Origin of the sequence: Bradyrhizobium sp. HKCCYLRH3061 (genome assembly GCF_051168015.1) — a bacterium.
Lineage (GTDB): Bacteria > Pseudomonadota > Alphaproteobacteria > Rhizobiales > Xanthobacteraceae > Bradyrhizobium.
This window is the reverse complement of the sequence record NZ_JBNPUE010000022.1, coordinates 57,159-114,327: the sequence shown is the minus strand read 5'-3', so window position 1 is coordinate 114,327 and position 57,169 is coordinate 57,159. Positions and strand designations below refer to the sequence as shown.

Genomic DNA, 57,169 nt, shown 5'->3' with positions numbered 1-57,169 from the left:
GGCACCATCGGCATCGCGCCGTCGGGCAACATCAATCCGGAGCGCAACTTCCCGTCGGTGTTCGAGCCGGTGCACGGCTCGGCGCCTGATATCGCGGGGCAGGGGATCGCCAACCCGATCGGCATGATCTGGTCGGGCGCGATGATGCTGGAGCATCTCGGCGAGAAGACCGCGGCGCAGTCGATCGTCGGCGCGATCGAGCGCACGCTGGCGGAGCGGACGCTGCGGACGCGGGATCTCGGCGGCAATGCTGATACCGAGGCGTGCGGCAAGGCCGTTGCGGAGATGGTGGATTAGTCGGTAGGGCGGGTTAGCGCAGCGTAACCCGCCGGCTTCTTTACCGCTGGGCGATGGCGGATTACGCTGCGCTAATCCGCCCTACGACGGTGGTGGTTTAGGCGACCGCTCGGGCAACAACGTCATTGCGAGGAGCGTAGCGACGAAGCAATCCAGAGTCTTCGCGGGACTCTGGATTGCTTCGCTGCGCTCGCAATGACGGAGATGGGAGCGTGGGCTACGGCTTCGCTACTCTGCGGCAGTGCTCCCACGCGGCGTGGATCAGGTTCTCGCTCGCCTCGGGCGTGCGGAAGGCGGAGTGCGCGGACAGTGTCACGTTGGGGATCGTGGTCAGCACGTGACCGGCGGGCAGCGGCTCGGTATTGAAGACGTCGAGGCCGGCGTGGCGGATGTGGCCGGAGCGGAGGGCGTCGATCATCGCGGTCTCGTCGATGATTGCCGCGCGGGCGGTGTTGACGAAGATCACGCCGGGGCGCATCTGCGCGATGCGCTCGCGCGACAGGAAGCCGCGGGTCTCGTCGTTGAGCAGGAGATGTAGCGAGACGACGTGGCTGTTCTGGAGCAGCGTCTCGAGTTCGACGAACTCCACACCGGGATGGCTCTTCGGCGAGCGGTTCCAGGCGATCACCTTCATGCCGCTGCCCGACGCGATGCGCGCGACCTCGGCGGCGATGCCGCCGAAGCCGATCAGGCCGAGCGTCTTGCCGGTGAGCTGCATGCCGTCGTCACGCAGCCAGTTGCCGGCGCGCATCTCGCGGTCCATCTGTGCGATGCCGCGGGCAGAGGCCCACATCAGCGCGATGGCGGCTTCGGCAACCGCGGTGTCGCCGTAGCCCTTGATCAGATGCACGGTGATGCCGAGCTCCGCGAGCTCCTCCGGGTTCATGTAGCTGCGTGCGCCGGTGCCCAGGAAGACGACGTGCTTGAGCCCCTTGCAGTGCCTCGCGACGTCGGTCGGGAGCGCGGTGTGATCGACCACGCCGATCTCGGCGCCGTCGAGGATCGCCGGCCAGTCCTCCGGCTTGATGTCGGGGTCGAGATGCACGCGCATCCCGGGATCGCCTGGCTGGCGCTGCCGCTCGAAGATCTCGGCAAGCGAGTCGTTGGCGTCGATGAAAACTCCGCGCACGTGGTGGTCTCCTAGATGAGGTGTCATAACTGGCGCGCGGACCCAGGTGTGCTCCCTCCCCCCTTGTGGGGGAGGGCTGGGGAGGGGGGTGGCTCCGGGCGAGATTGCCCGTGGGGACCCCCACCCCGACCCCTCCCCGCAAGGGGGAGGGGAGTCCAGTTTGCCCGCGCGATCGAGAGCTGTACTCGATCAATGATAGTTGGAAGACGTCAGAACTAACAACCCGTCACGACGCCACGCCGGCCAGCGATAGCACCGTGTGCAACAGCACATTCGCTCCTGCCGCGCAGTCGGATTGCGTCGCGTCCTCGAGCTCGTTGTGGCTGATGCCGTCCTTGCAGGGGACGAACACCATCGCGGCCGGCATGATGGTGTTGAGGTTGCAGGCGTCGTGGCCGGCGCCGGAGGTGATGCGGCGGTGCGCATAGCCGAGGGTGCCGGCGGCGCGTTCGACGGCATCGACCAGCTTGGGATCGAAATGCGTCGGCGGCTTGCGCCAGACCTGGTCGATCGCGATCTCGACCTTGCGCTTCTTCGCAATCTCGCCCGCAGCCGCGCGCAGGCTGGCATCGAGTGCCTCCAAGGTGTCGGCATTGGCGCTGCGGCAATCGATGGTGAAGGCGATCTCGCCGGGGATGACGTTGCGCGAGGGATTGGCGATCATCGCTTCGCCGATGGTGGCGACCGCGTTCGGCCCGAGCCTGATCGCGATCTGCTCCAGGGTCAGCGCGAACTCCGACAGCGCCAGCAGTGCGTCGCGGCGCAGCGGCATCGGGGTCGAGCCGGCGTGGCTCTCGAAGCCCGTGACCTTGCCGTCGTACCAGAACACGCCCTGGCCGTGATCGACCACGCCGATGGTCTTGTTCTCGGCCTCCAGGATCGGGCCCTGCTCGATATGCAGCTCGACGAAGCCGGAGAATTTCTGCGTGCCGACCTTGGCCGCGCCGCGATAGCCGATGCCGTCCAGCGCTTGGCCGACCGTCGTGCCGTCGGCATCCTTGCGCGACAAGATGTCCTCGACGGTGAAATCGCCGACATAGGCGGCGGAGGCCATCATCGCCGGCGCGAAGCGCGAGCCTTCCTCGTTGGTCCAGTTGACGATGCACAGCGGCGCATCGGTCTCGATGCCGGCGTCGTTGAGCGTGCGGATCACCTCGAGCGCGCCGAGCGTGCCGAGAATGCCGTCGAACTTGCCGCCGGTCGGCTGGGTGTCCAGATGCGAGCCGAGGCCGACAGGGGCCTTCGACATGTCACGCCCCTTGCGCAGGGCGAACATCGAGCCGAGCGTGTCGACATGCACCTCGAGCCCGGCCTCCTCGCAAGCCTTGCGAAACCAGTCGCGGACCTGCTTGTCCTCCTGGCTCAGGGTCAGCCGGCGCACGCCGCCCTTCGGCGTGGCGCCGAACCTGGCGGTCTCGTGGATGCTGTCCCAGAGGCGGGCGGAATCGATCTGCAGATTGGTGACGGCGCGGCTCATGCTTGAATTCCCTGTACTCCGGCATCCTGTCCATCGCCCGCCGCGGCGAGCGCGTCAACCGATGCGGAGGGATGGCTGGCCGTCTGCGCCGTCCGGGCTGCGAGCTCGGCGACGCGCTCGATCGCGACCATCTCGGGAGATGACAGCCAGCTCGCGGTGAAGGTCAGCGGCGGAATCCGCAAGTCCGTCTTCAGCTCCTGCAGCCGGCCGCGCTCGATCTCATGCGCGACGATCGCCGCGGGAATGACGGCGACGCCGAGGCCCTCGACCGCCATGTGGATCACGGTTGCCAGCGAGGCGCTGGCGTGCAGCCGCATCGGCGGCAGATGCGGGCGGTTGAACAGCGAGCGCACATTGTCATAGGGCTGGGTGTTGCGCGGGAAGGTGATGATCGGGAAGCGCGCCATCTGCTCGGCGGTGACCACGCCCGTGCCGAAGCCGAGGGCAGGGCTCGCCAGGAAGCTGATCGGATAGTCGCACAGCACGCGGCTGCGGATGCCGGACTCGGACGGCGCGCCCAGTGCGAAGGCGAGCTCGATCTCCTGCGCGAGCAGGCGCGCGTGCAGGTTCGGCGTGACGTCGACCTCGATCTCCAGCGACAGGTTCGGATAGCTCTCGTTGACGCTCTTGATCAGCCGCGGCAGCCAGTCGTGCACGATGGTCTCGGCCACGCCGAGCCGGAGCACGCCGCGCATCGCCGAGCGGTCGCCGACCTCGGCCAGCATTTCCGCGCGCAGGCCGATCAGCTTCTCGGCATAGACCAGCATCTGCCGTCCGCTGGCCGTCGGCGACGCCACGCGATGATCGCGGTTGAGCAGCTTGACGCCGAGCTCGCGCTCGAGCTGGGCGATGCGCTGGGAGATGGCCGGCTGGGTGGTGTTCAGGCGCTGCGCCGCGCCGCGGAAGCTGCCGAGCTTCACCACCCAGAGAAAGGTCTCGATGGAACGGAAATCCAACATCGCGCCCCGCTCGGATCAATTTGTTTTATCGATCCTGATTAAAAACGAAGATTAGACTTTATAGCATGGCTGATGTTCAGTGAGTTTGTCGAGATATTAGGCAAGTGGCACAAATGACTGTTTCTGCGGCATTGCAGCAATCAGCGGGCGAGACAGACCTTCTCCCGAGCCATCAGGCCCGCCTGGACTATCGCACCGGCAAGGGCTGGAGCACCGCCGGCGTCGCCAATGGCTTCGTGCAGGGCAATCTGGCGATCCTGCCCGAGCAGTACGCCGGCGCCTTCCACCGGTTCTGCCAGCTCAATCCGAAGCCGTGCCCGATCATCGGCATGTCCGATCCGGGCAATCCTCATATTCCGGCACTCGGCGCCGATCTCGACATCCGCACCGACGTGCCGCGCTACCGCGTCTGGCGCGAGGGCGAGATGGTGGAGGAGCCGACCGACCTGATGTCGCATTGGCGCGACGACCTCGTCACCTTCGTGCTGGGCTGCTCGTTCTCCTTCGAGGAAGCGCTGATGGCCGACGACCTGCCGATCCGCCATATCGAGCAGGGCTGTCGCGTGCCGATGTATCGCACCAACATTGCCTGCACGCCGTCCGGGCCGTTTGCGGGACCGATGGTGGTGTCGATGCGTCCGTTCAAGCCGGCGCAGGCGATCCGCGCCGTGCAGATCACGACGCGCTTTCCGGCCGTGCACGGCGCGCCGGTGCATCTCGGTCTTCCCGAACAGATCGGCATCGCCGATATCAACAAGCCGGACTACGGCGATCCGGTGCCGGTCGGCTCAGACGAAATTCCCGTTTTCTGGGCCTGCGGGGTGACGCCGCAGGCGGTCATCGCCGCGGCCAAGCTGCCCTTCGCCATCACCCACGCGCCGGGGCTGATGCTGATCACCGATCTCAGGAACAAGGATCTCGCCGTCCTCTAATCAGGCAGCCTTTAATCAGGCAGTCTTGCTGCTTATTGAGCCTTTACCACCGATCTCAACCGCTTCATCGATGCGCTTTCATCAGAGGATCTTGCCATGACCATCACGCGCCGAAACGTCCTGCTTGGAGCCACCGCTGCCGCCGCGCTCGGCCCGATCGCCGCCCGCGCCCAGACCTCGGAAGTGAAGATCGGCGTCATCTATCCGTTCTCGGGCGCCAGCGCGCAGATCGGCGTCGACGCGCAGCGCGCGTTCGAGACGGCGGCCGAGATCATCAACGGCAAGTATGATTACGACCTGCCGCTCGCGCGCACCGAAGGGCTGCCGGGCCTCGGTGGCGCCAAGATCAAGCTGGTGTTCGCCGACCACCAGGCCGACCCGCAGAAGGGCCGCGCCGAGGCCGAGCGCCTGATCACCCAGGAGAAGGTCGCCGCCGTCATCGGGTCCTATCAGAGCGCCGTCGCTGTCACAGCGAGCCAGATCTGCGAGCGCTACCAGATCCCGTATCTCTCCGCCGACAATTCCTCGCCGAGCCTGCATCGCCGCGGCCTGAAGTATTATTTCCGCGCCGCGCCGCATGACGAGATGTTCTCGCAGGCGATGTTCGATTTCTTCGACATGATGAAGAAGAAGGGCACCAAGATCGACACGCTCGCGCTGTTCCACGAGGACACCATCTTCGGCACCGATTCGAGCAACGCCCAGCTCAAGCTCGCCCAGGAGCGCGGCTACAAGGTCGTCGCGGACATCAAGTACCGCGCCAACTCGCCGTCGCTGTCGGCCGAGGTGCAGCAGCTGAAGGCCGCCAACGCCGACGTGCTGATGCCGTCGAGCTACACCACCGACGGCATCCTGCTGGTCAAGACCATGGCCGAGCTCGGCTACAAGCCAAATGCGATCGTGGCCCAGGACGCCGGCTTCTCGGAGAAGGCGCTGTATGACGCGGTCGGCGACAAGCTCGAAGGCGTGATCTCGCGCGGCTCGTTCTCGCTCGACCTCGCCGCCAAGCGGCCGATGGTCGGCAAGATCAACGACATGTTCAAGGCGAAGTCGGGCAAGGACTTCAACGACTACTCGTCGCGCCAGTTCATGGGCCTGATCGTGATGGCGGATGCCATCAACCGCGCCAAGTCCACCGACGGCGAGAAGATCCGCGACGCGCTCGCCGCCACCGACATGCCGGGCGAGGCGACCATCATGCCGTGGAAGCGGGTGAAGTTCGACGAGAACGGCCAGAACAACGACGCCGATCCGGTGCTGCTGCAATATGTCGGCGGCAAGTTCGTCACGATCTTCCCGACACAGGCCGCGGTGGCGGAAGCCAGCTGGCCGATGAAGTAATCAACTCGGATGTCGTCCCGGGCAAGCCGCGATGCGCGCCAGCGCGTGGCGGCGCCGACCTGGGACCCATACGCCGAGGCCGTGGTTGGACGATGATCGGCTGTCGTCGTGCCCCACACAAACAGTGGTGGTTATGGGTCCTGGCGTTCGCCAGGACGACACCCCGAGTCACATCGAGAGTGGGGCAAGATCTGTGACAGCAGAAACAATCATCCAAAGTCTCGCCAGCGGCCTGTTGATGGGCCTGCTCTATGGCCTGATCGCCGTGGGACTGGCGCTCATCTTCGGCCTGATGGACGTCGTGAATTTCGCCCATGGCGAGTTCCTGATGATCGCGATGTATGCGAGCTTCTTCCTGTTCGCCTATTTCGCGCTCGATCCGCTGCTGGCGGCGCCGCTGGTCGCAGCCGCCCTGTTCGTGTTCGGGGCGGTGGTCTATCTGCTGATCGTCAGATTTGCGGTCAGGGCCAAGGCCAACACCGGCATGGTGCAGATCTTCTCCACCTTCGGCTTGGCCGTGCTGATGCGCGGCGTCGCGCAGTATTTCTTCACCCCGGACTATCGCAGCATTCCGCACTCCTGGCTCGGCGGCAAGACGATCTCGATCGCCGGCATCTATCTGCCGCAGCCGCAACTGGTCGGCGCGCTGATCGCGATCGCGGCCTTCGCCGGGCTGTATTTCTTCATCCACCGCACCGATTTCGGCCGCGCGCTTGAGGCGACCCGGGAGGATGCCGGCGCGGTGGCGCTGGTCGGCATCGACAAGAACAAGGTGTTCGCGCTCGGCTGGGGCCTGGGCGCGGCGCTGGTCGGACTCGCGGGTGCGGTCATGTCGATCTTCTTCTATGTCTTCCCCGACGTCGGCGCGTCGTTCGCGACCATCGCCTATGTCACGGTGGCGCTCGGCGGCTTCGGCAGCGTGTTCGGCGCGTTCGCCGGCGGCATCGTCGTCGGTCTGGTCGAGGCCATGACCACCTTGATCCTGCCGCCGTCGCTGAAGACCGTCGGCATCTACGGCGTCTATCTCCTCGTCGTCTTCATTCGCCCGCGCGGCCTGTTCGGATCGATCTGATGGACAAGGCATTCATCCAACGTCGCCGGCGCGATCTCGTCCTCGCCGCGTTCCTTGCGGCGATCGCCGCAGCCGTGCCGTTCTTCGTCAAGGACGTCTACGTCCAGAACATCATGGTGCTGACCCTGATGTATGCGGCGCTGTCGCAGAGCTGGAACATCCTGTCTGGTTATTGCGGCCAGATCTCGCTCGGGCACGCGCTGTACTTCGGCCTCGGCGCTTACACGACCGCGATCCTGTTCACCAAGTTCGGCGTGCTGCCCTGGTTCGGCATGCTCGCCGGCGGTCTGATCTCCGCCGTCATCGCGATGGCGCTCGGCTATCCCTGCTTCCGGCTCGGCGGCCATTACTTCGTCATCGCCACCATCGTCATCGCCGAGATCACGCTGCTCTTGTTCCAGAACTGGGATTTTGCGGGGGCCGCGCTCGGCATCGACATTCCCGTGCGGCGCGACTCCTGGCTGACGTTCCAGTTCACCCGCTCCAAGCTGCCATACTTCTACTTCGCGCTCGCGCTCGCCTGCGTCGCCTGGTTCGTCACCTGGTGGCTGGAGGATTCCAAATGGGGCTATTGGTGGCGCGCGGTGAAGGACAATCCGCTCGCGGCCGAGAGCCTTGGCGTCGACGTGTTCAACTCCAAGATGGGTGCGGCGGCCGTGTCGGCCTTCCTGGTCGCGATCGGCGGCAGCTTCTACGCGCAGTTCGTGTCCTACATCGATCCCGAAAGCGTGATGGGCTTCCAGTTCTCGCTGCTGATGGCGCTGCCCGCCGTGCTCGGCGGCATCGGTACCCTCTGGGGCCCGATGCTCGGCGCCGTCATCCTGATCCCGCTGACCGAGCTGACGCGCTCCTATATCGGCGGCTCCGGCCGCGGCGTCGACCTGATCGTCTATGGCGGCCTGATCATCGCGATCTCGCTCGCCCGGCCGCAAGGACTCGTCAGCCTGTTCTCCCGCAAGCCGAAGCGGGGTGCCCAGCCGGTCAGAGAGGCGGTGGCGTCATGACCGCGCTGTTGGAAACGCGCAACATCACCCAGCGCTTCTCGGGACTGACCGCCAATTCGGAAGTCTCGATCTCGGTCGGACGCGGCGAGATCGTCGGCCTGATCGGGCCGAACGGCGCCGGCAAGTCGACCTTGTTCAACCTGATCGCCGGTGCATTCAAGCCGACCGAAGGCCAGATCATCTTCGACGGCGAGGACGTCACGGCGCTGCCGGCCGCCGAGCGCTGCCAGCGCGGTATCGGCCGCACCTTCCAGGTCGTGAAGAGTTTTGAGAGCATGACGGTGATCGAGAACGTCATCGTCGGCTCCCTGGTGCGCACCACCAATATGCGCGACGCCCGCCGCAAGGCGCATGAGGTGCTGGCGTTCTGCGGGCTCGATGCGCGCGCCGACGTGCTCGCCAGCGACCTCGTGCCCTCGGAGAAGCGGCGGTTGGAGGTGGCGCGCGCGCTCGCGACCGAGCCGAAGCTGCTGCTACTGGACGAGGTGCTGACCGGCCTGACGCCGGTCGAATCCCAGAAGGGCGTCGAGCTCGTGCGCCGCGTGCGCGACACCGGCATCACCGTGCTGATGGTCGAGCATGTCATGGAGATCGTGATGCCGCTGGTCGACCGCGCCATCGTGCTCGACCTCGGCAAGGTGCTGATCGAAGGCAAGCCCAAGGACGTCGTCCGCGATCCCAAAGTCATTTCCGCCTATCTTGGAGACCGCCATGCTGTCGGTGCGTGACGTCACCACCGCCTATCAGGGCCTGGTTGCGATCTCGAATGTCTCGATCGACGTCGAGAAGGGCGAGATCGTCTGCGTCGCCGGCGCCAATGGCGCGGGCAAGTCGACCTTGTTGAAATCCATCGCCGGCGCCGAGCGGCCGCGCGCGGGAAGCGTGACCTTCGACGGCAACCGCATCGACGGCATGGCGCAGCATCTGATCACGGCACGCGGCATCGCCTATGTGCCGGAGAACCGCCGGCTGTTCCCGCGGCTCTCGGTGCGCGACAATCTTCGGCTGGGCAGCTATCTCTATCGCAGCGAAGCCAACCGCGAGGAGCCGCTCGACTTCGTGTTCACACTGTTTCCGCGGCTCTCCGAGCGGCTCGAGCAGCGCGCCGAGACCCTGTCCGGCGGCGAGCAGCAGATGCTGGCGATCGGCCGCGCGCTGATGACCCGGCCGCGGCTCCTGATGCTCGACGAGCCGTCGCAGGGCATCATGCCGAAGCTGGTCGACGAGATCTTCCAGGCGGTGAAGCGCATCCGCGACGCCGGCATGACCGTGCTGATCGTCGAGCAGCGCATGGCCGAGTGCCTCGAGATCGCCGACCGGGCCTACATCCTGCAGACGGGTCGCGTGCTGATGCAGGGTACGGCGGCCGAGATCAGCGGCAACAAGGATGTGCGGAAGGCGTATCTGGGGCTTTGAGGCGACGGCCTCGTCGCGTGGGCAAAGCGGCGTCGTCAGGCGTCGCGTGCCCACCGGCGGTGCCGATGACGAAGGACGGTGGGCAAGGCGCGGGAGATGGCGTCGTAAATCATCGGAGACTTTGGGGCGCCTTTGCCCACCCTACGCACCGAGCAAAGTCGCGAGACGACGGCGCTGCGAGATACAGCGCCCTCGCCCCTTGTGGGAGAGGGCATGTACGGCCCATCCACGTACGCGGTTGGGTGAGGGGTATCTCTCCGCGAGTGTCGCTCATAGAGAAAAACCCCTCACCCAACCGAGCTTGCTGCGCTGTCCTATATGCCCTCTCCTACAAGGGGCGAGGGCGCATTCACAGGCACCGCGCTCGCTGCTTGTTGTCAAGCTTTGCCACGATGAGTTCGATCGTGACTGCTTTTCGGCGCTGAACTCCTACACCATCCCCTTGCCGGCATCCGAGCCCTGCCGGCGCTGCCGCGCCTGCAGCACCAGAATCACCGACAATGCCGCGAAGATCACGACGAACGACACCGCCGACGTCAGCGTGCCCAGCGCGTAGATGTCGGGCTTGGTGACGGTCGTCGTCAGGCCCTGCAACTCCAGCGGCAGCGTGTTCACCGAGCCGATCGCCTGGCTCGACCGTGCCAGTTCGTCCCAGGACAGCGTGAAGCCGAACAGGCCGATGCCGACGACGCTCGGCAGGATGATCGGCAGCACGACGTGGCGGAAGGTCTGCCAGGGCGTGGCGCCGAGATCGCGGGCGGCTTCCTCCAGACGGCCGTCGAAGCGGTTGAAGATCGCGAACATGATCAGCAGGCCGAACGGCAGGGTCCAGGTGAGATGCGCACCTAAGCCCGAGGTGAACAGGCCCATGGCGGTGGTGTAGCCATCGGCGAGCCAGCCCAGGCCAAAGTCGGCGCCGTGCTTGTTGACGAAGTCGTCGATCAGCCGGAACTCCAGCGCGATGCCGAGCGAGGTGATGATCGACGGCATGATCAGGCTGGCGATCGCGGTGTAAAACAGCCCCGATGCGCCGCGGAACGGCTTGCGGAACGCCATGCCGGCGGCGACCGACAGCACCACGGTGATGACCATCACGACGAGGCCGAGCGCCAGCGAGCGCTTGAACGCGGCGCCTATGTCGACGATGCCGCCGCCGGAAAACACCTTGCCGAACCAGGTCAGCGATACGCCGTTCATCGGAAACGTCAGGCCGCCGTCCGGTCCCTGGAACGACAGGATGTAGATCGCGATCATCGGCCCGTACAGGAACAGCACGTAGGCCGAAAAAAACGCGGCGAGGATGTAGAAGGAGCGGGGGCGCTTGTCTCCCATCTCAGAGTTCCTTGCGCACGTCGACGATCCGCGTCAGCGCGGAGATGATGATGATGGTGATGCCGAGCAGGATCACGGCGTTGGCCGCGGCGGCCGGGAATTGCAGCGCCGACAGCCGGGACTCGATGATCTTGCCGGCGGAGGCGATCTGCTGGCCTCCCATCACGCCGATGGTGACGAAGTCGCCCATCACGATGGTGATGACGAAGATCGAGCCGATCACGATGCCGGGCTTCGCCAGGGGAATGATGATGTTGACCAGCGTCTGCCAGCCCGACGCACCGGCGTCATAGGCGGCCTCGATCAAGCGCTTGTCGATGCGGATCATCGAATTGAAGATCGGCACCACCATGAAGAAGGTGAACAGGTGCACCAGCGCCAGCACCACCGAGAATTCCGAGAACAGCAGCCATTCGACCGGCTTGTTGACCACGCCGGCGCCGATCAGCCCCTGGTTGACGAGGCCGTTGCGGCCGAGCAGGGGAATCCAGGCGATCATCCGGATCACGTTGGAGGTCCAGAACGGGATCGTGCACAACAGCGACAGCACGATCTGCCAGGTCTTGCTGCGGACGTGGAAGGCAAGGAAATAGGCGACCCAGAAGCCGATCATCAAGGTCAGGCCCCAGGTCAGCAGGCAGAGCTTCAGCGTCTTGAGATAGGTCTTCAGGATCGTGCACAGCTCGGGCAGGTTGGCGACGCAGCCCTCGAAGGTGTCGGTGTAGCCGCGGAAGCTGAACGCCGGGATCATCTCGTATTCGTTGTAGTCCCAGGCGCTGACGACGACAACGAGCACGAGCGGCAGCAGGAAGAACAGCGCAAACACCAGCATCATCGGGCCGGCCTGCAGCCAGGCGATCGAGCGCATGGTGATCTTGCGCAAGGCGCTCTCCGCGGGCGCTACGGTGTCGGGCGAGTTGTCGATCGTCACGGCCACGGGGATACCTGTCGTCCGGTCGCGAATGAGCGCTTAGAAAGCCTGCCGCGCCCACGATATCATGGGCGCGGCAGTATTCGACGTCACATCAGGCGGCGATGAACTCGTTCCACTTGCGGACCATGTAGTCGTTCTCGTCCATGACGGCGTTCCAGCAGACGACGGCGCCCATGCGATCGTCGTAGGAGCCGCCGTCGCGCACCGCGCCGGCCTTCTCCATCAAGGTGCCATCCGGCGCCTTGATGTCGGCCTTGGCCGGCTTGCCTTCCATCCAGTAGCCCCACTCGTCCTCGGTCATGTTGGCCTTGGCGGTGGAGAGTACGGCCGAGTAGTAGCCCTGGCGGTTGAGATAGGCGCCGGCCCAGCCGGACAGGTACCAGTTGACGAACTCATAGGCCCAGTCGAGCTTCGGTCCGCCGGCCACCGCCTTCGAGACGCAGAAGCCCGAGGCCCAGGAGCGATAGCCTTCCTTCAGCGGCTGGAAGGTGCAGGCGATGCCCATCGAGCGCACCTTGGTGACGGCGGGCGACCACATCGACTGGATCACGGTCTCACCCGAGGCCATCAGGTTGACGGACTCGTTGAAGTCCTTCCAGAACGCGCGGAACTGGCCGGCCTTCTTGGCCTCGGTCAGCACCTTCATGGTCAGGTCGATCTCGGCCTTGGTCATGTTGCCCTTGTCGGCATATTTGTACTGGCCGGTCGCCTCGACGACGAGGGCGGCGTCCATGATGCCGATCGAGGGGATGTTGAGGATCGAGGCCTTGCCCTTGAATTCGGGGTTGAGCAGCTCGGCCCAGGAGTTGATCGGGCGTTTGATCAGGTCGGGGCGGATGCCGAGCGTGTCGGCGTTGTACACGGTCGGGATCAGCGTGACCCATTCGGTCGGCGTCGCCGAGAAGGTCTTGGAGTTCGGACCGTCGAGATACAGCACCTTCCACGGCGCGGTGCCCTGGCCGCCGATCTTCTTGCCGTTGGGCAGCTCGCCCTTGGTGAACACCGGCGTAATGTTGTCGAACTCCTTGATCTTGCGCGCATCGAGCGGAAAGATGTTGCCCGACGGCACCAGCTTCTTGAGCGAGAAATACTCGGTGTCGAGCACGTCGAACGAGTTCGGCTGGGTGATGACGCGCTTGGTGACGTCGTCGGTGGTCGCCGTGATGTATTCGATCTTGATGCCGGTGTCGGCGAGGCACTTCTTGGAGATCTCGTCGCCCTCGTTCACCGCGGTGCCGAGATAGCGTAGCACCTTGGCATCGGCGGCGTGGACGTAGGGCGCGCTGAGCAGCGTGCCCGAGCCGGCGAGACCGGCGACGCCCGCCGCGCCCTTGAGCAGCGAACGGCGGCTGATGGATGTTGTCTTCGATCGATCGGTCATGATCATCTCCTTGGGAAAAGCAGGCAAACGAAATCAGGCGACCAGCTCGGCAGCCGGCGTGGCTGTTGCGGCGGGGCGGGAAGTCAGGGCATCGGCGAGCGCCGGATTCCAGGTCACGACGACGCGCTCGCCGATCACGTGGGTCTGTGCATCGAACTGATCGTCGCTGAGCTGCGCCGAGATCTCGGGGCCACCGTCGGTGGCGACCGCGACCAGCACATAGGTGCCCTGATATTCGATCTTGCTGATCGTGCCCGACACGGCCGGACCGTCGACCGCGGCATTCGGCGCCTTGAGCTGGATGCGGTCGACACGCACGGCGAAGGTCTCGCCGTTCAGCGGAATCACGTTGTGGCCGCCGATGAAGCGGGCGGCGAACTCGGTGCGCGGGTGATTGAAGATCTCGCGCGGGCTGCCCTGCTGCTCGATGCGGCCGCCATTCATCAGCACCACGAGATCGGACAGCGCCATCGCCTCGTCCTGGCCGTGGGTGACGTGGACGAAGGTGAGGCCGAGCTCGCGTTGCAGCCGCTTCAGCTCGGCGCGCATGCGCAGGCGCAGGAAGGGGTCGAGCGCCGACAGCGGCTCGTCGAGCAGGAGAATTTGCGGCGAGGTGATCAGCGCGCGCGCCAGCGCGACGCGCTGCTGCTGGCCGCCGGAGAGCTGCGCCGGCAGGCGGCCGGCATAGCCCTGCATGTCGACGAGCTCGAGCAGCTCGCGTGCCTTGGCGTGGCGCTCGGGCTTGGAGACGCCTTTCATCTTCAGCGCAAACGCGACGTTGTCGATCACCGACAGATGCGGAAACAGCGCGTAGGACTGGAACATCATCGCCGTGCCGCGCCCGGCGGGCGGCAGCTCGGTGACGTTTCTGGCGCCGACGATGATGTCGCCCGATGTCGCCGATTCATGGCCGGCGATCATGCGCAGGGTGGAGGTTTTGCCGCAGCCGGACGGGCCGAGCAGGCAGCAATAGGAGCCGGCGGGAATCCGCAGGTCGATTGCGTCCACGGCGGTGACGTGACCGTACATCTTCGTCACCTTCACCAGTTCCAAGCTCGCGCCCGCCGCCATCCGCCCTCCGTCGCCCTGTCCCTTATCGGTCATGATCGCAGCTCGCTCCGTCGCGCGGCCGCGATCCGACCCGTCTGACGTCTGCAACGGATATGCCAAGGGCCGCCGCGGGGGCGGCGCAGCCCGGGACGATTGCGCGTTGGGGGAGATGTGTATGCAACGCTCGAAAGGGTAATCCGCGGTCCCGGCGTCAGCCCGCTCAGATCCGCCGCCGATCCGGTCAAACAGCCGCGCCCACGCCGATGTGGAAGCATTTTGCCCTGTCCTTTCGTGGCTCGGGGCGTGCCGTACGAAGGGGCTGCAATCGATGGTGGACGAGCGGGGCGCATCCTCGCGCCGCGGCAGTGATGGGCTGCCGGTGCCGTCCTTGTTCGACCGATCCATCCCTGATGGCTGCCGCAGCCGCACTTTGCCCGAATATTAGGCATCGTTGTCCTCCTGAGGCAAGGCAGCTTGATGAGCGACAAGGCGGCGCAGGCTCCGCCGTATGCAAGCCGGGTTGACGGGACGCTAGACCCGCCGTGCCTGCGATCTGGCCTGCGCGGCGGCCACCAGCATGCGCTCGGCGATGCCGCGCAACTCGCTGGCCGCGATCGGATCGGAGGCGGCGAACGCGTCATAGGAGTCGGTGCCGATCGGAAACCAGCGATAGAAGCGGGCCTCCTCATAGAGCACCTGGACGGCGGCATCGATCTCGGCCGGCGTTGTCGCGAAATAGTGCATGCCCATCATCCGCCGGTGGGATCAGTGATGATCGCTGTGAGGCAGGGTGAGGCCGAACACTTTGACCAGATCGTCGACCTGCTGCGGCGACAGATGACGCGGGTTGAGCCCGCGCAGCAAGAGATAGAGCTTTGCGGTCTCCTCGAGCTCCTCCATCGCAAACACGGCGGCTTCCAGCGTGTCACCGGACACGACGGGCCCGTGATTGGCGAGCAGCACGGAGGCGTATTTGCCGGCGAGACCCTTGATGGCATCGGCGACCGCGGGATCGCCGGGACGATGATAGGGCACCAGCGCGGTCTGGCCGCAGCGCATCAAGTAATAAGGTGTCAGCGGCGGCAGCGCGGCGCGTGGATCGATCTCCGGCAGCATCGAGATCGCGACCGAATGCGTCGAGTGCAGGTGCACGACGGCGCGCGCCGCGTCGCGCGTCTGGTACAGCGCCGTGTGCAGCGGCACCTCCTTGGTCGGCGCATCGCCCGAGACCAGCTTGCCCCGCGCATCGAGCCGCGACAGGCGGGCCGGATCGAGGAAGCCGAGCGAGGCATTGGTCGGCGTCACCAGCCAGCCGCCATCGTCGAGCCGCACGCTGATGTTGCCGGACGATCCCGGCGTCAGCCCGCGCTCGAACAGCGAGCGACCGAACCGGCAGATGGCCTCGCGAATCGCAGTTTCCGCCACTGGTCTTTCCTCGCATGTCGCTGTTTTGCCGCTTTGTCTCACGCTTTGGCAACGCGGCCAAGCCGTGATACCCAGAGTGCAGTCCGGGGCAACCGGACGTCTCCGGGAAACGCTTCAGGGATCTGCCACATGCCGTCGCCATCGCAATTGAAAGTCGCCGTGATCGGGCTCGGCTCGATGGGGTATGGCATGGCGACCTCGCTCAAGCGCGCAGGCTTCGAGGTGACCGGATGCGATGTCTCGGCCGATAGCGTGGCGCGCTTCGTTGCGGAGGGCGGCAAGGGTGCGAAAACTCCCGCCGAGGCGGCGCGAGGTGCCGACATCGTGGTCAGCGTCGTCGTCAACGCGGCGCAGACCGAGGCCATTCTTTTTGGTCCTGGCGGCGCGGCTGAGACCATGCCGAAGGAGGCCGTGTTCGTCTCCTCCGCGACCATGGATCCCGACGTCGCGCGGCGGCTGGCGAAGCAGCTGGAAGCCACAGGTCGGCACTACCTCGATGCGCCGATCTCCGGCGGCGCGCAGCGCGCCGCGCAAGGTGAGCTGACGATCCTGGCCTCGGGCAGCGCGGCTGCGTTTGCCAAGGCGCGGCCGGCGCTCGATGCGATGGCGGCCAAGCTCTACGAGCTCGGCGATGCCCCGGGGCAGGGCGCCGCGTTCAAGATGATCAACCAGCTGCTCGCCGGCGTGCACATCGCCGCTGCCAGCGAGGCCATCGCCTTCGCCGCCAAGCAGGGGCTCGATATCCGCAAGGTCTATGAGGTCATCACCGCCTCGGCCGGCAATTCCTGGATGTTCGAGAACCGCATGCCGCATGTTCTCGACGGCGACTACACGCCGCGCAGCGCGGTCGAGATCTTCGTCAAGGATCTCGGCATCATCCAGGACATGGCGCGCAACCACCGCTTCCCGGTCCCGGTCTCGGCGGCTGCGCTGCAGATGTTCCTGATGACGGCGGCCGCCGGCATGGGCCGCGACGACGACGCCTCTGTGGCGCGGATGTATGCGCAGGTTACCGGCACGAAATTGCCGGGCTCCTCCAAGTAGCAGCACGACGAGTTCTCGCACCATGCCCCGCTTCGCCGCCAATCTCTCGATGATGTTCACCGAGCATCCGTTCCTCGATCGCTTTGCGGCGGCCGCCAAGGCCGGCTTCACCGCGGTGGAATTCCTGTTTCCCTATGATCATCCGGCCGAGGAGGTCGGCAAGCGGCTTGATGACAACGGCCTGACTCAGGCGCTGTTCAACCTGCCGCCCGGCAATTGGGATGCCGGCGAGAAGGGCTTTGCCGCACTGCCGCACCGTTTCGATGATCTCAAGGCGAGCCTCGAGACGGCGCTGCCTTACGCCAAGGCCACCGGCGTGAAGCGGCTGCATCTGATGGCCGGCATCGCCGATCGTCATGATGCGAAAGCCGTGGAGGCGTACACCAAGTCGGTCGCCTGGGCGGCGGAGTTCTTCGCGCCCCACGGGCTCGATGTCGTGATCGAGCCGATCAATTCGCGCAACGTGCCCGGCTACTTCCTCAACGATTTCGGCTTCGCCCGCGATCTCATCCGCGAGCTGAAGATTCCCAATCTCAAGCTGCAGTTCGACATCTATCACTGCCAGATCATCCACGGCGACGTCACGATGCGGCTGCGCGAGATGATGGACATCATCGGCCACATCCAGATCGCCAGCATTCCCTCGCGCAACGAGCCTGACAGCGAGGAGCTCAACTATCCGTTCCTGTTCGCCGAGCTCGACCGGCTCGGCTATGCCGGCTTCGTCGGCTGCGAGTACAATCCGCGCGGTCGCACCGAGGACGGGCTCGGCTGGTTCGCGCCCTACAAGGGAGTGAAGCCGTGACCTTGAAGCTCGGCTGCATCGCCGACGACTACACCGGCGCCTCCGACCTCGCCAATACCCTGACCCGCGCCGGCCTGCGCACGGTGCAGACCATCGGCGTGCCGGCTGATGACCTCGTATTGCCCGCGGTCGATGCCGTCGTGGTCTCGCTGAAGAGCCGCTCGATCGAGGCCTCGCTCGCCGTGGCCCGCTCACGCGAGGCCGATACATGGCTGCGCGCTCGGGGCGCTGACCACGTGCTGTTCAAGATCTGCTCGACGTTCGACTCCACCGACGCCGGCAACATCGGCCCTGTCATGGATGCGCTGGCCGGCGACGCCGGTGACACGATCGTGCTGGTGACGCCGGCTTTCCCGGAGACGAAGCGGACCGTCTATCAGGGCAACCTGTTCGTCGGCGCCGTGCCGCTCAATGAGAGCCCGCTCAAGGACCATCCGCTCAACCCGATGCATGACGCCAACCTGGTGCGCGTGCTGGCGCGCCAGAGCCGACGGAAAATCGGCCTGGTCGATCTCGCCGCCGTCGTGCACGGGCCCGAGGCGATCGGCCGCCGGCTGCAGGAGCTGGCCGGGCAGGGCATGGGCGCGGCGATCGTCGACGCCGTCTTCGATGCCGACCTGACCGCGATCGGTGCGGCCGCCTTGAAGAGCCGGGTCTCCGTCGGCGCGTCCGGCATCGGGCTCGGGCTGGCACGCGCGCTGGTCGAGACCGGGCAGGTTCATTCCCACGGCTTGGCGCATCACGCCGATGCCCCCGTCGGCGGCCTGGCCGCCTGCCTCGCCGGCAGTTGCTCGCAGGCGACCTTGCAGCAGATCGCGCAGGCCGAGACCATCATGCCGGTGCTGCATCTCGATGCGGCGGGCCTGGTCGCAGGCCCGGACGAGGCGCGGCGAGCGCTCGCCTGGGCGCGTGAGCGCGTTGCCAAGGGACCCGTGCTGATCGCCTCCAGTGCGACGCCGGATCAGGTCAGCGCGCTGCAATCCAGGCACGGCCGCGAGGCGGCGGGGCACGCGATCGAGCAGGCAATGGCCGATCTGGCCGCGGGGCTGATCCAGGCCGGCGTGCGGCGGTTGATCGTCGCAGGTGGCGAGACCTCCGGCGCCGTCGTCGACAGGCTCAGGATTCCCGGCTTCCTGGTCGGTCCGGAGATCGCGGCCGGCGTGCCGGTGCTGCGCGCGATCGGCGCCGAGGCGGGCGACATGCTGCTGGCGCTGAAGTCCGGCAATTTCGGCGGTCCGCAGTTCTTTGCCGATGCGCTCGGGCTGATGCGCTAGCTGCGCATCGGCTGCGTGAGCGTGTGCCGGATTCTGGAACGACGCGCAGGGCCTCGGTGCCGATTACATCATCTGCTTAGTTTGTGAGCCGTCGCTCGGCGCGGCAGCGCCGTCGTGCCGCCGTAAGCATCGGGGCGCACACAGAAAAAGCAGATGTTTTTTGCGTGTAATGCCCGATAACTCCCGTAAATTAACGGTCTCTAGGGACCTCACCGCTATACCTCCAGTACGGACCGTCGCGTGACGCGTCCATCTGTGGGTAGGGCAATGAAACTGAATCGGATCGGCTACAAACTCGGGCTCGCTGGCGCCATCGGCGCATCTCTCGCCGTCGGCATGATCGCTAACCAGTTGATGGCGGAAAGAGCGGTCAACCATGCCAATCAGCAGGCCGAGCGCGCGCGGCGCGTGGTCGAGAGCGTGCTGTCGGCCAGCATCAACATGCAGCAGACCCAGCTCGGCGGCCGTTCGGCGCGGCTGGCGCGTGCGCCGGCCGAGGCAGAGAAGGCAGCCGCCGACATTCAGCAGTTCTCAACCGCGATGGTGACCGACATCGACGCCGCGCTCGGCAACGTATCGACCGCCGACAATCGCGCCCGGTTGACCCGGATCAAGGAGCTGATGACGAGCTATGCCGCGGGAGCGGTCGATCTCGCCGAGGCGCAGAAGAAGTTGTTGACGCAGATCGAGAAGCGCAGTGCGGTCTCCAACGAGTGGAACACCAGCCTGAAGGCGCTGCTCGCCTCGCCGTCGCTGCCGAACCTCGCCTTCCGCGAGCGGGTCGAGCGCCAGCTTCACGCCGCCGATGCCAAGTTGAACTACATGCGGTCGCAGGCGTGGCGGTTCGGCATGACTGGCGACGCCGCAACCATCCTGACCGTGAAGCAGACGGTGCCGGGGCTGAAGAGCTCGCTGACCGACGCTCGCATGCTCGCCGACAACCGCGAGATCCAGGCCACGATCACCAAGCTCAATGGCCTCGCCTCCGACTTCGTCGCCGCGAACGACGAGGTGGTGAAGACCGAGGGAATCAAGGAGGCCGTGCTGCGCGACCGCACGCTCATCTATCTCGGCGAGGCCGGCGAGCTGATGTCCTCTGCGATCCAGGACGCGCGCGCGCGCAACGCGAGCGCCCGGTTCGAGGCAGACCAGGTCGCCGCGCAGGCGAGCTATATCACGCTGTTTGTCGGATTGGCGGTTCTGTTGTCGGTGATCGGTTCGGTCGTGTTCTCGTTCCTCGGGATCGCGCGGCCGCTGACGCGGCTCAACGCGGCGCTCGGCGAGATGGCGCGCGGCCGCATCGACATCGCCATTCCCGGCGCATCGCGGGGTGACGAAATCGGCGATCTCGCCAAGACCGTCACGGTGATCCGTGGCAATGCCGAGGAGAAGGCGCGCACCGAGGCCGAGGAAAAGAGCGCGCTGGATGAGGTCGCGGCGCGCCAGCGCAAGGCCGACATGCAGCGGCTGGCCGAGCAGTTCGAAGCCGCGGTCGGCGAGATCGTGAACACCGTCTCGTCGGCCTCGAGCCAGCTCGAGCAGTCCGCCACGACGCTGACCCAGGCCGCGACGCGCTCGCAAGGCTTGACGACGGCGGTTGCGTCTGCCTCGGAGGAAGCCACGACCAACGTCCAGTCGGTGGCGTCTGCGACCGAGCAGATGGCCTCGTCGGTCACCGAGATCAGCCGCCAGGTGCAGGAATCGGCGCGCATCGCCAACGACGCCGTCGGCCAGGCTCGCACCACGACCGGGCGCGTCAGCGAGCTGTCCAAGGCCGCCACCCGCATCGGCGACGTCGTCGAGCTGATCAACACCATTGCCGGCCAGACCAACCTGCTGGCGCTCAACGCCACCATCGAGGCGGCGCGCGCGGGCGATGCCGGCCGCGGCTTTGCGGTCGTCGCCTCCGAGGTCAAGGCGCTGGCGGAACAGACCGCGAAGGCCACCGGCGAGATCGGCCAGCAGATCTCCAGCATCCAGGTCGCGACGCAGGAGTCGGTCAGCGCCATCAAGGAGATCTCCTCTACGATCGAGAAGCTGTCGGAAATCTCCTCGACCATCGCAGCCGCCGTCGAAGAACAGGGCGCGGCGACGCAGGAGATTTCGCGCAACGTCCAGCAGGCGGCGCATGGCACGCAGCAGGTCTCGTCCAACATCGCCGATGTCGAGCGCGGCGCGGCCGAGACCGGGTCGGCCTCGGCCCAGGTGCTCTCAGCGGCACAGGCGCTGTCCGGCGACAGCAATCGTCTCAAGCAGGAGGTCGCGAGCTTCCTCGGCTCGGTGCGGGCGGCATAACGCTGAGCCGCGGAAGCGGCCAACTCCTGGTCGCGCAGGGGATTGGAAGGCCGGAGCATCGAACGCTCCGGCCTTTTGCGTTTTCTGACCCAACGTTTTCTGACCCAACAGAGACACTCCGCGGCCCCGTTGCCTGAGGCTTTTCTGTTCGCGTTGCATTGACGTCGGCAAAACTAACCTGCGTAGTCAATCTGCGTTTTTAACTTGTGTTAAGAGTCGGCATGTAGGGTCTGGTCATTCGCGGCCAACGCGCAGTCGGGCTCCACGGGCAAACGGTGCTTCTCTCACGTGGTCGCACCACATGAGACGACGCGTCGCACGGCCAGGCCGGAGCGCGTTACCGATCTGGACGGGCAACGATCATTTTCGATCGCTGCTCCGTATTCGTACGGACATCGTCTTAACCAGACTTAATATTCGGTTCCGTAGCTTCCACGTGTGGGCTGCGGGCCCGTTTGCGTGCATACGAGGGCGAGCCCACGCCCGTCGCCGTGATCTGTCCCCGAGCGCCCCAAGCATGAGTTGCGCCCGTGGAGACTGACATGTCGTTTGCAATGCCTCATCGCCTCAAGCTCACCATCGGTATCAAGATCTACGCCCTGATCGGTCTGAGCTTCCTCGGTCTGATCGGCCTGACCGCCTTCAATTCCCGCGAGCTCGCCGCAGGCCTCAAGCAGCAGAAGCAGCTCGAGCTGCAGCATCTGACCGAGCTCGCGCTCGGCATCTTCGCCGAGGAGCATGCGGCCGCGCAAAAGGGGACGATCTCGGTCGCCGAGGCGCAGAAGCGCGCGCTCGAGCGCGCCTCCCAGCTGCGCTATGGCGGCAACGAGTATTTCTTCGTCACGGATCTGACCGCGAAAATGCTGATGCATCCGATCTCGACCAAGCTGGTCGGGCAGGACGTCGCGGACATGAAGGATCCGAACGGCAAGAAGCTGTTCATCGAGATGATCGACGTGGTCCGCCAGCATGGCCGCGGCTTCGTCGACTATGATTGGCCGAAGCCCGGCTCCGAGACGCCGCAGCCCAAGCTCACCCATGTCGCCGGCTTCGCCCCCTGGAATTGGCTGGTCGGGACCGGCGTCTATATCGATGACCTCTCGGCGCAGGCCTGGGCCTCGACGCGGCAGTCGCTGATGGCGGCCGGGATCGTGCTGCTTGTCCTGCTCGTCGTGTCAACGATCGTCGGGCGGGGCATCACCAGCCCGCTGCATCGCATGACCAGCGCGATGAAGAGCCTCGCCGGCGGCCGCCTCGACGTCGAGGTGCCCGGCGTGGGACGCGGCGACGAGATCGGCGAGATGGCCGGCGCCGTCGAGGTGTTCAAGAGCAATGCGGTCGCACGTCACGCGCTGGAAGCGGAGCAGAAGGAAGCCGAGCAGCGGGCGCTGGCCCGCCGCAAGGCCGACATGCACAAGATGGCCGACGACTTCGAAAGCGCCGTTGGCGAGATCGTCGAGACGGTCTCGTCGGCGTCGTCCAGACTGGAAGTGTCGGCGGATACGCTGAGCAAGACGGCGGTCCGCGCCGGCGAACTCGCAACCACGGTGGCGGCCGCGTCGGAGGAAGCGTCCACCAACGTGCAATCCGTCGCCTCGGCCACCGAGGAGATGACGTCCTCGGTCACCGAGATCGGCCGCCAGGTGCATGAATCGGCGCGCATGGCCAACGAAGCAGTCGAGCAGGCGAAGAAGACCAACGAGCGGGTGAGCGAGCTGTCGCGCGCGGCGAGCCGCATCGGCGACGTGGTCGAGCTGATCAACAGCATTGCCGGGCAGACCAATCTGTTGGCGCTGAACGCCACCATCGAGGCGGCGCGGGCCGGCGAGGCGGGGCGGGGCTTTGCCGTCGTCGCCGCCGAGGTCAAGGCGCTGGCGGAGCAGACCGCCAAGGCGACCGACGAGATCGGCCAGCAGGTGGCCGGCATCCAGACCGCGACGCAGGAATCGGTCGCTGCGATCAGGCTGATCTCCGGCAGCATCGAGCGGCTGTCGGAGGTGTCCTCGACGATTGCCGCAGCGGTCGAAGAGCAGAACGCCGCGACCAAGGAAATCTCGCGCAACGTGCAGCAGGCGGCGCACGGCACGCAGCAGGTCTCCGTCAACATCACCGACGTGCAGCGCGGCGCCACCGAGACCGGCTCGGCCTCGACCCAGGTGCTGGAGGCGGCGCAGGGGCTGTCGACAGACAGCAACCGCCTCAAGCGCGAGGTCAGCCGCTTCCTCGAGACGGTCCGCGCGGCCTGACAGGCCCGCGGCAATCTCATCAGCTCACAACGATCCGACCAGCGTGTCTCAACGAGTTCGAATCCCGACATGATGACCTTCCTTGACCTCCGGCCCCGCCACGAGATGGTGAACCGGACGCGATCGTTCGCGACTTCCTCGGCGATCATTCTCACCCTCATGCTCACGACCTCGGTCGGTGCCGCGCCCGGCGACAACCTTGCCGTCGTGCGCGACCTCGGCGGCAGGATCGGTCCCGCCATCGGGGCGGCCCTTGCCTGCAGCGATATCCCTCGGCCGCGGATCCAGGCCATCATCGGCAAGTTCCAGGCCGTCATCCGCGAGGCGTCCAACAACGACGGCGATCGCAACGAGCTGACGCGCCAGTTCGACCGCTCCATCGCCGACGGTCGCGCGGCCGTGGCGAGCGGCCGCCAGGACTGCCGGCGGGCCGAGCTTCAGCTCGCCGACATCGAGCGATCGATCGGCGCACCGGCGGCCGGCGCGCTGCGGGACCCGACGCTCTCCGTCGCTGCGACGGGGGCAACGAGTGCCGTGGCTGCTTCGGCGGTTCGCGGCATCACGGAGCGCGACATCACGTTCGGCAGCGTCTTGCCGCTGTCGGGCGCGAACAAGGAGTCGGGCCGCCTGCTCAAGGTGGGCATCGAAGCCGCATTCAACCGCGCCAACGAAGCCGGCGGGGTCAATGGCCGAATGCTCAGGCTCGCCGTGGCCGATGACGGCTATGATCCGAACCGCACGCTTGATGCCATGAAGCAGCTCTACGAGAAGGAGCGCGTATTCGGCTTCGTCGGCAGTTTCGGGACCGCGACGGCGGCCGTCGCAATTCCATATTCGCTGGAGCGTAGGATGCTGTTCTTCAGCCCCTACACCGGCGCGAACGTCTCGCGTCATGATCCGCCGGACCGCTACGTCTTCAACTATCGTCCGAGCTATTCGGAAGAGGCCGATGCGCTGGTGCATTACCTGGTCAAGCTGCGCCGCGTGCCCCCACGACAGATTGCGCTGTTCGCGCAGGACGATTCGTTCGGCGATGCAGGCTTTGCCGGCGTTGCGAAGGCGTTTCGCGTCCTCGGCCTCAACGACGCGGCGATCCTGCGCGTCAACTACACCCGCAACACCGTGGATGTGGAGCCCGCGATCAATCAGCTCAAGACCCAGAAGGTGCCGGTCCGTGCGGTCATCATGGTCGCGACCTCGCGCGCGGCCGCCAAGTTCATCGAGAAGGCGCGCGACGCGCTGCCCGGCGTCCTCTTCGTCAACGTGTCGGCGGTCGGTGCATCGGCGCTTGCCAACGAGCTCATGCTGCTCGGCCCACGCTACGCAGCCGGGGTGGTCGTGACCCAGACCGTTCCCGCCGTCTCCGGCTATTCGAGCGTGGTGCTCGACTACAAGGCCGCGCTGGCGAAGCATTTCCCCGGCGAGCCGCCGGACTACACCTCGCTCGAGGGTTACATCGAGGCAAGCATCCTGGTTCAAGCCCTGAAGCAGGCCGGTCCGCAGCTCGATACCGAGCGGCTGATCGATACGCTGGAGTCGATGCGCAACATCGATCTGGGTCTTGGCGCCTCGCTCAACTTCGGCCCCGCCGAACATCAGGCCTCGCACAAGATCTGGGGCACCGCGCTCGACGAGACCGGTGCCTATCAGCCGATCGAGCTGGAATGATCCGCGGCGCGGCGGAGCGTGAGATGAAGCAGCTTGCCGGCGCCTCCGAGGCGTCGGCGGCCGAGCGCTCACAGCGGCTCCCCATTACCGCGGTCTCCGCGACAGGGAGAGCGGTGCGGTCGCAAATACCATTTGGGGCGGCCGCGCGTATCATTTGATCCGAAATTGTACGGTCGAGAAAATTAAGAATTATTTCGATTCAAGCGCGTGAAGCTCGGTTCACCCAACATCACCGGTGATGCAGGAGCGTCTTCGATTGCGTCCTCGACGTAGTCTCGGCTTCGTTTGACATCATCGGCCTTCATTAGAGGTTGTAGATGTCATTGCTTTCGCGCTTTCGTGTCCTGACCAAGATCCTCGCCATCGTCATGCTGCTGGCCGCCGTGGCTGCCACGATCAGCTGGTTTGCCATCGGCGCGCTGCATGTGGTGGCCGAGGATGCAAGCAAGATGGCGGTAGCGGCCAATCGGGCGCTCAACGCTGCCCGGGCCAACCAGAACGTGATCGCATTGAACCGCGCCGAATTTCGTGCCGCGCTCGACCCGCATGCGGAGAACCGCGAGGCGACATTGAAGGTGGTCGAGGAGCAGCGCAAGCTGTTCGCAGAACATTTCGCGGAAGCGTCCAAGACCAATGACGACCAGGCGCGTGCGATGCTCCCCGACGTTCGTACCGCCTATTCGGAGTATGAGAAGGACCTCGAGGACACGTTCCGGGTCATTGGTGCCGGCAAGGATGTCCAGCTCACCGAACAGACCGAGCGCATGCGTGATGCCGCCATGAAGAGCCGCGCGGCGGCCGAGAAGCTCCAGGTCAAGATGAGGCAGGTCGCCGACCGGCTCAACGCGCGCGTCGAAAGTCTCGCGCTTGAGGCGGAGCAGCAGTATGAGCAGACCTCGCGGATGCTGATCACGGTCGCGGTCGTCGGCATCGTGCTCGGCCTGGCGCTGGGCTTCGTCATCGGCCAGTACGGCATTGCCAAGCCGATGCGCGCGCTGGTCGCCGTGCTGCAGCGCATGGCAAAGGGAGAGGAGGTAGCCATCTCCGGCGAGGGCCGCGGCGACGAGATCGGCGATACGGCGCAGGCCGTCAACCAGATCAAGGTGATGCTGGCCGAGAAGGCGCAGCAGGAGGCCGAGGCCAAGATCGCGATGGACAAGCTGATGGCCGAGAAGCGCCGCGCCGAGATGCATCAGATGGCCGACGGCTTCGAGCAGGCCGTCGGGCAGATCGTCGGCACCGTGTCGCATGCCTCGACCGAACTGGAGGCGTCCGCCACGTCGCTGAGCTCGACCGCGGCGCGCTCGCAGACATTGGCGACCACGGTCGCCGCCGCCTCCGAGGAAGCCTCGACCAACGTCCAGTCGGTCGCTTCCGCCACCGAGGAGATGGCCTCCTCGGTCACCGAGATCAGCCGGCAGGTGCAGGAGTCCGCGCGCATGGCCAGCGATGCCGTCGACCAGGCGCGGCGGACCAATGATCGCGTCGGCGAATTGTCGAAGGCCGCGACCCGCATCGGCGACGTCGTCGAGCTGATCAACACCATCGCCGGTCAGACCAATCTGCTGGCGCTCAATGCGACCATCGAGGCCGCCAGGGCAGGTGAAGCCGGCCGTGGTTTTGCCGTGGTCGCCTCCGAGGTGAAGGCGCTGGCCGAGCAGACTGCCAAGGCCACCGGCGAGATCGGCCAGCAGATCGGCAGCATCCAGACAGCGACGCAGGAATCCGTTGGTGCCATCCGCGAGATCTCCGGCACCATCGAGAAGCTGTCGGAGATTTCCTCGGCCATCGCCGCCGCGGTGGAGGAGCAGGGCGCGGCGACGCAGGAGATCTCGCGCAACATCCAGCAGGCATCGATCGGCACGCAGCAGGTGTCGTCCAATATCGCCGAGGTGCAGCGCGGTGCCAGCGAGACCGGCTCGGCGTCGTCCCAGGTGCTCTCGGCGGCGCAGATGCTGTCCGGCGACAGCAACCGACTCAAGCTCGAGGTCGGACGTTTCCTGGACACCGTGCGCGCCGCCTGATCCCGGCGGACAGATCCCAACGAGACCAGGGCGTAGCCGGGAGGCTGCGCCCTTTTTCGTGGGCCGGTCGGCGCGGATGGCGGGCGAGTCAGTCGGCCAGGCGCGCTCGACCACCGATCGCCTCGGCAAGCTGTCGAGGGTCGCGACCCGCATCGGCGAAGTCGTTCCAGCTGATCAACACCACCGCCGGCCAGACCAACATGCTGGCGCTCTCGCGCTTCCTGCAAACGGTTCGCGCCGCTCGATCCAGATCCCCTCCATCAACGGCGGAAACATGGTTGCGCCGTTCTGTCTGGCTCGGGTCGAGACGACACGTCGGCTACAGGCCTTGTGGGATTGCAACCGCCACTAATAAGCGCAAGCGCCCGTATTTCACCGGTTGCGGCATTTTATCTTAGGTTAATCGGCGACTGCGACAATCGACGCATCGTTTTCAGCAAAATTAGTCATGCCGATGCCGGCATGGCTCACATCGTCGATTGAAAGACTCGCCATGCGTAAGAATTTGCCCGTCACCAACGTCGAGTATCCGATCACGGATGACACGCTGATCGTGTCCAAGACCGACACGAAGGGCAAGTTGACCTTCTTCAACCAGGATTTTGTCGACGCGGCCGGCTTCACCGAAGCCGAACTGATGGGGCAGCCGCACAACATCGTGCGCCATCCCGACATGCCGCCTGAAGCCTTCGACAATCTCTGGACCACGCTCAAGGCCGGCCGTCCCTGGGTCGGCGCGGTCAAGAACCGCCGCAAGAATGGCGACTATTACTGGGTGCTGGCGACGGCGTCGCCGATCTGCAAAGACGGCCAAGTCGTCGGCTACACCTCGGTGCGCACCAAGCTGCCCGCCGACCAGCGCGCAGAGGCCGAGCAGGTCTATGCGGCGATCCGCGAAAAGCGGCCGCATGGTTACAAGATCGACGACGGCATCGTCCGCCGCCGCTCGGTGTTCGACCATCTCTCGATGTTCGCCGGCACGATCTCGGCAAGGCTGCGAACGCTGGTCGGATTGCAGACGCTGTTCCTGCTCGTGCTTGGCGTCATCTCGTTCGGGGAGGGCGGGCTCGCCGGAATGACCGCCGTGGCGATTGCCGCCGCTGGTGTCGTGCTGTGCGGCCTGGTCGGGCTGCGCACGATGAACGTGATCGTGGCGCCGCTCGATCATCTGAACGAGACGATGGAAAGCATCACCCAGGGCAAGCTCGACACCCGCATGCGCATCGAGCGCGACGACGAGATCGGGCGCGCGCTGCGTAACCTGCAGACCGTGCAGACGATGGTGCGATTCAACGCCAGGGAGCTCGGTGAGCAGGAGCGGCGCGCAGCCGCCTCGCGCAAGCGGGAGATGTCGGAGCTCGCCAACGGTTTCGAAGGCGCCATTGGCAACATCGTCAATACGGTGTCCTCGGCCTCCAGCGAGCTCGAGAGTTCGGCCAATTCGCTGTCGAGCACCGCCGTGCGGGGGCAGGAGCTGTCCACCACCGTCGCCGCGGCCTCCGAAGAGGCGTCGGCCAACGTTCAGGCCGTCGCCTCGGCGACCGAGGAGCTCACCTCGTCGGTCCGTGAGATCAGCCGCCAGGTGCAGGAGTCGGCGCGCATCGCCTCCGATGCGGTCGAGCAGGCCCGCCGCACCAATGATCGCGTCGGGGAGCTGTCGAAGGCGGCGACCCGCATTGGCGACGTCGTCGAACTGATCAACACGATCGCCGGGCAGACCAATCTGCTGGCGCTCAATGCCACGATCGAGGCCGCACGGGCGGGCGAAGCCGGCCGCGGCTTTGCCGTCGTCGCCTCCGAGGTCAAGGCGCTGGCCGAACAGACTGCAAAGGCGACCGGCGAGATCGGCCAACAGATTTCCGGCATCCAGGGGGCCACGCAGGAGTCGGTCGGTGCCATCAGGGAGATCTCGACGACGATCGAGCGGCTGTCGGAGATCGCCGCGACGGTGGCGGCCGCGGTCGAGGAGCAGGGCGCCGCAACCGCCGAGATCTCGCGCAACATCCAGCACGCCGCCGCGGGTACACAGCAGGTGTCCGCCAACATCGCCAACGTCCAGCGCGGCGCCAGCGAGACCGGCGACACCTCGGGGCAGGTGCTCAGCGCCGCGCGCCAGCTCTCCGGTGATAGCCAGCGTCTCAAGCAGGAGGTCAGCCGCTTCCTGCAATCGGTTCGCGCCGCCTGATCCGCGGCATGACGAAGCGGGCGACAGCGGCCGAGATGGGCCGCCGTTGCATCCGATAGTCGAACAGCCCTACCGATAGCCGCGGGCAGAGCCGATGACGCCCCGGCGAACCACGCCGGCGCGGAACGCACATGCCTGCGCCGTTCGTCAGGCGGCGCCCCGCTCGACCGGATCATTCCCCGACCGTTGCAGACTCCCCACACCTGACGCCCCGGCCAGAAAGGCCGTTGTCGTGCCATAATCCCGCTAAGGTGCAGAGGTTAACTTGTGTTAGATATTTATTCAACCAGCGGTACATTTAGTGGCAGGCAATGTGATTGCGAGCGGCCCTTCGCGCAGGACCTTGGTGCTATCGGCTGCGACGGCCGCGGCCGCCCTCGGTCTCGATGCGGGGCTTGCCGTCGTTGCCGCCAAGCCGCGCCGCCGCACTGAGGATCCCGCGCCCGGCTATCGCCGGATCACGATCGGCGAGGCCGAGGTGATCGCCCTCTATGACGGGATCTGGGAAAAGCCGCAGGAGGCCGGCTTCATCGGCAACGCCAGCATCAGCGACGTCAAGCAGGCGCTGCGCGCCGCAGGCCTGAGCTCCGCCTTCGTTCCGATCCCGATCTCCACCTTCGTGGTGCGGCTGAAGGGCAAGACCGTGCTGTGCGACGCCGGGGGCGGCGGCCAGGTGCAGGGCTACAATTCCGACTCGATCTTCATTTCAGGTCGCATGCTGGACAATCTGAAAGCAGCCGGCATTCGCCCGGAGGACATCGACACCATCCTGATCTCGCACTTCCATCCCGATCACATCTTCGGACTGCTCGGCGAGGACACCAACGCGCCGGTGTTTCCGACCGCCGAGATCATCGTGGCCGCGGCGGAATACAAGTTCTGGACCGACGCATCTCTGACCAGCCGGCTGCCCCCGTGGCGGCAGTCGCTGGCGCGCCGCATCCAGAGCGTGATCCCGGGGTGGAAGAACGTGCTGCCGGTCGAGGGCGAGGACGAGGTGGTGCCGGGCATCCGCTTCGTCAGCGTCCCCGGACATACGCCGGGGCACACCGCCTTTCATCTCAGCTCCGGAGCGGAGCAACTGATGATCTCGGGCGACACCGCCTATGTGCCGGCGTTGTGCCTGCGCCATCCCGAATGGCACGGCGCCTATGACCAGGACGGCCCGGCTGCCGAGGTCAGCCGGCGCAGATTGCTCGATCGTATCGTTGCAGAAAAGATGTTGGTTTGTGGATCTCATTTTCCGTGGGCCGCGTTTGGCAGGCTCACCCGCGATGGCGCCCATTATGCGCTCGACCTGCTCCCCGCGTGATCCCGAACCGGCCTCGGTAGAGAGGCACGGGATCGCACCATGAAGACGCATTACGAGGTGCTCGGCGTATCGCCGCGGGCCGATCTCGACACGATCAAGCGGGCGTTCCGCCAAGCCGCCAAGGCGCACCATCCCGACCTCCGGGGCGGCGCCGATGCGGCCTCGGAGCATCAGCTCAAGATGATCATCGTCGCCTACAACGTGCTGCGCGACCCTGGCCTGCGCGCCGAATACGACGCCGATCTTGCCGCCGAGCGCGATCGCGTCCGCCGCGAGCGCTGGGACGCCATCCTGCAGTTCACCGCGGCGACCGCCGTGCTCAGCGCGATCCTGATCGGCCTCGAGATTCTGCTGTTGCCCTCCGCCGGTGACTGGATGAGCAGGCAGGCGACGCGCTCGATCGTGACACCGTCGCCGCAGGCCCGATCCGCGCCGCAGCGCAAGGTCGCAGGTGAGACCATCCCGGCGCCTGCCGTCCAGGATGCGACCGGAGCCGTGCTGCCGGTGCAGCCCCCGGCGATGGAGGCGCCTGCGCCGCAAGCCGCAGAGCCGGTCGTCCCGGCCGAACCGATGACCGCCGCATCCCTGGTGAAGCGCGCGATGGACCGCAGCCGCCAGGGCGATGTCGAAGGGGCCGTCGCCGATCTCGACGAGGCGATCCGGCTCGCGCCCCGCAATGCCGATCTCTATCGCTACCGCGCCAGGGATCTGGTCCGCATGGGCCGCTTCGACCGGGCGCTTGGCGATTATGAGCGGGCGATCCGGCTCGATCCGAACAACCCGATGCTGTTTCACGATCGTGGACTGGCGTTCCAGCGCAAGGGAGATCTGGACGAGGCCCTCGTCGATCTCGACCACGCCGTGCGCATGGGCTTCAACGATGCCGCGACGTACAGCGACCGCGGCGCGGTGTGGCTGGAAAAGGGGCGCTACGACCGCGCGCTCGCCGACTTCAACCAGGCGCTCAAGCTGGATCCGGAATCGGCGGTTGCGGCCGCGCGGCGGGATGAGGCCGTCGCGCTCAAGCGCGACCAGCAATTGGCGGGCGACAACAGCTCGCCCCCGGCGGCTGCGGAGACCACCGGCACGGTCCCTGCCGACGTGAAGCCCAGGCGAAGTGGGCGCTGACCGCCGGACCGTGATCTGCGCGCCGACATCCAGGACGCGGTGAGCAGCGTTGTGCTCACACCCGCCGGCGCGACCGTTCCCCCCGCGACGGGGTGCGATCCAGGAGCGCGCCATGAGCGTCTACGTGTCCGTCACCGGCTTCCGCCCGCACCGCGGCCTCACTCGGCTGGCGCGGTTCTGGTGGCACACGCTGCGCGCCGTCCGCCAGGCGGGCGCCGCTCCCGGAAATCTGCGCGTCGAGCTTCGTCCGGTGAATGGCATCTATCACACGCTGACGGTCTGGACCGACGAAGCCAGCATGCGCGTCTATGTCAGAAGCGGCGCGCACCGGCGCGCCATGATCGGCTTCCGCGACCTCGGCGGCGGCCGGACGCTCGGCTTCGTGGCGGAGCGCGATCCTGATTGGGATACGGCCTATGCACGCTGGCAGCACGAGGCGCGGGAGGTGTGAGGCAACGGCGGCGGGAGCAGACGCGGACTAATTCGCCCGCCACTCCGGCACGCCATCGGCGGCCATCGTGATCGTGCCGAGCAAGCCGACCGGCGACCTGTCCTGATCCATCAGCCGCGCCAGCGTGGCTGCGTCCTGCGCCGGCACGCGCGCCAGCGTGCGCGCGTCCTGCTCGGTGCGCAGCATCACCACGCCATGCTCGACCTCGCCGTTGCGATCGAACAGCGCGGTGAAGCTCTCGACCCTGCCGCCGCCGCTGGCCTCGCTGACGAACTCCGGCGCGACGGCGCGGTGCCGGTCCGCCTCGGCCTGCACGCTCACCTCCTGTGACAGGGACGACGGCGGCTCGCGCGAGATCACCAGCGCATGATGCTTGGTGACGAAGCCGCCCTGGCCGTACAGCAGGCCGCGCTTGGCGCCGCCGCGCAGCCGCCGCACCATCGCGCAGGCGGCATGCGTCATGTAGGTGTTGAGCGGCGCGCCGAAGAAGGTCAGCCCGCCGGTGACGGTGGGCTCGACGTCGGCGCCGAGGCCGAGGGTTCGCCGTGCCATCTTCGGCACGCAGGGAAAGCAGCTGTAGAGCTCGATGGCGTCGAACGCGGCGCCGCTGCCACCGGCGATGTTCATCGCGGCCCGCAATACAGCGTTCTGCGGATGGCTCTCGGCGAACTGGTCGCGCGTGAGATAGTCGCGCGGATCCTCCGCCGATGCGCCGCCGAGCGGATAGATCATGCGGTTGTCGGCGATGCCGGCGGCGCGCGCCTTGGCGAGGCTGGTCAGGATCAGCGCCGCGCCCATGTTGACCATGGGATTGGCGACCATCAGCTTGGTGTAGGGCCAGGCGATCGGGCGATTGTCGGCCGACGGCGTCGTGATCTCGTCGGGCGCGAAGTGCCGCTTCAGCCAGGCGTTGGGATTGTAGGCGGCGACCGCCGAAAAGCGCGACCACAGCTCGCCGGATTCGGCGAGCGCCTGCCGCGGCGTCTGGCCCCATTTTGCCGCGCTCGCTACCTCGTAGAACGGATAGACCGAGACCGGACGGAACACGCCGAGCTTCACCGCCAGCGGCTTCTGGAAAGCGGCGCCGCGTTTCGGCTCCTCGACATCATGGGCGAACGGCGTCCACGGCAGAGTGATGCCGGCACGCTCGGCCTTGGTCGCGGTCGATTGCGCCTCGGCGCCGCAGACCACGGCGACCTCGCATTCGCCGCGCGCGATGCGCAAGGCGGCCTCGTGCAGAAAGCGGATCGGGCTCTCGCCGCCGACCGGACCATAATGGCAGTGCGCCGGCGCGACGCCCAACCGCTGCGCGAGAAGCTGCTCGGGGGCGCGGTAGCGCCAGCTCAGGAAGTTGACGACGTCGAGCGAGCCGGTGTCATGGACGAGCTTGGCGCCCGCGTCATTTTCCGCGCGGCGGATCGCCTGTTCGAGCAGCGCCAGCGGCTCCAGACCGTCGCGAATGTCCTTCGGGCGATCGACGATCTCGCCCACGCCGACGATCACGGGAATGCGGTCGGGGGGCAGGGTAGTTGCAGTCATCGGCGTTTCCAGGAGCGGGCCCATGACGGACCGTCATTGTTGTCTTGTCTCCGTTCTGTCATCGCAGGTTCGACCGCGCAATGCAGAAAATGCTGATGGCGCCCGCGCGCGGTGTGGCTTCCGCTCGACGGCATATGCGCCTAAAACGCTCGCTCCTGACGCTCATGCCGGAGTCTGCCGTGTCCGAACAGAACAGCTATGTGCCGCCCAAGGTCTGGACCTGGAACAAGGCCAGCGGCGGCCGCTTCGCCAACATCAACCGGCCGATCGCAGGTCCGACCCACGAGAAGGAATTGCCTGTCGGCCGTCATCCCTTGCAGCTCTATTCTCTGGGAACGCCGAACGGCGTGAAGGTCACCGTGATGCTCGAGGAGCTGCTGGCGCTGGGCCACAGCGGCGCCGAATACGATGCCTGGCTGATCCGGATCGGCGAGGGCGATCAGTTCGGTTCGGGCTTCGTCGCCATCAATCCCAATTCCAAGATCCCGGCGCTGCTGGATCGCAGCGGGCCCGAGCCGATCCGCGTGTTCGAGTCCGGCGCGATCCTGGTCTATCTGGCCGAGAAGTTCGGCGCCTTCCTGCCGACCGAGCCGGCCAAGCGCGCCGAATGCCTGTCCTGGCTGTTCTGGCAGATGGGCGCCGCGCCGTATCTCGGCGGCGGCTTCGGCCACTTCTATGCCTATGCGCCGACCAAGATCGAATATGCCATCGACCGCTTCGCGATGGAGGTCAAGCGCCAGCTCGACGTGCTCGACCGCCGTCTCGCCGAAAGCGAGTATCTCGCCGGCCCCGACTACACCATCGCCGACATCGCTGTGTGGCCGTGGTACGGCGCGCTCGCCAAGGGTTTGCTCTACGAAGGCGGCGAATTCCTCTCGGTGCAGGACTACAGACACGTCCAGCGCTGGACCGACCAGATCGCGCAGCGCACCCCGGTGAAGCGCGGCCGCATGGTCAACCGCGTCTCCGGCGATCCCAAGAGCCAGCTCCACGAGCGCCACGACGCCGGCGATTTCGACACCAAGACGCAGGACAAGATCGGGCAGGGCGGGTAGTTCGGTCGTCGTGTCGTAGGGTGGGCAAAGGCGCGCCTCCCATCATTGTTGGCGTTCACATCTGTGCGACGCGCCGTTCCCACCGCGCTCCCTCACATCAACCGCCGGTGGGCACGCGCCGCCTGATGGCGCCGCTTTGCCCACTCTACGGATGTCAGCCGCTCATCCGGGCTACAAATCCGCCACGATCCAGGCACCCGGGCTAACACCCGTCATTGCGAGGAGCGCAGCGACGAAGCAATCCAGAGTCGACGCGGGACTCTGGATTGCTTCGCTCGCAAGGACGACACGACCCGCGAACCGCCCTTTCGCCGGCACGACTCGCGTGCGCACTCCGTCACCCGCGCGCGGTCTTTCATTTTTGCCGCAGTGCGATGAATCGCGATGGTTTGATCTCTGACATCACGTCTTTTCTTGTCACGAGAGAATCGTGCAACAATCATCTGGCGCCGCAATGCATGCCGTGTGCTGACCAACTCGTCCCGAGGTGATGACCCCTGGCGAGAACCACCACTCCGGAGGGAGACCCATGATCGACAGACGTGATCTGCTCAAGGGAGCGGGGATGGCTGCTTTGCTGGGCAGCTTCGGCGCGACCCGTGCGCTGGCCGGGGAGACGGTGACGTTGCCCTTCGCCAACGGCGAGCGGCCGCTGGTGAAGTATCCGCAGAAGCGGCCGATGATCGGCCTGACCAGCCGGCCGCCGCAACTCGAAACGCCATTCGGGGTGTTCAATGACGGCGTGATCACGCCGAACAATGCCTTCTTCGTCCGCTATCATTTGGCGGGCCTGCCTTACGATCTCGATCCGGACAAGTTCACGCTCGCGATCAAGGGGAAGGTCGACAAGCCGCTCAAGCTGTCGCTCAAGGACATCCGCAAGATGAAGGCGACCGAGATCGTCGCCGTCAACCAATGCTCCGGCAACAGCCGCGGCTTCTTCGAGCCTCGCGTTGCAGGCGGCCAGCTTGGTAACGGCGCCATGGGCAATGCGCGCTGGCGGGGCGTGCCGCTGAAGACCGTGCTCGACATGGCGGGTGTCCAGGCCGGCGCCAGACAGGTCACCTTCGGCGGCATGGACGGCCCGGTGATCGACAAGACGCCGGATTTCGTCAAGGCGCTCGACCTCGATCACGCCATGAATGGCGAGGTGATGCTGGCCTACGGCATGAACGGCGAGGATCTGCCGTTCCTCAACGGCTTTCCGCTGCGCCTGATCGTACCCGGCTACTACGGCACCTACTGGGTCAAGCACCTCAACGAGATCACCGTCATCGACAACGTCTTTGACGGCTTCTGGATGAAATCGGCCTATCGAATTCCGGACACGCCGAACAACGCCGTGGAGCCCGGCACCACGCCGAAAGCGACGATCCCGATCAACCGCTTCACGGTCCGCTCGTTCATCACCAGCCTGGCCGATGGCGCGAAGCTGAAGGCCGGCAGGGCGGTGCTGCGCGGCATCGCATTCGACGGCGGAACGGGGATCAAGCAGGTCGAGGTCTCGACCGATGGCGGCAAGAGCTGGACCGACGCCAAGCTCGGCAGGGATCTCGGGAAATATTCCTTCCGCGAGTGGAAGCTGCCGGTGAAGCTTGCCGTGGGAGCCCACGAGCTCAAGGTGCGGGCCACGAGCAATTCCGGCGAAACTCAGCCGGAGACACCGCGCTGGAATCCGGCCGGCTATCTGCGCAATGTCGTCGAAACCGTCCGCGTCACGGCGGCCTGAGGAGGATGACCATGCAACGGATGTCGTTCCTCATCGCCTCGCTGGCCGCTGGACTTGGTTGCTTGGCGGGCAACCCCATCGCCCTGACCGCAGCGCCCGTCAACTACCAGGTTCCACAGGAGACTGCCGCCTTCAAGCCGGGGCCCGACCTCGCCGTGGTCCAGGGCAACTGCACGGCCTGCCACTCCTCCGACTACATCAAGACGCAGCCGCCGATGCAGAACAAGAAGGAGTTCTGGCAGGCCGAGGTCACCAAGATGATCAAGGTCTATGGTGCCCCGATCGACGCGGCCGATGTCGACAAGATCGTCGGCTATCTGGCCGCGACCTACTGACGGCGTCCGGCCGGGAGCGCTCAGCCGGCGCCCTTCGCCGGCGGGAAATCCATGCGGTCGTCGGTGCGGCAATAGCGGTCGGCGAACATGCGCCCCACGGGGTGGAACAGCTCCATCTCGCCCCGCATCTTCTCGGTGTCCCACAACTCGTCGCGGATGTGGAAGGCGAGGCCCTCGCCGAGCACCAGCACGCGGTCGCCGTTGACGTCGATGAGCTGCCAGGTCCTGCACTCCATCGCGAACGGTGCGTCCGCCAGCCGCGGCACGCCGATCATGCGCGAGGGTGCGAGCTTGAGTCCGAGATGATCGGGCTCGCCGATCTCCGGCGGAAAGTCGCCGCCGGTCTCGTGCATCGCCTGCGCCAGGGGCTCGTCGGTGATGTGGACCACGAACTCGCCTGAGCGGCGGATGTTGACCAGGGTGTCCTTGGTCCGGCCGTCCGGCCGCAGGTTGATCGCGAACACGCAGAGCGGCGGGTCCTCGCCCATCACGTTGAAGAATGAGAACGGCGCGGCGTTGACCACCCCGGTCTCGCCCCTGGTCGTGACCCAGGCGATCGGCCGTGGCAGCACGAAGGAGGTCAAGATCTTGTAGCGCTCGCGCGGGCTGAGATCGGTGGAGAGGTATTCCATGTAGGGGCCTCTGGTGCGTCGGTTCCCCGACCGTAGTGGGCCGTGACGCGATCCGGAAGCCAATAAAGCGGGCAGAGGGTGCGCACATCGGCGTCCTCGCGCGGGAAACTCCATGTTTCCGGGAACGGCTCCGCCAGCGCCACGTTCGGACAGCACAGCAACTACAAATGGAGGTCGCGCCATGAAACCAATGATCAGTCTGATTGCTTGCGCGTTCGCCGTCTCGGCTACGTCCGCGCTGGCGCAGGGCAGCCCGCAGACCACGCCGCCGCCGAGTGTGCAGAATTCCGGAGCAGGCATCCAGGGCGCGCCCGGCAACAAGAACGGACCGGGCACTGAGACGACAGGCGGCACGGTCGGCTCGTCCACGATCAACCGCCATAATCCGGACGTCAGCGCTCAGGATCCGTCGAATATCAAGGGAATGCCGGGGAATAAGAACGGCCCGCCGGCCAAGAAACCGCAGAACTGACGGCTGCGATGGCGGCTGCGCGATTGCGCCGCTGCCATGCGCATGCCGCCCCGCCGACGTATCGTCAGATCAGGGCAGGGCCGCTGCGCCGTTGGTGACGATCAGATTGTCGGTGTCTGCCGGTGCGAGCTCGCTGGTGGTGTCGCCGCCGAGATATTTGTCGAGCGTCGCCTGGATCCGCTCCCGCGCCGTATAGGGACCGCGATCGCTCATCCAGGTGTGCTGGAACTCGGTCTTGATGATGTCGATGCCGCTCTTCTTGCCGACCTGCGATGGCAACACGCCGGGATCGGTCTTGAACTGCGGATCGTCGGAGCGGAACGACAGGATCTTCAGCTTGTCCCGGATCACGAAAGGCACCCGCAGATTGTCGAGCGTCACAACCTGCGAAACGATGTTCGGATGCTCCTTGGCGAAATACATCGCGGTGTCGCCACCGTTGGAATGGCCGACCAGGGTCAGATGCTCATAGTCGGCATTCGGATGGCGCTTCTTCATCTCCTTGAGCACGCACAGGATGTTGGCCTCACCCTTCTTGTAGACGTCGAGCCGGCCGACATAGGGCATGCCGACCTTGGTGACGAGCGGCGGATCGCTCGGCAGGTCCTGCTGAACGCTGGCGACGAGATAGCCGCGCGCGGCGAACACGTTCGCGAGGAAGGAGTACTCGGTGTTCTTGACGGTGTTGCCGTTGCTGATGATCGCCACCGGGAGCCGCCACAGCCCGGCATTGGCCTTCATCTCGTAATCCGTGCGCACGGCCACGTCGACCGTGATCGGCCGCTGCCGCTCGGCATCGAAAAACTCACGGCTCTCGTGCTGGATGCCCCACTTCGCAATAGCGAAATAGCCGGCCACAGTCAGGGCAGACACACAGGCCAAAACCGTCACGCCTCGCTTCATGGCTTCCTTCCCCTCGGCTTCTCCTCGTTATGTGATGAGGGACAACGCCGAGGTCACGAGGCCGTGGCAGCCTGGACAGCATTAAATTTCGGAAATCTTGGAATACGGATGTGGAACAAATCCGGGTTCGGCGGACCGGCGCACCGGCCCACCGGTCGCTGCTGCCAGTCAGAAGGCGGTATAGCCGCCGTCGATCACGAAGCAGTCTGCGGTGTGATAGGACGACGCCTTGCTCATGAGGTAGACGGCGATGCCGCCGAAATCCGACGGCTCGCCGAAGCGGCGCACCGGGATGCGCGGCATGACGTTGGCGACGAACTTCTCATTGCCCATGATGCCCGCGGTCATGTCGCTCCTGATCCAGCCGGGCAGGATCGCATTCGCGGTGACGCCGTGGCGTGCGAGCTCGACCGCGAGCGCGCGGCACAGCGCGTTGATCGCGGCCTTGGTCGCGGCATAGTGCTCGTTGCGCGCGGTGCCGAACAGCGAGGCGAGGCTCGAGGTGGCGACCAGGCGGCCGAACGCATCACCGGTCTCCGCCCGGGCCGTCATGTGCCGCGCGGCAGCCTGGAAGGCGTGGAAGACGCCGTCGAGATTGGTCGCGAACATCGTGCGCCATTCCTCCTCGCTGCGCTCGATGAAAGGCTTGCGGCCGCCGCCGCCGATGCCCGCATTGGCGAAGCAGCCGTCGACGCGGCCGAAGGCGTCGAGCGTCGCTTGCATCGCGTCGTTGACGGAAGCAGGGCTCGTCACGTCGCAGACGCGGGTGTCGACCTTGCCGGGACCAGCCGCCATCGAGGCCGCGGCTGCCTTGTTCTTCTCGGCGTTGCGGCCCCAGATCGAGACGTTGCAGCCACTGGACGCAAGTGCCTGGGCGATTCCGAGGCCTATGCCTCCATTGCCGCCGGTGACGACGGCCACGCGGCCGGTGAGGTCGAACATGCTCATGGGGTTCTCTCGGACGTTTCCGTGATGATGTGAGTGCGCTGCGCGCCGCTTCGGTTATTGGGATGATCCAACCATGGACAAGCGCAGCGCAAAAATCAAATATGCTGCACGAACCGGGCGATGCAGCGAATTTCCGCCGTAAAGAATGCAGCGCTCGAAAAGCTCTTGAGAGGAAACCATGCAGTTCAAGCACGTCACGCTCGATTTCGACGGGCCCGTCGCCGTCCTCACGCTCGATCATCAGGAGGTGATGAACGCGGTCTCGATCGACATGCTGGGCGGGCTCGCCGAGGCACTCGACGAGATCGAGGAGAAGAAGGCGGAGGTGCGTTGTCTCGTCGTCACCGGCGCGGGACGCGCGTTCTGCACCGGTGCCAATCTGCAGGGCCGCAACACGCAGGCCAAGCCCGGCCGCAGCAATGCCGGCGCCGCGCTCGAGACCGCCTTCCATCCGTTCCTGCGCCGCCTGCGCAACCTGCATTGCCCGATCGTGACGTCGGTCAACGGCCCGGCCGCGGGCGCCGGCATGAGCTTCGCGCTGATGGGCGACATGATCCTGTGCGCCAAGTCCGCCTACTTCCTGCAAGCCTTCCGCCGCATCGGCCTCGTTCCCGATTGCGGCTCGACCTGGCTGCTGCCGCGCCTTGTCGGCAAGGCGCGCGCGATCGAGCTGTCGCTGCTCGGCGAGAAGCTGCCGGCCGAGACGGCACTGCAATGGGGGCTCGTCAATCGCGTCTATGACGATGCGGCGCTGAAGGAGGAAACGATGAAGCTCGCGCATGAGCTCGCCAATGGCCCGACGGTCGCATTGTCTCAGATCCGCAAGCTGTATTGGGACAGTCCCGAGAACTCGTTCGAGGACCAGCTCAACGCTGAATTCCAGGCGCAGCGCGTCGCCGGCAGCACGTCGGATTTCAAGGAAGGCGTCACCGCGTTCCTCGAGAAGCGGCCGGCCAAGTTCAAGGGCCAATGATCGAGGCCGAGCTGTCCCGCTGCGTCGCCTCGTTCATGCCGGGGGCGACCGGCGTGCACGGCGCCGCAAAGCTCTCCGGCGGCGCCAGCCAGGAGACGTGGCGCTTCGACATCGTCCATCCCGCGGGCGATGTCGGTGCGATCTTGCGCCGCTCGCCGAAGGGCTATGGCGCCGCGCCTGGCCGCGCCGCCGGGCTCGACAACGAGGCGGCGCTGATGCGGCTGGCGCGTGCCGCCGGGGTGCCGTCGCCCGAGGTGCTGCACCTGCTGACGCCGGAGGACGATCTCGGCGCCGGCTTCATCATGCGCCGCGTCGAGGGCGAAACCATCGCGCGCAAGATCCTGCGCGATGCCGAGTTTGCCGAGGCGCGCCCCCGTCTCGCGCGCCAGCTCGGCGGCATCGCCGCCGGCATCCACGGCATTCGGCGCGAGGCACTGCCGGCGTTGCGCGAGATGAACGCGGTCAGGGAGATCGCGGAGCTTGCGCGCGAATATCAAAGCTTCGACTGGCCGCGCCCGGTGTTCGATCTCGCGTTGCGCTGGCTGTCGCACAATGATCCCGGCCCCTCGGCGGAGGTCACGCTGGTGCACGGCGATTTCCGCAACGGCAATCTCATCATCGGCCCCGACGGCGTGCGCGCCGTGCTCGACTGGGAGCTCGCCCATCTCGGCGATCCCATGGAGGATCTCGGCTGGATCTGCGTCAACTCCTGGCGCTTCGGCGAGATCGACAAGCCCGTCGGTGGATTCGGCTCGCGCGAGGAGCTGTACGCGGGCTACGAGGCCGCTGGCCGCAAGGTCGATGCCGGCAGGGTGAAGTTCTGGGAGGTCATGGGCACATTGCGCTGGGGCGTGATGTGTTGCGGCATGATGCAGCGGTTTCGCTTGGGTCCCGACCACTCGATGGAACGCGCCATGATCGGCCGCCGCGCGTCGGAGACAGAGATCGATCTGCTGCGGCTGCTGGCGCCGCGGGGAGAGGGCTGATGCAGGACGAACCGACTCCGACCGAGCTGGTACAGGCGGTGGCCGATTTTCTGCGCAACGATGTAGCCCCGCTGATCTCGGGACATCAGGCGTTCAAGCTGCGCGTCGGCATCAACGCGCTCGATCTGGTCGTGCGGCAATTGACACAGGCAGCGCCCGCGGAGGCTGCAGAGCATGCGCGTTTGAAGGATTTGCTGGGACAGGACGGTGCCTTGCTCGACCTCAATCGCGCGCTGGCGGAGCAGATTGCGAGCGGTGCTGTCGATCTCGCGACGCCGGGTCTGAAGGAGCATCTCTGGCAGACCACGCTCGACAAGCTCGCCGTCGATCAGCCGAACTACGCATCCTACAAGCGCGAGGCGGGGAGGCACGAATGACGTGTAACTCTCCGTCGTCATGGCCGGGCTTGACCCGGGCATCCATCCTCTCACGAATCTGCCGCGGGACGTGGATGGCCGGGTCAAGCCCGGCCATGACGGAGTGGAGGCAGACCCGCGCTGTCATTCCGGCGCGCGACGCAGTCGCGAGCCCGGAATCCATAGGCACGATCGTGGTTATGGATTCCGGGCTCGCGCTGCGCGCGCGCCGGAATGACGAGCTCGGTGAGGCTCTACCGCCCCAGCCACTTGGGCGGCCGCTTCTCCGAAAACGCCTTCGGTCCCTCGATGTAGTCCTGCGAATGAATCATCGCCTGCACCGCCGGATAGTCGCGCTGCTCGGTGATCGCCTGCTCCAGCGACACCGCCAAGCCCTTCTCGATCGCCTGCTTGGAGGCGCGGATCGACATCGGCGAGTTCCTGGCAATGGTCTCGGCCCAGCGCTCGGCGGCCGCCAGCGCCTCGCCCTGCGGCACCACCTCGTTGACGAAGCCGAGCTCGTGGCCCTCGCGCGCGCCGACATGGCGGCCCGTGAGGATCATGCCCATCGCGCGCTTCATGCCGATCTGGCGCGGCAGCCGCTGCAGGCCGCCAGCGAGTGCGGCGAGACCGACGCGCGGCTCGGGCAAGGCGAAGGTGGCATTCTCAGAGGCGATGATCAGGTCGCAGGCCAGCGCGATTTCGAAACCGCCGCCCATGGCGACACCGTTGACGGCGGCGATCAGCGGCTTGTCGCAATCGAAGCGCGACGTCAGTCCGCCGAAGCCGCTTCGGCCCCAGCCGCGCTTGCCGCCGGCCGCCTGCCATTTCAGGTCGTTGCCGGCGCAGAACGCCTTGTCACCCTCGCCGGTGACAATCGCAACCCATTGCTCGGGATCGGCAGCGAACCCGTCGAACACCGCCTCCAGCTCGTAATGTGCGTCGGTATGCAGCGCGTTGTAGACCTCGGGACGGGCAAGGGTGACGATTGTGATCGGCCCCTTGCGCGTGACCTTCGAGAATTTCAGCTCCATCGACCGTTCCTCCTGGTTTCTGATTGGCTGCCGTGCGCGAGCTTAGCGCCTGCGCCGCGTGCGCGGTCATCCAAATACGCAACCGCGCTGCGCGCCACAAGCACGCGGCGGCGGGCTGGCCTGACCAAGATCAAGAACAACAACGACACGCACAGGGAGACGCGCCATGGATTTTTCCTTGCCCAAGGAACTGATCGCCTATCTCGACGAGCTCGACCGCTTCATCGCCGCCGAGATCAAGCCGCTGGAGCAGGCGGACGACAACATCCGCTTCTTCGATCATCGCCGCGAATGGGCGCGCACCGATTTCGAGAATGGCGGCCTGCCGCGGCATGACTGGGAGCAGCTGCTGCGCAAGGCCAAGGACCGCGCCGACGCGGCCGGCCATCTGCGCTTCGCGATCCCGAAACGCTATGGCGGCAAGGACGGCTCGAACCTCTGGATGGCGGTGATCCGCGAGCATTTCGCGTCGAAGGGCCTCGGCCTGCACAACGACCTGCAGAACGAGCATTCGATCGTCGGCAATCTGCCAATCGTGACCATGCTCGACCGCTACGGCCGTGACGACCAGAAGGCGATGATCGACGGCTCGATCACCGGCAAGTACCGCATCACCTTCGGCCTGACCGAGCCGCATCACGGCTCGGACGCGACCCACATGGAGACGAAGGCGGTGCCGGCGACCCGCGACAACGTCAAGGGCTGGCTGATCAACGGCGAGAAGATGTGGACCACGGGCATGCACGTCGCCACGCATTGCGCATTGTTTGCGCGCACCTCGGGCAATGACGGCGATGCGCGCGGCATCACCTGCTTCCTGGTGCCGGCCAAGACCGAGGGTGTGAAGGTCGAGGAATATCTCTGGACCTTCAACATGCCGACCGACCATCCGCGCGTCAGCTTCACCGACGTGTTCGTGCCGGAGGACGCGCTGTTCGGCGAGGTCGGGCGCGGGCTGTCGCTGGCCCAATGCTTCGTGCACGAGAACCGCATCCGCCAGGCGGCGAGCTCGCTCGGTGCGGCCGTCTACTGTATCAACGAGAGCGTGAATTACGCGCGTGAGCGCAAGCCGTTCGGCAAGGCGCTGGCCGAGAACCAGGCAATCCAGTGGCCGCTGGTGGAGCTGGCGACCCAGGCCGAGATGCTGCGGCTGCTGATCCGCAAGACCGCGTGGGAGATGGACCAGCTCACCCAGGCGCAGGTCGAGCACACGCTCTCCGACAAGGTGTCGATGTGCAACTACTGGGCTAACCGGCTGTGCTGCGAGGCCGCCGACCGCGCCATCCAGGTGCATGGCGGCATGGGCTATTCGCGCCACAAGCCGTTCGAGCACATCTACCGCCACCACCGCCGCTATCGCATCACCGAGGGCAGCGAGGAGATCCAGATGCGCAAGGTGGCGGGGTTCCTGTTTGGCTATATGGGGGCGAACAAGCGGTGAGGCGGGATTGATCCGCGCGCCGTCGTGGTGCGGGACACGAAGCAATTCAGAGCCTCGGTGCGGCCCCTGGATTGCTTCGGCGCAAGGGCGCCTCGCAATGACGGTGTGGAGAGAGTGCGCGCTCTCTCCACGTCATCGCGAGCGCCAGCGACGCGATCCAGGCTGTCGCAACGAGAACACCGCCGGTTGTCAATTCACCTGCCGGTCCTTGCCCGCCCAATATGGGTCGCGCAGATTCCGCCGCAGGATCTTGCCGGAGGGATTGCGCGGCAGGGCGTCGAGGAAGTCGACGGTCTTCGGCGTCTTGAAGCCGGCGATGCGGGTGCGGGTGAAGTTGATGATGTCGGTCGCGGTCGCCTGCTTGCCCGGCTTCATCACGACGATCGCCTTGACAGCCTCGCCCCATTTCTCGTCGGGAATGCCGATCACGGCGGCTTCGGCGACGTCAGGATGATCGCAGATCGCGCTCTCGACCTCGGCCGGATAGATGTTCTCGCCGCCGGAGATGATCATGTCCTTGATGCGGTCGTGGATGTAGACGTAGCCGTCCTCGTCCATGTAGCCGGCATCACCGGTGCGCAGCCAGCCGTCCCTGCCAAGCGTGCGTGCGGTCGCCTCCGGCAGGTTCCAGTAGCCGGTCATGTTGGAGCCGGAGCGGGTGGCGATTTCGCCGACCTGCCGCGGCGGCAGCGGATTGCCCAAGGGATCGATGATCGCGACTTCGACGCCCGGCAGCGGCTTGCCGGCCGAGCGCATCCGCTCCAGCCCTTCGACGTGATCCTCGGGCGGCAGCGCGATGATGGTGCCCGTGGTCTCGGTCATGCCATACATCTGCACGAAGCCGCATTTGAACACCTCGATGCATTCCTTCAGCAGCGCCGCGGGGATCGGCGAGGCGCCGTAGAGCATGTATTTGAGCCGCGAGAAATCGACCTGCCGCGCGCGCGGCTGCCGCACCACGAACTGCATCGCGGCGGGCACCATGAACAGCTTGGTGATGCCGGACTGCTCGAAGAAGTCGAGGATCTTCGTGGGATCGAACTCGCGCGCGATGACGCCACGGGCGCCGTGGTAGAGGCTCATCAGGCCCCAGCCGGAGCCGCCGATGTGGAAGATCGGCATCGCGATCAGCGAGACGTCGTCGGTCGACCATTTGTTCCAGTCCGGTTTCTCCTCGGGATTGCCGGTATTCACCAGGTTGAGGAAGTTCGCGTGCGACAGCATCGCGCCTTTCGGCTTGCCGGTGGTGCCGGACGTGTAGAGCTGCAGCGCGATGTCCCGCGGCGTGATCGCCACGCCAGGATCGTCGGCACTCTGCGCGTCGCGCCAGGCCGTGTAGTCCTGCCATTCCGGCGCGCCGCCTTCGGTCGTGATGATGTGCCGCACGCTCGGAATCTGGCCGCGGATGTTGCGGATCATCGTGATGAACTCGGGACCGACGAACAGGGCAGGCGCCTTGCAGTCCTCGACGATGAAGGCGACCTCGGGACCGGCGAGGCGCCAGTTCACCGGCGCCATCACGACGTTGGCCTTCATGGCGCCGACCAGCAGCTCGAAATAGATGTCGCTGTTCTTGCCGAAATAGGCGATCCGCTCGTGCTGTTTGATGCCGAGCGCCTTCAGCGCGTTGGCGACCTGGTTGGTCTTGCGGTCGAATTCGGCGAAGCTGGTGACGCGGCCTTCGAACTCATATGCGGTGGCGGAGCCCAGCGTTTGCGCTCTGTCGCGCACGACGTCGACGAGCGTCGACGTTGCCGTCGAGACGGACATGTTTCCCCTCCGATTACGTCTTTTTCTTTGTTCGATGTCTTGTCGTGGTCCTCGCCCCGGATTGCGCCGGAGCAAGCATCTCTCGATCAGTCTACAGGGAGCACGTCTCCGATCAACCGGGCGATTGGGCCATCAGCTCGTGCGCGTCGCGCGGTCTTTTTCGTTCTGCGCCTTGATCGACTCCTTGGCCTTGGTCCAGTCGTCGTCGCTCCAGTCGCGCAGCTGATAGAAGTTGCCGCCCATCGCAAGCGCCTGGGCGCCGTCCATCGCGATGGTCTCGCCGTTGATCCAGTTGCAGCCGCCGGAGATCAGGAACACGGCCAGGTTCTGCAGCTCCTCCATGGTGCCGACGCGACCCATCGGGTTCATCGCCTTGGTGCGCGCGCCGGCCTCGTCGCCGGGCTTGATGCGCTTGCTCATGCCTTCGGTCGGGATCTCGCCGGGTGCGATGGTGTTGAGGCGGATGCCGTAGCGGCCCCATTCGGTGGCGAGCGACATCGTCATCGCGTGGATCGCCGACTTGCTCATTGCCGAGGGCACCACATAGGGCGAGCCGTTGCGCACCCAGGTGACCGTGATCGACACGACGTTGCCCGGCTGCTCCGCTGCGATCCAGCGCTTGCCGACGGCATGCGTCACATAGAACGTGCCGTGCATCACGATGTTGGCAACCGCGTCGAAACCGCGCGGGCTCAATTCCTCGGTGCGGGAAATGAAATTGCCGGCGGCGTTGTTGATGAGATCGGTGAGGCCGCCTTCCTGGAAGATCGCCTCGATCATTTCCTCGACCGCCATCGCATTGCGGATGTCGACGCCGTGGCTGGTGACGCGCCCGCCATAGAGGTCCATCAGTTCGGTCGCGGTCTCGTCGCAGACGATTTTCCGCCGGCCGCAAATATGCACTTCGGCGCCAAGCTGCAGGAAGCGTGCGGCCATCGCTTTGCCAAGGCCGGTGCCGCCGCCGGTCACCAGAATGCGCCGACCTTCGAGGAGATTGTCCTTGAACATGGGAGAGTTTCCGCCTGACATGTTGTGAGTTAATTGGTCGATTGACTAAATCGCTCCGACAGCCTTCTGTAAAGTCACAAAGACATTCGTGAGGAGACCGCTCGATGGACAACCGCATCGCGATCGAGATCAAGGACGGCGTCGCCGACGTTCGCCTGGTCCGCGCCGACAAGATGAATGCGCTGGACATGGAGATGTTCGAGGCGCTGGTGGCGGCCACCGAGCGGCTGGCGAAGGAAAAGGGGCTGCGCGCCGTGGTGCTGTCCGGCGAGGGCCGCGCCTTCTGCGCCGGGCTCGACATGGGCCGCTTCGCGGCGATGAAGGACTCCGGCGGCAACGGCATACCCGGCGGCGAGAAGCGCGACCTCACCGTTCGCACCCACGGCAAGGCGAACTTCGCCCAGCAGGCGGTGTGGGGCTGGCGGAAGTTGCCGGCGCCGGTGATTGCTGCAGTGCATGGCGTGGCCTATGGCGGCGGCTTCCAGCTCGCGCTCGGCGCCGACATGCGCTACGTCGCACCGGACACCAAGATGTCGATCATGGAGATCAAATGGGGTCTGGTGCCGGACATGGCGGGCACGCCGATCCTGGCGACCCTGATGCGCGACGACGTCCTGCGCGAGCTGACCTATACCGGCCGCGTGTTTTCGGCGGAAGAGGGGCAGGCTTACGGCCTCGTTACGCGCATCTGCGCCGATCCGCGCGCCGCCGCGCTGGAGACGGCGCGTGAGATCGCAGGCAAAAATCCGGATGCGATCCGCGCCGCCAAGCGCATGCTGAACAACCTCTCGGTCGATCCGGGCCCGGCGCTGCTCGCGGAATCGGTCGAGCAGCAGAAGCTGATCGGCAGCCCGAACCAGCTGGAGTCGGTGCGGGCGAACATCGAAAAGCGTGCGCCCAAGTTTGTAGATTAGCCTCCTCCTTGCGGGCAGCCCCGAAGGAGCTGAGCCAAACAATTTCCAGATTCCGGGTTCGATGCTGCGCATCGCCCCGGAATGACGGCGGAAACTCGAACCGACGCCAGATCGGACAAGGCAATAACAATGGAAACGTCCTCCCTGTTTTGCGGCATCATCTCCGGCGAACGTCGGCGCAGCCACGCTGACATCGCCGACCGCGCCGCGCGGATCGCGAGCGGTCTCGCGCAGCTCGGCGTGCGCCAGGGCGACTGCGTCTGCATGCTCATGCGCAACGACATCGCCTTCATCGAGGCCGCCTACGGCGCGATGCGACTGGGCGCCTATGGTGTGCCGGTGAACTGGCACTTCAAGCCGGAGGAGATCGATTACATCCTCAAGGACTCCGCGACGCGGGTGCTGATCGGTCACGCCGATCTGCTGCATCAGCTTCGCGGCCTGATTCCCTCCGGCATCACCGTGCTCAGCGTCCCGACGCCGCCGGAGATCCTGTCCAACTACAGGATCGGCCCGGATCTGCTCGCGACACCTGAGTTCGCGACCGACCTGGAAAGCTGGCTGGCGCAACAGGGCCCCTACGAGGGGCCGCAGGTGCCGCAGCCGCAGAACATGATCTACACCTCCGGCACGACTGGTCATCCCAAGGGCGTCCGGCGCAATGCGCCGACGGTGGAGCAGGCGGCCTCGGCCGAACGGATGCGGGCGCTGATCTATGGACTCAAGCCGGGCTCGCGCGCGCTGCTGCCCGGACCGCTGTATCATTCCGCGCCGAACGCCTTCGGCCTGCGTGCCGGACGGCTCGGTGGCGCGCTGGTGCTGATGCCGCGGTTCGAGCCGGAGGAGTTTCTCCGTATCATCCAGGTGGAGCGGATCGACACCATCTTCATGGTGCCGACCATGTTCATCCGCCTGATGAAGCTGCCCGAGGAGGTGCGCAGCCGCTACGACATGTCGTCGCTGCGTCACATCATCCACGCCGCGGCGCCGTGCCCGGCCGACGTCAAGCGCGCGATGATCGAATGGTGGGGGCCGGTCATCTACGAATTCTACGGCTCGACCGAATCGGGCGCAGTCACCTTCGCGAGCTCCGAGGACGCGCTGAAGAAGCCCGGCACCGTCGGCAAGGTCTCGCCGGGCGCCGAGCTGCGCTTCCTCGGCGAGGACGGGCGCATCCTGCCGCAGGGCGAGATCGGCGAGATCTATTCGCGCATCGCCGGCAACCCGGATTTCACCTATCACAACAAGCCGGAGAAGCGCGCCGAGATCGACCGCGACGGCTTCATCACCTCGGGTGATGTCGGCTACATGGACCCCGATGGCTATGTGTTCCTGTGCGACCGCAAGCGCGACATGGTGATCTCCGGCGGGGTCAACATCTATCCGGCCGAGATCGAGGCGGTGCTGCATACCGTGCCGGGCGTGCACGATTGCGCTGTGTTCGGCATCCCCGACACGGAGTTCGGCGAGGCGCTGATGGCCGTTGTCGAACCGCAGCCCGGCGTCGTGCTGGATGTCGGCGCTATCAAGGCGCGGCTGAAGGCGTCGCTGGCCGACTACAAGGTGCCCAGGCATATCGAAATCCACGGCAAGCTGCCGCGCGAGGATTCCGGCAAGATCTTCAAGCGGCGGCTGCGCGATCCGTATTGGGAGCGAGCCGGAAGGCAAATCTGACCGAGGGGAGGAACGATAGCTTGGAATAGGGCAGGCGACGCCTCTTTCTTGATCTTGCGCTGCAATGCGGATACGGCAGACTGACCCGTAAATGGGCAGCTGCTGGAGAGCGCATCCATGTCGCCGCAAGCCATACCAGAGGAAATCCGTCCCAACCGCGCCGCCGAGGCGCAGGCCATGGAGGAGGATGCGCGGCTTCGGGACGACATCCGGCTGCTCGGCCGCATCCTCGGCGACACCGTTCGCGACCAGGAGGGCGCCGACGTCTTCGACCTCGTCGAGCTGATACGCCAGACCTCGGTGCGCTTCCATCGCGACGAGGACCGCCAGGCGCGGCGCGAGCTGGAGCAGATCCTCGACGGCATGTCGACCGCAGAGACCGTCCGCATCGTCCGCGCCTTCAGCTATTTCTCCCATCTCGCCAACATCGCCGAGGACCAGAACAACATCCGCCGCATGCGCGCCAAGAGCGACGCCAACGGCGGCAATGGCATGCTGGCGGCGACGCTCGCCCACGCCAAGTCGGCCGGCTTCGAGGCGGCGGAGCTGCGCAAGTTCTTCTCCACCGCGTTGGTCAGCCCGGTCCTGACCGCGCACCCCACCGAGGTGCGGCGCAAGAGCACGATGGATCGCGAGATGGAGATCGCGATGCTGCTCGACCGCCGCGAGCGGATGCAGTTGACGCCGGATGAGCGCGCGGCCAATGACGAGGCGCTGCGCCGCGCCGTTCTGACCTTGTGGCAGACCAACCTGCTGCGCCGGACCAAGCTGACGGTGCTCGACGAGGTCACCAACGGCCTGTCGTTCTACGACTACACCTTCCTGCGCGAGGTGCCGCGGCTGCTCTGTTCGCTCGAGGACCGGCTCAATGACGGCGCGGAGGTGGCGGGCGATCTCGCCTCGTTCCTGCGGATGGGGAGCTGGATCGGCGGCGACCGCGACGGCAATCCGTTCGTGACCGCCGAGGTCATGCGTGGAACGCTCAAGCTGCAATCCAGCCTGGCGCTGCATTACTATCTGGAGGAGCTGCATCTGCTCGGCAGCGAGCTGTCCATTGCGGCGCATCTCGCCGATGTCTCGGAGGAGCTGCGCGCGCTGGCCGAGCGCTCGCCGGACACGTCGCCGCACCGCCGTGGCGAGCCCTATCGTCTGGCGGTGTCCGGCATCTATGCGCGGCTGGCGGCCACCGCGAAGAAGCTCGGCATCCAGATCAGCCGCCTGCCGGTGGCGGCGGTCGCGCCTTACGACAGCGTCAAAGAGTTGCAGGACGATCTCGACGTGCTGCATCGCTCGCTGATCGCCAACAATGCCGAGGTCATTGCGCGCGGCCGGCTGCGCATGCTCCGGCGCGCGGTCGACTGTTTCGGCTTCCATCTGGCCCGGCTCGACATCCGCCAGAACTCGGCGGTGCACGAGCGCACCGTCGCCGAGCTGATCGACACCGCGATGCCCGGCATGTCCTACATGGCGCTCAGCGAGGATGCCCGCGTCGGCCTGCTGGTCAGCGAGCTGCGCAATGCTAGGCCACTGGTCTCGCAGTTCGTGAAATACAGCGACGAGACCGTCGGCGAGCTCGATCTGTTCCGCGCCGCCGCCGAGGCGCACGCGACGTTCGGCGCCGACGTGATCTCCCAGTGCATCATCTCGATGTGCAAGGGCATGTCGGACATGCTCGAGGTGGCGTTGCTGCTCAAGGAGGTCGGCCTGATCGATCCATCGGGCCGCTGCGCCGTCAATATCGTGCCGCTGTTCGAGACCATCGAGGACCTGCAGGCGTCCAGCGGCATCATGGACCGGATGCTGGCGCTGCACGATTACCGCCGCCTGGTCGACAGCCGCGGCGCCGTGCAGGAGGTGATGCTCGGCTATTCCGACAGCAACAAGGATGGCGGCTTCGTCACCTCGGGCTGGGAGCTCTACAAGGCCGAGATCGGCCTGGTCGATATCTTCGAACGCCATGGCATCCGGCTCAGGCTGTTCCACGGCCGCGGCGGCTCGGTCGGCCGCGGCGGTGGCCCGAGCTACGATGCCATCATCGCGCAGCCCGGCGGCGCCGTGAACGGCCAGATCCGGATCACCGAGCAGGGCGAGATCATCTCCAGCAAATATTCCAATGCCGAGGTCGGCCGCAACAATCTGGAGATCCTCGCCGCGGCGACGCTCGAGGCCAGCCTGCTGCATCCGCGCCAGCCGGCGCCAAAGCGCGAATATCTCACCGCGATGGACCGGCTCTCGGAGCTCGCGTTCAAGGCCTATCGCGGCCTGGTCTACGAGACCGACGGCTTCGTCGACTATTTCTGGGCCTCGACCGTCATCAACGAGATCGCGACCTTGAACATCGGCAGCCGCCCAGCCTCGCGCAAGAAGACCCGCGCGATCGAGGATCTGCGCGCCATCCCCTGGGTGTTCTCCTGGGCGCAGTGCCGGTTGATGCTGCCGGGCTGGTACGGCTTCGGCAGCGCGGTCGAGACCTGGATCGCGGAGAATCCGGAGCAGGGCATGCCGTTCCTGCGCGAGCTCTACCGGGAATGGCCGTTCTTCCGCATGCTGTTGTCGAACATGGACATGGTGCTCGCCAAGAGCTCGATCGCGATCGCCTCGCGCTATGCGGAGCTGGTCCCCGACGAGGCCCTGCGGGAAAAGATCTTCGGCCGCATCCGCCGTGAATGGAATCTGGTGATCGAGACCTTGCTCGACATCACCGGGCAGGAGCGTCTGTTGCAGGGCAACCCGCTGCTGGAGCGCTCGGTGCGCAACCGCTTTCCCTATCTCGATCCGCTCAACCACGTGCAGGTCGAGTTGTTGAAGGAGCACCGCGCGCAGAACCCGGACGAGCAGGTGCTGCGCGGGATTCAACTGACGATCAACGGCATCTCGGCGGGGTTGAGGAATACGGGCTGACGCGACGAACGCGGACTGGCGAGGACAATGAGCTCCTCGCCAGCCCGACACATCAGCTGTCTGCGGATCAGGGCTTCAGAGCGCCTTGTGCACTCGTATACACCGCATAGAGCGATGTTGAGCCGCAGATGTAGAGTCGATTGCGCTGCTGGCCGCCGAAGCAAAGGTTGGCGACCGTTTCAGGTATATGAATCTTGCCCAGCAACGTTCCGTCCGGGGCATAGCAGCGCACGCCGTCCTCGTTCGGATCACCCCAACCCACGGAGCACCAGACCCGTCCGTCGCGGTCGCATCGGACACCGTCGGAGATGCTTGGCTTCGGCATTTCGGCGAACACCTTGCTGTTGGCCAGCTTGCCGGCCGCGTGATCGACGTCGAATACGCGGATGTGTGCGGGATTGTCCGGCCCGTCGGTGAAGCCGGTGTCGATGATGTAGAGTTTCTTCTCGTCGGGCGAGAAGGCCAGCCCGTTGGGTTCGACGAAGTCGTCGACCACAACCTTCACCTCTCCCGATTTCGGATCGACCCGATAGACATTGTGCTTGTCCTGCTCGGGCTGCGCCTTGAGGCCCTCATAGAAACCACCGATACCGTAGACCGGATCGGTGAACCATATTGCGCCGTCGGCCGCGACCACCGCATCGTTGGGCGAGTTCAAGCGCTTGCCATTGTAGCTGTCGGCGATGATCGTGATCGAGCCGTCAAGCTCGGTGCGGGTGACCCGTCGGCCGCTGTGCTCGCAGGTGATCAGCCGTCCTTCCCGATCGATGGTGTTGCCGTTCGAATTCATCGACGGTTGTCGATAGACGCTGAGATGACCATCGTCCTCGGAGAAGCGCATGATGCGATTGTTCGGGATGTCGCTGAACAGCACATAGCGGCCAGCAGCAAAATAGACCGGGCCTTCGGCCCAGCGCATTCCGGTGGCGACGCGCTCGACGGCCATAGTGCCTGCGAAGGCGGGAAATTCCGCCGGCCCGAATGACAGCTTGGGCTTCTTCGCCGACTCCAGATGAGAGTCCGGATAGCGGCTGCCCGGCAAGGGACCGAGCGGCAACGGGTCCGTCGAGATTGTCGGCGCCCCCGTCTGGCCCGGCGGCGTGACGGTTGCGGCCGACGCAGTCGTGACTGTTGAAGCAGCGGCGAAAGCCGCGGCTCCTTTCAGCAGTCTGCGCCGGTTGAAGCCGTGAGCTGCGACCGACAAGTCCGGTGCGCCGTCGTGTCGTGAATTCGTCATCTGTGTCCTCCCGACTTTTTGTTGGGAGGCGACCATACGACGAAATCATGGCGGCGCGCGGGTCGTTTGGATAAAAAACAACTTGAGATGGTGTGCGCCGCAAGCGGAATTTCGGCGCTGCAATCTCAGATCGGGTCCCAGCCGAACACGTCGGCGGAACGATCGAGCTTGTAGAACGACGGCTTCAGCGCCGGCATGCCATGCTCCGCAATGGTCTGCGGCGTCCAGCCCTCGCCGCGGTGCACCGAGCGCAGCGGGCGCGACTGGCTCATCAGGAAGATCTCGTTCATGCGAACGGCGAAGATCTGGCCGGTGACGTCCTTCGAGGCATCGCCTAGCAGATAGGCGACGACGGGCGCGATCTTCTCGGGCCCCATCCGCTTCATGCGTTCGACGCGCTCCTTCTCGGCCTCGGTCTCCGCCGGGATGGTGCCGATCATGCGGCTCCAGGCGAACGGCGAGACGCAATTGGAGCGCACGTTGAAGCGGCCCATGTCGAGCGCGATCGACTTCGACAGGCCGACGATGCCGAGCTTCGCCGCGGCGTAGTTGGCCTGGCCATAATTGCCGATCAGCCCCGAGGTCGAGGTGAAGTGGACGAAGGAGCCGCTCTCCTGCTCGCGGAACAGCCGCGCGGCGGAGTGCGCGACGTAGAACGAGCCCATCAGGTGGACCTTGATGACGGCTTCGAACGCCTCGATGCTCATCTTGTGGAAGATCATGTCGCGCAGGATGCCGGCATTGTTGACCACGCCGTCGAGCTTGCCGAAGTGGTCGGTCGCGGCCTTCACGATCTTGCTGGCCGGGATCGCTTCGGACACGCTCTCGAAATTCGCCACCGCCGTGCCGCCGCGCTTCCTGATCTCCTCGACCACTTCCTCCGCCGGCGCGGCGCTGGTGCCCGAGCCGTCGGAGGCGACGCCGGGATCGTTGACGACGACCTTGGCGCCTTCGGCGGCGCACAGCAGCGCGATCTCGCGGCCGATGCCGCGGCCGGCGCCGGTGACGATGACGACTTTGTCCTGGAGCGATTTGGTCATGAGTCTTCTCCTGTTTTGCTCCGTCATTCCGGGATGGTGCGAAGCACCAGACCCGGAATCTCGAGATTCCGGGTTCGCACGTGCCGCGCGCCCCGGAATGACGGAGGCTGCTATCTCTCGTTCGTGAAGATGATCGTTCCCGATGCGGCGAACATGCCGCCGACGCCGTGACACACCGAGATCATGGCTCCTGGCACCTGCGCCGGGGCGATGCCACGCATCTGGCGCACGCTCTCCTGCAGCGCGTACATGCCGTACATGCCCGAATGCATGTAGGACAGGCCGCCGCCATTGGTGTTGAGCGGCAATTTGCCGCCCGGCCGCGTGTGTCCGGCTGCGATGAACGGCCCGGTCTCCTCATGCGGCATGAAGCCGAGATCGCCGAGACCGAACAGCGGCAGATGCGCGAACGCATCGTAGATCATCAGATGATCGACGTCGGCATGGCCGATGCCGGCTTCCTTGAAGGCGAGGGGGCCCGCGACCTTGAAGGCACGCGACGAATTGAACGTCTCCATCTGGCTGACCATCGGCGTCTCCACGCTTTCGCCTGTGCCGAGAATGTACACCGGCTTGCGCGGAAAATCCTTGGCGCGATCGGCCGAGGTCAGGATCAGCGCGCCGCCGCCATCGGTGACGAGGCAGCACTGCAGCAGGCGGAACGGGTAGGCGATCATGCGCGAGTTCAGGACGTCGTCGACGGTGATCGTGTCCTTCATCATCGCGCGCGGATTCTTTGCCGCCCATTCGCGCTGTACGACCGCAACCATCGCCAACTGCTCATGGGTGATGCCGTAGGTCTTCATGTAGCGCAGCACGGGGATCGGGAACATGCTGGGCGGGCCGTAGACGCCGAACGGCGCCTCGAACTGGCCCTGCAGGCTATCCGGCGCAATCGAGCGCGGCAGCTTGCCGATCATCGATTTGCCGCTCTCGGCATGGGTGATCAGCACGGTCTTGCACAGGCCGGCTTCGATCGCAGCCGCGGCGTGGCGGACATGCAGCATGAAGGAGCAGCCGCCGACCGAGGTGCCATCGACCCAGGTCGGTGTGATGCCGAGGTAATGGCAGATCTGCTGCGGCGTCTCGACGGCGGTGGCGAAGCCGTCGATGTCCGACAGCTTCAGCCCGGCATCGGCGATCGCATTCAGTGCCGCGTCCGCATGCAGCTGGATCTGCGACATCGTCGGGATGACACCGAGCTCGGTGGTCTCGGCCGCGCCGACCACGGCAACCTGGTTTCGACGCATGGCGTTATCCTTTCGCCGGCCGGAACAGGGGCAGGGTGATCTGCTCGTCCAATGTCTCGAATGTGACTTCGAGGGCCATGTCGAGCTCCAACGCCTCCGGCGTCTGCGGGCAGCCCGTGATGTTGCTCATCATGCGCGGGCCCTCTTCGAGCGCCACGACGGCAATGGCGTAAGGCGGCGTGAAGCCAGGTGCAGGGGGACGATGGTTGATGACGTAGCTGTAGAGCGTGCCTTTGCCCGTGGCCTTGAAGACGCTGACCTTGCGGCTGGCGCAGGCCGGACAGAACGGGCGCGGCGGGAAGTAGACGTGGGCGCAGGCGTCGCAGCGCTGCAGCCGCAACTCACCGGCCCGGGTGCCGTCCCAGAAATGCTGCGTCTCCGGCGTCGGTTTGGGACGTGCACGCATCGGCTCGGCCATCCGGGTTGATCCTCCCTGCGGCGGGCTCCGTCGCCCGCTCCTTTGCATCCGTGATGCGCCATTTGACGCAGACGCGTCAACGGTCCATCACGCCGCGCATGCGGCCCTCCGGGAGGCGCAGAGGTGTTTGGGCGGCAATTGCCGCCTGATGAAAATTGGTCTTTGATGCGGGGAGTAGGATCGGAGCCGAGATGAAGCTGCGTGACATCGCCCATTCCAGGACCGGCGACAAGGGTGACACCTCGAACATCTCGGTCATCGCCTACGACCCCAAGGATTACCCGCTGCTGCTCGCACAAGTCACGGCGGAGCGGGTGAAGGCGCACTTCGCCGGCATTGTCCAGGGCGAGGTGGTCCGCTATGAGCTGCCCAA

Annotated in this window: 50 protein-coding genes (2 of these 50 only partly in view); 30 read left to right on the top strand and 20 right to left on the bottom strand. The window is 65.8% G+C overall.

Annotation, left to right across the window (positions count from 1 at the left end; genetic code table 11):
- Window positions 1-297, top strand: partial view of a tartrate dehydrogenase gene (locus ACQR2C_RS28725; RefSeq protein ID WP_434882622.1) — the 3' end only. The gene continues 777 nt to the left of window position 1, outside the view; 297 of the gene's 1,074 nt are visible here — the last part of the coding sequence; its start codon lies off the left edge, out of view; the stop codon is at window positions 295-297.
- 217 nt (window positions 298-514) lie between these two features.
- Here ACQR2C_RS28725 and ACQR2C_RS28720 read toward each other — a convergent pair whose 3' ends face one another.
- The 3 genes from ACQR2C_RS28720 to ACQR2C_RS28710 form a co-directional block, all read right to left on the bottom strand.
- Window positions 515-1,426 (bottom strand): NAD(P)-dependent oxidoreductase, encoded by a 912-nt coding sequence (locus ACQR2C_RS28720; RefSeq protein WP_434882621.1) that lies wholly within the window; start codon window positions 1,424-1,426, stop codon window positions 515-517.
- A 226-nt stretch (window positions 1,427-1,652) separates the two neighbouring features.
- The gene (locus ACQR2C_RS28715) at window positions 1,653-2,903 is read right to left on the bottom strand and encodes a Zn-dependent hydrolase (protein ID WP_434882620.1); all 1,251 of its coding nucleotides are present in this window, start codon (window positions 2,901-2,903) and stop codon (window positions 1,653-1,655) included.
- On the bottom strand, window positions 2,900-3,862 hold the full coding sequence (locus ACQR2C_RS28710; protein WP_434882619.1) for a LysR family transcriptional regulator: 963 nt from the start codon (window positions 3,860-3,862) through the stop codon (window positions 2,900-2,902). The genes ACQR2C_RS28715 and ACQR2C_RS28710 overlap by 4 nt, the downstream gene beginning before the upstream one ends.
- Window positions 3,863-3,975: 113 nt before the next feature.
- On the opposite strand from ACQR2C_RS28710, the gene ACQR2C_RS28705 reads away from it, so the two are divergent.
- The 6 genes from ACQR2C_RS28705 to ACQR2C_RS28680 all read left to right on the top strand — a co-directional run bounded on the left by ACQR2C_RS28705 (window position 3,976) and on the right by ACQR2C_RS28680 (window position 9,627).
- Window positions 3,976-4,794: a putative hydro-lyase gene (locus ACQR2C_RS28705; protein ID WP_434882618.1), complete on the top strand. Its 819-nt coding sequence runs from the start codon at window positions 3,976-3,978 to the stop codon at window positions 4,792-4,794.
- A gap of 96 nt (window positions 4,795-4,890) precedes the next feature.
- Window positions 4,891-6,135: an ABC transporter substrate-binding protein gene (locus ACQR2C_RS28700; protein WP_315801335.1), complete on the top strand. Its 1,245-nt coding sequence runs from the start codon at window positions 4,891-4,893 to the stop codon at window positions 6,133-6,135.
- Window positions 6,136-6,328: 193 nt separating this feature from the next.
- Window positions 6,329-7,207 (top strand): branched-chain amino acid ABC transporter permease, encoded by an 879-nt coding sequence (locus ACQR2C_RS28695; RefSeq protein ID WP_434882617.1) that lies wholly within the window; start codon window positions 6,329-6,331, stop codon window positions 7,205-7,207.
- Entirely contained in the window at window positions 7,207-8,211 is a 1,005-nt protein-coding gene (locus ACQR2C_RS28690; RefSeq protein ID WP_434882616.1) for a branched-chain amino acid ABC transporter permease, read from the top strand. Before ACQR2C_RS28695 ends, ACQR2C_RS28690 begins: the two co-directional genes overlap by 1 nt.
- Window positions 8,208-8,939 (top strand): ABC transporter ATP-binding protein, encoded by a 732-nt coding sequence (locus ACQR2C_RS28685; RefSeq protein WP_316218829.1) that lies wholly within the window; start codon window positions 8,208-8,210, stop codon window positions 8,937-8,939. Before ACQR2C_RS28690 ends, ACQR2C_RS28685 begins: the two co-directional genes overlap by 4 nt.
- Window positions 8,923-9,627 carry an ABC transporter ATP-binding protein gene (locus tag ACQR2C_RS28680; protein ID WP_434882615.1) on the top strand — a complete coding sequence of 235 codons (705 nt, stop codon included), beginning with the start codon at window positions 8,923-8,925 and terminating at the stop codon, window positions 9,625-9,627. Before ACQR2C_RS28685 ends, ACQR2C_RS28680 begins: the two co-directional genes overlap by 17 nt.
- 429 nt (window positions 9,628-10,056) lie before the next feature.
- Here the strand turns inward: ACQR2C_RS28680 and ACQR2C_RS28675 are convergent, their stop codons facing one another.
- The 6 genes from ACQR2C_RS28675 to otnC all read right to left on the bottom strand — a co-directional run bounded on the left by ACQR2C_RS28675 (window position 10,057) and on the right by otnC (window position 15,749).
- Window positions 10,057-10,959, bottom strand: coding sequence for an ABC transporter permease (locus ACQR2C_RS28675; RefSeq protein ID WP_434882614.1), 903 nt, complete (start codon window positions 10,957-10,959; stop codon window positions 10,057-10,059).
- 1 nt (window position 10,960) lies between these two features.
- Window positions 10,961-11,896, bottom strand: a complete 936-nt coding sequence (locus ACQR2C_RS28670) for an ABC transporter permease (RefSeq protein WP_315801329.1) — start codon at window positions 11,894-11,896, stop codon at window positions 10,961-10,963.
- Between the two features lie 88 nt (window positions 11,897-11,984).
- Entirely contained in the window at window positions 11,985-13,274 is a 1,290-nt protein-coding gene (locus ACQR2C_RS28665; RefSeq protein ID WP_315801328.1) for an ABC transporter substrate-binding protein, read from the bottom strand.
- A 33-nt stretch (window positions 13,275-13,307) separates the two neighbouring features.
- Window positions 13,308-14,345 (bottom strand): ABC transporter ATP-binding protein, encoded by a 1,038-nt coding sequence (locus ACQR2C_RS28660; RefSeq protein ID WP_315801387.1) that lies wholly within the window; start codon window positions 14,343-14,345, stop codon window positions 13,308-13,310.
- Between the two features lie 510 nt (window positions 14,346-14,855).
- Window positions 14,856-15,068, bottom strand: coding sequence for a hypothetical protein (locus ACQR2C_RS28655; protein WP_434882613.1), 213 nt, complete (start codon window positions 15,066-15,068; stop codon window positions 14,856-14,858).
- A gap of 21 nt (window positions 15,069-15,089) precedes the next feature.
- Window positions 15,090-15,749: a 3-oxo-tetronate 4-phosphate decarboxylase gene (gene otnC / locus ACQR2C_RS28650; protein ID WP_434882612.1), complete on the bottom strand. Its 660-nt coding sequence runs from the start codon at window positions 15,747-15,749 to the stop codon at window positions 15,090-15,092.
- A 129-nt stretch (window positions 15,750-15,878) separates the two neighbouring features.
- Here otnC and ltnD point away from each other — a divergent pair, with 129 nt between their 5' ends.
- From ltnD to ACQR2C_RS28595, 11 genes are all read left to right on the top strand, one after another.
- Entirely contained in the window at window positions 15,879-16,793 is a 915-nt protein-coding gene (ltnD, locus tag ACQR2C_RS28645; RefSeq protein WP_410051995.1) for an L-threonate dehydrogenase, read from the top strand.
- Window positions 16,794-16,815: 22 nt separating this feature from the next.
- Window positions 16,816-17,598: a 2-oxo-tetronate isomerase gene (gene otnI / locus ACQR2C_RS28640; RefSeq protein ID WP_315801324.1), complete on the top strand. Its 783-nt coding sequence runs from the start codon at window positions 16,816-16,818 to the stop codon at window positions 17,596-17,598.
- On the top strand, window positions 17,595-18,872 hold the full coding sequence (otnK, locus tag ACQR2C_RS28635) for a 3-oxo-tetronate kinase (RefSeq protein WP_434882611.1): 1,278 nt from the start codon (window positions 17,595-17,597) through the stop codon (window positions 18,870-18,872). The genes otnI and otnK overlap by 4 nt, the downstream gene beginning before the upstream one ends.
- A gap of 267 nt (window positions 18,873-19,139) precedes the next feature.
- Window positions 19,140-21,167 (top strand): methyl-accepting chemotaxis protein, encoded by a 2,028-nt coding sequence (locus ACQR2C_RS28630; protein WP_316183447.1) that lies wholly within the window; start codon window positions 19,140-19,142, stop codon window positions 21,165-21,167.
- A 542-nt stretch (window positions 21,168-21,709) separates the two neighbouring features.
- Window positions 21,710-23,413: a methyl-accepting chemotaxis protein gene (locus ACQR2C_RS28625; RefSeq protein ID WP_434882610.1), complete on the top strand. Its 1,704-nt coding sequence runs from the start codon at window positions 21,710-21,712 to the stop codon at window positions 23,411-23,413.
- 69 nt (window positions 23,414-23,482) lie between these two features.
- Window positions 23,483-25,081: an ABC transporter substrate-binding protein gene (locus tag ACQR2C_RS28620; RefSeq protein WP_434882609.1), complete on the top strand. Its 1,599-nt coding sequence runs from the start codon at window positions 23,483-23,485 to the stop codon at window positions 25,079-25,081.
- Between the two features lie 317 nt (window positions 25,082-25,398).
- Window positions 25,399-27,105, top strand: coding sequence for a methyl-accepting chemotaxis protein (locus tag ACQR2C_RS28615; RefSeq protein WP_434882608.1), 1,707 nt, complete (start codon window positions 25,399-25,401; stop codon window positions 27,103-27,105).
- 493 nt (window positions 27,106-27,598) lie between these two features.
- A complete protein-coding gene (locus tag ACQR2C_RS28610; protein WP_434882607.1) occupies window positions 27,599-29,290 on the top strand; it encodes a methyl-accepting chemotaxis protein in 1,692 nt (563 codons plus the stop codon).
- Window positions 29,291-29,636: 346 nt separating this feature from the next.
- A complete protein-coding gene (locus tag ACQR2C_RS28605; RefSeq protein ID WP_434882606.1) occupies window positions 29,637-30,602 on the top strand; it encodes an MBL fold metallo-hydrolase in 966 nt (321 codons plus the stop codon).
- Window positions 30,603-30,641: 39 nt separating this feature from the next.
- A complete protein-coding gene (locus ACQR2C_RS28600; RefSeq protein WP_434882605.1) occupies window positions 30,642-31,730 on the top strand; it encodes a tetratricopeptide repeat protein in 1,089 nt (362 codons plus the stop codon).
- Window positions 31,731-31,842: 112 nt separating this feature from the next.
- Window positions 31,843-32,181, top strand: coding sequence for a hypothetical protein (locus tag ACQR2C_RS28595; protein WP_434882604.1), 339 nt, complete (start codon window positions 31,843-31,845; stop codon window positions 32,179-32,181).
- A gap of 27 nt (window positions 32,182-32,208) precedes the next feature.
- Here the strand turns inward: ACQR2C_RS28595 and ACQR2C_RS28590 are convergent, their stop codons facing one another.
- Window positions 32,209-33,720: an acetyl-CoA acetyltransferase gene (locus tag ACQR2C_RS28590; protein WP_316183440.1), complete on the bottom strand. Its 1,512-nt coding sequence runs from the start codon at window positions 33,718-33,720 to the stop codon at window positions 32,209-32,211.
- 179 nt (window positions 33,721-33,899) lie between these two features.
- On the opposite strand from ACQR2C_RS28590, the gene yghU reads away from it, so the two are divergent.
- The 3 genes from yghU to ACQR2C_RS28575 all read left to right on the top strand — a co-directional run bounded on the left by yghU (window position 33,900) and on the right by ACQR2C_RS28575 (window position 36,839).
- The gene (gene yghU, locus ACQR2C_RS28585; RefSeq protein WP_316183439.1) at window positions 33,900-34,775 is read left to right on the top strand and encodes a glutathione-dependent disulfide-bond oxidoreductase; all 876 of its coding nucleotides are present in this window, start codon (window positions 33,900-33,902) and stop codon (window positions 34,773-34,775) included.
- A 529-nt stretch (window positions 34,776-35,304) separates the two neighbouring features.
- Window positions 35,305-36,504, top strand: a complete 1,200-nt coding sequence (locus tag ACQR2C_RS28580; RefSeq protein WP_434882603.1) for a molybdopterin-dependent oxidoreductase — start codon at window positions 35,305-35,307, stop codon at window positions 36,502-36,504.
- A 5-nt stretch (window positions 36,505-36,509) separates the two neighbouring features.
- Window positions 36,510-36,839 (top strand): cytochrome c, encoded by a 330-nt coding sequence (locus ACQR2C_RS28575; protein WP_434882602.1) that lies wholly within the window; start codon window positions 36,510-36,512, stop codon window positions 36,837-36,839.
- Window positions 36,840-36,859: 20 nt separating this feature from the next.
- Here ACQR2C_RS28575 and ACQR2C_RS28570 read toward each other — a convergent pair whose 3' ends face one another.
- On the bottom strand, window positions 36,860-37,471 hold the full coding sequence (locus tag ACQR2C_RS28570; protein ID WP_434882601.1) for a flavin reductase family protein: 612 nt from the start codon (window positions 37,469-37,471) through the stop codon (window positions 36,860-36,862).
- A gap of 181 nt (window positions 37,472-37,652) precedes the next feature.
- Here ACQR2C_RS28570 and ACQR2C_RS28565 point away from each other — a divergent pair, with 181 nt between their 5' ends.
- Window positions 37,653-37,943, top strand: coding sequence for a hypothetical protein (locus ACQR2C_RS28565; RefSeq protein WP_315801309.1), 291 nt, complete (start codon window positions 37,653-37,655; stop codon window positions 37,941-37,943).
- A gap of 69 nt (window positions 37,944-38,012) precedes the next feature.
- Here the strand turns inward: ACQR2C_RS28565 and ACQR2C_RS28560 are convergent, their stop codons facing one another.
- Complete coding sequence (locus tag ACQR2C_RS28560; RefSeq protein ID WP_434882600.1) at window positions 38,013-38,846, bottom strand: alpha/beta hydrolase; 834 nt, start codon at window positions 38,844-38,846, stop codon at window positions 38,013-38,015.
- A 168-nt stretch (window positions 38,847-39,014) separates the two neighbouring features.
- Complete coding sequence (locus tag ACQR2C_RS28555) at window positions 39,015-39,794, bottom strand: SDR family NAD(P)-dependent oxidoreductase (RefSeq protein ID WP_434882599.1); 780 nt, start codon at window positions 39,792-39,794, stop codon at window positions 39,015-39,017.
- Between the two features lie 178 nt (window positions 39,795-39,972).
- Between ACQR2C_RS28555 and ACQR2C_RS28550 the strand changes: the two genes are divergently transcribed.
- From ACQR2C_RS28550 to ACQR2C_RS28540, 3 genes are read left to right on the top strand one after another with little or no spacing between them, the layout of a single operon-like run.
- The gene (locus ACQR2C_RS28550) at window positions 39,973-40,767 is read left to right on the top strand and encodes an enoyl-CoA hydratase/isomerase (protein WP_315801306.1); all 795 of its coding nucleotides are present in this window, start codon (window positions 39,973-39,975) and stop codon (window positions 40,765-40,767) included.
- Complete coding sequence (locus ACQR2C_RS28545; RefSeq protein WP_315801305.1) at window positions 40,764-41,753, top strand: phosphotransferase family protein; 990 nt, start codon at window positions 40,764-40,766, stop codon at window positions 41,751-41,753. Before ACQR2C_RS28550 ends, ACQR2C_RS28545 begins: the two co-directional genes overlap by 4 nt.
- Window positions 41,753-42,130, top strand: coding sequence for a DUF6285 domain-containing protein (locus tag ACQR2C_RS28540; protein ID WP_315801304.1), 378 nt, complete (start codon window positions 41,753-41,755; stop codon window positions 42,128-42,130). The genes ACQR2C_RS28545 and ACQR2C_RS28540 overlap by 1 nt, the downstream gene beginning before the upstream one ends.
- A gap of 233 nt (window positions 42,131-42,363) precedes the next feature.
- Here ACQR2C_RS28540 and ACQR2C_RS28535 read toward each other — a convergent pair whose 3' ends face one another.
- On the bottom strand, window positions 42,364-43,143 hold the full coding sequence (locus ACQR2C_RS28535; RefSeq protein WP_316218527.1) for an enoyl-CoA hydratase-related protein: 780 nt from the start codon (window positions 43,141-43,143) through the stop codon (window positions 42,364-42,366).
- Between the two features lie 166 nt (window positions 43,144-43,309).
- Between ACQR2C_RS28535 and ACQR2C_RS28530 the strand changes: the two genes are divergently transcribed.
- Window positions 43,310-44,584 carry an acyl-CoA dehydrogenase family protein gene (locus ACQR2C_RS28530; protein ID WP_434882598.1) on the top strand — a complete coding sequence of 425 codons (1,275 nt, stop codon included), beginning with the start codon at window positions 43,310-43,312 and terminating at the stop codon, window positions 44,582-44,584.
- A gap of 189 nt (window positions 44,585-44,773) precedes the next feature.
- Here ACQR2C_RS28530 and ACQR2C_RS28525 read toward each other — a convergent pair whose 3' ends face one another.
- Window positions 44,774-46,354 (bottom strand): fatty acid--CoA ligase, encoded by a 1,581-nt coding sequence (locus tag ACQR2C_RS28525; protein WP_315801301.1) that lies wholly within the window; start codon window positions 46,352-46,354, stop codon window positions 44,774-44,776.
- A 132-nt stretch (window positions 46,355-46,486) separates the two neighbouring features.
- A complete protein-coding gene (locus tag ACQR2C_RS28520; RefSeq protein ID WP_434882597.1) occupies window positions 46,487-47,362 on the bottom strand; it encodes an SDR family oxidoreductase in 876 nt (291 codons plus the stop codon).
- A gap of 104 nt (window positions 47,363-47,466) precedes the next feature.
- Between ACQR2C_RS28520 and ACQR2C_RS28515 the strand changes: the two genes are divergently transcribed.
- The 3 genes from ACQR2C_RS28515 to ppc all read left to right on the top strand — a co-directional run bounded on the left by ACQR2C_RS28515 (window position 47,467) and on the right by ppc (window position 52,851).
- Window positions 47,467-48,276 (top strand): crotonase/enoyl-CoA hydratase family protein, encoded by an 810-nt coding sequence (locus ACQR2C_RS28515; protein WP_434882596.1) that lies wholly within the window; start codon window positions 47,467-47,469, stop codon window positions 48,274-48,276.
- Between the two features lie 129 nt (window positions 48,277-48,405).
- Window positions 48,406-49,950 carry an acyl-CoA synthetase gene (locus tag ACQR2C_RS28510; protein WP_434882595.1) on the top strand — a complete coding sequence of 515 codons (1,545 nt, stop codon included), beginning with the start codon at window positions 48,406-48,408 and terminating at the stop codon, window positions 49,948-49,950.
- Window positions 49,951-50,067: 117 nt separating this feature from the next.
- The gene (gene ppc / locus ACQR2C_RS28505; protein WP_434882594.1) at window positions 50,068-52,851 is read left to right on the top strand and encodes a phosphoenolpyruvate carboxylase; all 2,784 of its coding nucleotides are present in this window, start codon (window positions 50,068-50,070) and stop codon (window positions 52,849-52,851) included.
- 67 nt (window positions 52,852-52,918) lie between these two features.
- Here the strand turns inward: ppc and ACQR2C_RS28500 are convergent, their stop codons facing one another.
- From ACQR2C_RS28500 to ACQR2C_RS28485, 4 genes are all read right to left on the bottom strand, one after another.
- On the bottom strand, window positions 52,919-53,797 hold the full coding sequence (locus ACQR2C_RS28500) for an SMP-30/gluconolactonase/LRE family protein (protein ID WP_315801386.1): 879 nt from the start codon (window positions 53,795-53,797) through the stop codon (window positions 52,919-52,921).
- 416 nt (window positions 53,798-54,213) lie between these two features.
- Window positions 54,214-55,128 (bottom strand): SDR family oxidoreductase, encoded by a 915-nt coding sequence (locus ACQR2C_RS28495; RefSeq protein WP_315801296.1) that lies wholly within the window; start codon window positions 55,126-55,128, stop codon window positions 54,214-54,216.
- Window positions 55,129-55,238: 110 nt separating this feature from the next.
- On the bottom strand, window positions 55,239-56,378 hold the full coding sequence (locus ACQR2C_RS28490; protein ID WP_434882593.1) for a thiolase C-terminal domain-containing protein: 1,140 nt from the start codon (window positions 56,376-56,378) through the stop codon (window positions 55,239-55,241).
- 4 nt (window positions 56,379-56,382) lie between these two features.
- Window positions 56,383-56,796, bottom strand: coding sequence for a Zn-ribbon domain-containing OB-fold protein (locus ACQR2C_RS28485; RefSeq protein WP_315801294.1), 414 nt, complete (start codon window positions 56,794-56,796; stop codon window positions 56,383-56,385).
- 191 nt (window positions 56,797-56,987) lie between these two features.
- On the opposite strand from ACQR2C_RS28485, the gene ACQR2C_RS28480 reads away from it, so the two are divergent.
- Window positions 56,988-57,169 carry the 5' portion of an AtuA-related protein gene (locus ACQR2C_RS28480; RefSeq protein WP_434847499.1) on the top strand. The gene runs 142 nt beyond the window's last position, so only the first 182 of its 324 coding nucleotides appear in the window; it begins with the start codon at window positions 56,988-56,990; its stop codon lies beyond the right edge, outside the window.

Coding starts and splice junctions, on each gene's coding strand:
- ACQR2C_RS28715 (WP_434882620.1), bottom strand. CDS start 2,903: ATGAGCCGCGCCGTCACCAATCTGCAGATCGATTCCGCCCGCCTCTGG.
- ACQR2C_RS28710 (WP_434882619.1), bottom strand. CDS start 3,862: ATGTTGGATTTCCGTTCCATCGAGACCTTTCTCTGGGTGGTGAAGCTC.
- ACQR2C_RS28705 (WP_434882618.1), top strand. CDS start 3,976: ATGACTGTTTCTGCGGCATTGCAGCAATCAGCGGGCGAGACAGACCTT.
- ACQR2C_RS28700 (WP_315801335.1), top strand. CDS start 4,891: ATGACCATCACGCGCCGAAACGTCCTGCTTGGAGCCACCGCTGCCGCC.
- ACQR2C_RS28690 (WP_434882616.1), top strand. CDS start 7,207: ATGGACAAGGCATTCATCCAACGTCGCCGGCGCGATCTCGTCCTCGCC.
- ACQR2C_RS28685 (WP_316218829.1), top strand. CDS start 8,208: ATGACCGCGCTGTTGGAAACGCGCAACATCACCCAGCGCTTCTCGGGA.
- ACQR2C_RS28680 (WP_434882615.1), top strand. CDS start 8,923: ATGCTGTCGGTGCGTGACGTCACCACCGCCTATCAGGGCCTGGTTGCG.
- ACQR2C_RS28675 (WP_434882614.1), bottom strand. CDS start 10,959: ATGGGAGACAAGCGCCCCCGCTCCTTCTACATCCTCGCCGCGTTTTTT.
- ACQR2C_RS28665 (WP_315801328.1), bottom strand. CDS start 13,274: ATGACCGATCGATCGAAGACAACATCCATCAGCCGCCGTTCGCTGCTC.
- ACQR2C_RS28660 (WP_315801387.1), bottom strand. CDS start 14,345: ATGGCGGCGGGCGCGAGCTTGGAACTGGTGAAGGTGACGAAGATGTAC.
- ACQR2C_RS28655 (WP_434882613.1), bottom strand. CDS start 15,068: ATGCACTATTTCGCGACAACGCCGGCCGAGATCGATGCCGCCGTCCAG.
- ltnD (WP_410051995.1), top strand. CDS start 15,879: ATGCCGTCGCCATCGCAATTGAAAGTCGCCGTGATCGGGCTCGGCTCG.
- otnI (WP_315801324.1), top strand. CDS start 16,816: ATGCCCCGCTTCGCCGCCAATCTCTCGATGATGTTCACCGAGCATCCG.
- ACQR2C_RS28630 (WP_316183447.1), top strand. CDS start 19,140: ATGAAACTGAATCGGATCGGCTACAAACTCGGGCTCGCTGGCGCCATC.
- ACQR2C_RS28625 (WP_434882610.1), top strand. CDS start 21,710: ATGTCGTTTGCAATGCCTCATCGCCTCAAGCTCACCATCGGTATCAAG.
- ACQR2C_RS28620 (WP_434882609.1), top strand. CDS start 23,483: ATGATGACCTTCCTTGACCTCCGGCCCCGCCACGAGATGGTGAACCGG.
- ACQR2C_RS28615 (WP_434882608.1), top strand. CDS start 25,399: ATGTCATTGCTTTCGCGCTTTCGTGTCCTGACCAAGATCCTCGCCATC.
- ACQR2C_RS28610 (WP_434882607.1), top strand. CDS start 27,599: ATGCGTAAGAATTTGCCCGTCACCAACGTCGAGTATCCGATCACGGAT.
- ACQR2C_RS28600 (WP_434882605.1), top strand. CDS start 30,642: ATGAAGACGCATTACGAGGTGCTCGGCGTATCGCCGCGGGCCGATCTC.
- ACQR2C_RS28595 (WP_434882604.1), top strand. CDS start 31,843: ATGAGCGTCTACGTGTCCGTCACCGGCTTCCGCCCGCACCGCGGCCTC.
- ACQR2C_RS28590 (WP_316183440.1), bottom strand. CDS start 33,720: ATGACTGCAACTACCCTGCCCCCCGACCGCATTCCCGTGATCGTCGGC.
- ACQR2C_RS28580 (WP_434882603.1), top strand. CDS start 35,305: ATGATCGACAGACGTGATCTGCTCAAGGGAGCGGGGATGGCTGCTTTG.
- ACQR2C_RS28575 (WP_434882602.1), top strand. CDS start 36,510: ATGACCATGCAACGGATGTCGTTCCTCATCGCCTCGCTGGCCGCTGGA.
- ACQR2C_RS28570 (WP_434882601.1), bottom strand. CDS start 37,471: ATGGAATACCTCTCCACCGATCTCAGCCCGCGCGAGCGCTACAAGATC.
- ACQR2C_RS28565 (WP_315801309.1), top strand. CDS start 37,653: ATGAAACCAATGATCAGTCTGATTGCTTGCGCGTTCGCCGTCTCGGCT.
- ACQR2C_RS28560 (WP_434882600.1), bottom strand. CDS start 38,846: ATGAAGCGAGGCGTGACGGTTTTGGCCTGTGTGTCTGCCCTGACTGTG.
- ACQR2C_RS28555 (WP_434882599.1), bottom strand. CDS start 39,794: ATGAGCATGTTCGACCTCACCGGCCGCGTGGCCGTCGTCACCGGCGGC.
- ACQR2C_RS28550 (WP_315801306.1), top strand. CDS start 39,973: ATGCAGTTCAAGCACGTCACGCTCGATTTCGACGGGCCCGTCGCCGTC.
- ACQR2C_RS28545 (WP_315801305.1), top strand. CDS start 40,764: ATGATCGAGGCCGAGCTGTCCCGCTGCGTCGCCTCGTTCATGCCGGGG.
- ACQR2C_RS28540 (WP_315801304.1), top strand. CDS start 41,753: ATGCAGGACGAACCGACTCCGACCGAGCTGGTACAGGCGGTGGCCGAT.
- ACQR2C_RS28535 (WP_316218527.1), bottom strand. CDS start 43,143: ATGGAGCTGAAATTCTCGAAGGTCACGCGCAAGGGGCCGATCACAATC.
- ACQR2C_RS28530 (WP_434882598.1), top strand. CDS start 43,310: ATGGATTTTTCCTTGCCCAAGGAACTGATCGCCTATCTCGACGAGCTC.
- ACQR2C_RS28525 (WP_315801301.1), bottom strand. CDS start 46,354: ATGTCCGTCTCGACGGCAACGTCGACGCTCGTCGACGTCGTGCGCGAC.
- ACQR2C_RS28520 (WP_434882597.1), bottom strand. CDS start 47,362: ATGTTCAAGGACAATCTCCTCGAAGGTCGGCGCATTCTGGTGACCGGC.
- ACQR2C_RS28515 (WP_434882596.1), top strand. CDS start 47,467: ATGGACAACCGCATCGCGATCGAGATCAAGGACGGCGTCGCCGACGTT.
- ACQR2C_RS28510 (WP_434882595.1), top strand. CDS start 48,406: ATGGAAACGTCCTCCCTGTTTTGCGGCATCATCTCCGGCGAACGTCGG.
- ppc (WP_434882594.1), top strand. CDS start 50,068: ATGTCGCCGCAAGCCATACCAGAGGAAATCCGTCCCAACCGCGCCGCC.
- ACQR2C_RS28500 (WP_315801386.1), bottom strand. CDS start 53,797: ATGGCCGTCGAGCGCGTCGCCACCGGAATGCGCTGGGCCGAAGGCCCG.
- ACQR2C_RS28495 (WP_315801296.1), bottom strand. CDS start 55,128: ATGACCAAATCGCTCCAGGACAAAGTCGTCATCGTCACCGGCGCCGGC.
- ACQR2C_RS28490 (WP_434882593.1), bottom strand. CDS start 56,378: ATGCGTCGAAACCAGGTTGCCGTGGTCGGCGCGGCCGAGACCACCGAG.
- ACQR2C_RS28485 (WP_315801294.1), bottom strand. CDS start 56,796: ATGGCCGAGCCGATGCGTGCACGTCCCAAACCGACGCCGGAGACGCAG.